At 61.6% G+C, this 55,711-nt stretch carries 57 protein-coding genes (2 of these 57 cut by a window edge); 32 read left to right on the top strand and 25 right to left on the bottom strand.

Translation table 11 applies throughout. From position 1 onward, the window contains the following. The 5 genes from GQB03_RS08865 to GQB03_RS08885 all read right to left on the bottom strand — a co-directional run. Positions 1–706, bottom strand: partial view of a dienelactone hydrolase family protein gene (locus GQB03_RS08865; protein ID WP_159687591.1) — the 5' portion only. The gene continues 2 nt to the left of window position 1, outside the view; the window shows 706 of its 708 coding nt (coding positions 1–706); its start codon is at positions 704–706; the stop codon is cut by the window's left edge — 1 of its three bases falls inside, at position 1. 9 nt (positions 707–715) lie between these two features. Next, on the bottom strand, positions 716–1,840 hold the full coding sequence (gene amrS / locus GQB03_RS08870; protein ID WP_159687594.1) for an AmmeMemoRadiSam system radical SAM enzyme: 1,125 nt from the start codon (positions 1,838–1,840) through the stop codon (positions 716–718). Continuing rightward, positions 1,813–2,373, bottom strand: a complete 561-nt coding sequence (amrA, locus tag GQB03_RS08875) for an AmmeMemoRadiSam system protein A (RefSeq protein ID WP_159687596.1) — start codon at positions 2,371–2,373, stop codon at positions 1,813–1,815. The genes amrS and amrA overlap by 28 nt, the downstream gene beginning before the upstream one ends. Next, complete coding sequence (gene amrB / locus GQB03_RS08880; protein ID WP_159687599.1) at positions 2,360–3,181, bottom strand: AmmeMemoRadiSam system protein B; 822 nt, start codon at positions 3,179–3,181, stop codon at positions 2,360–2,362. Before amrB ends, amrA begins: the two co-directional genes overlap by 14 nt. A gap of 70 nt (positions 3,182–3,251) precedes the next feature. Further along, positions 3,252–4,511, bottom strand: coding sequence for an MgtC/SapB family protein (locus GQB03_RS08885; protein WP_159687602.1), 1,260 nt, complete (start codon positions 4,509–4,511; stop codon positions 3,252–3,254). A 78-nt stretch (positions 4,512–4,589) separates the two neighbouring features. Between GQB03_RS08885 and ispD the strand changes: the two genes are divergently transcribed. From ispD to thpR, 3 genes are read left to right on the top strand one after another with little or no spacing between them, the layout of a single operon-like run. Beyond that, positions 4,590–5,291, top strand: a complete 702-nt coding sequence (gene ispD, locus GQB03_RS08890) for a 2-C-methyl-D-erythritol 4-phosphate cytidylyltransferase (RefSeq protein ID WP_159687604.1) — start codon at positions 4,590–4,592, stop codon at positions 5,289–5,291. Positions 5,292–5,295: 4 nt separating this feature from the next. Next, positions 5,296–5,793 (top strand): 2-C-methyl-D-erythritol 2,4-cyclodiphosphate synthase, encoded by a 498-nt coding sequence (gene ispF, locus GQB03_RS08895; RefSeq protein WP_159687606.1) that lies wholly within the window; start codon positions 5,296–5,298, stop codon positions 5,791–5,793. Beyond that, the gene (gene thpR / locus GQB03_RS08900; RefSeq protein WP_159687608.1) at positions 5,783–6,322 is read left to right on the top strand and encodes an RNA 2',3'-cyclic phosphodiesterase; all 540 of its coding nucleotides are present in this window, start codon (positions 5,783–5,785) and stop codon (positions 6,320–6,322) included. Before ispF ends, thpR begins: the two co-directional genes overlap by 11 nt. A gap of 72 nt (positions 6,323–6,394) precedes the next feature. On the opposite strand, the gene GQB03_RS08905 is transcribed toward thpR, so the two are convergent. The 4 genes from GQB03_RS08905 to GQB03_RS08920 form a co-directional block, all read right to left on the bottom strand. Continuing rightward, a complete protein-coding gene (locus tag GQB03_RS08905) occupies positions 6,395–6,823 on the bottom strand; it encodes a host attachment protein (RefSeq protein WP_159687611.1) in 429 nt (142 codons plus the stop codon). Between the two features lie 154 nt (positions 6,824–6,977). Further along, positions 6,978–7,442, bottom strand: coding sequence for a flavodoxin family protein (locus GQB03_RS08910; protein ID WP_159687613.1), 465 nt, complete (start codon positions 7,440–7,442; stop codon positions 6,978–6,980). Then, the gene (locus tag GQB03_RS08915; RefSeq protein WP_159687615.1) at positions 7,443–8,243 is read right to left on the bottom strand and encodes a M90 family metallopeptidase; all 801 of its coding nucleotides are present in this window, start codon (positions 8,241–8,243) and stop codon (positions 7,443–7,445) included. 6 nt (positions 8,244–8,249) lie between these two features. Continuing rightward, positions 8,250–9,143: a DMT family transporter gene (locus GQB03_RS08920; protein WP_159687618.1), complete on the bottom strand. Its 894-nt coding sequence runs from the start codon at positions 9,141–9,143 to the stop codon at positions 8,250–8,252. A 128-nt stretch (positions 9,144–9,271) separates the two neighbouring features. Between GQB03_RS08920 and GQB03_RS08925 the strand changes: the two genes are divergently transcribed. Further along, positions 9,272–11,473: a RelA/SpoT family protein gene (locus GQB03_RS08925; protein WP_159687619.1), complete on the top strand. Its 2,202-nt coding sequence runs from the start codon at positions 9,272–9,274 to the stop codon at positions 11,471–11,473. Positions 11,474–11,498: 25 nt separating this feature from the next. Here GQB03_RS08925 and ppk1 read toward each other — a convergent pair whose 3' ends face one another. Continuing rightward, on the bottom strand, positions 11,499–13,577 hold the full coding sequence (ppk1, locus tag GQB03_RS08930) for a polyphosphate kinase 1 (RefSeq protein ID WP_159687622.1): 2,079 nt from the start codon (positions 13,575–13,577) through the stop codon (positions 11,499–11,501). A 168-nt stretch (positions 13,578–13,745) separates the two neighbouring features. Here ppk1 and ppx point away from each other — a divergent pair, with 168 nt between their 5' ends. The 8 genes from ppx (at position 13,746) to GQB03_RS08970 (ending at position 22,139) form a co-directional block, all read left to right on the top strand. Continuing rightward, complete coding sequence (gene ppx / locus GQB03_RS08935; protein WP_159687625.1) at positions 13,746–15,260, top strand: exopolyphosphatase; 1,515 nt, start codon at positions 13,746–13,748, stop codon at positions 15,258–15,260. Between the two features lie 11 nt (positions 15,261–15,271). Continuing rightward, a complete protein-coding gene (locus tag GQB03_RS08940; protein ID WP_159687628.1) occupies positions 15,272–16,390 on the top strand; it encodes an MlaE family ABC transporter permease in 1,119 nt (372 codons plus the stop codon). Next, a complete protein-coding gene (locus tag GQB03_RS08945) occupies positions 16,387–17,163 on the top strand; it encodes an ABC transporter ATP-binding protein (RefSeq protein WP_159687629.1) in 777 nt (258 codons plus the stop codon). The genes GQB03_RS08940 and GQB03_RS08945 overlap by 4 nt, the downstream gene beginning before the upstream one ends. After that, entirely contained in the window at positions 17,163–18,134 is a 972-nt protein-coding gene (locus tag GQB03_RS08950) for an MlaD family protein (protein WP_159687632.1), read from the top strand. Before GQB03_RS08945 ends, GQB03_RS08950 begins: the two co-directional genes overlap by 1 nt. 29 nt (positions 18,135–18,163) lie before the next feature. Further along, positions 18,164–18,751 carry an ABC-type transport auxiliary lipoprotein family protein gene (locus GQB03_RS08955; protein WP_159687634.1) on the top strand — a complete coding sequence of 196 codons (588 nt, stop codon included), beginning with the start codon at positions 18,164–18,166 and terminating at the stop codon, positions 18,749–18,751. Positions 18,752–18,790: 39 nt separating this feature from the next. Further along, entirely contained in the window at positions 18,791–20,440 is a 1,650-nt protein-coding gene (locus GQB03_RS08960; RefSeq protein ID WP_159687637.1) for an acyl-CoA synthetase, read from the top strand. An 87-nt stretch (positions 20,441–20,527) separates the two neighbouring features. After that, positions 20,528–21,328: an enoyl-CoA hydratase gene (locus tag GQB03_RS08965; protein WP_159687639.1), complete on the top strand. Its 801-nt coding sequence runs from the start codon at positions 20,528–20,530 to the stop codon at positions 21,326–21,328. 46 nt (positions 21,329–21,374) lie between these two features. After that, on the top strand, positions 21,375–22,139 hold the full coding sequence (locus GQB03_RS08970) for a TatD family hydrolase (protein ID WP_159687641.1): 765 nt from the start codon (positions 21,375–21,377) through the stop codon (positions 22,137–22,139). 7 nt (positions 22,140–22,146) lie between these two features. On the opposite strand, the gene GQB03_RS08975 is transcribed toward GQB03_RS08970, so the two are convergent. Beyond that, positions 22,147–22,743, bottom strand: coding sequence for a TetR/AcrR family transcriptional regulator (locus GQB03_RS08975; protein WP_159687644.1), 597 nt, complete (start codon positions 22,741–22,743; stop codon positions 22,147–22,149). Between the two features lie 185 nt (positions 22,744–22,928). On the opposite strand from GQB03_RS08975, the gene GQB03_RS08980 reads away from it, so the two are divergent. Genes GQB03_RS08980 through GQB03_RS08995 form a run of 4 tightly spaced genes read left to right on the top strand, consistent with a single transcriptional unit; the run spans position 22,929 to position 27,148 of the window. Further along, entirely contained in the window at positions 22,929–23,678 is a 750-nt protein-coding gene (locus tag GQB03_RS08980) for an electron transfer flavoprotein subunit beta/FixA family protein (RefSeq protein ID WP_159687761.1), read from the top strand. Then, entirely contained in the window at positions 23,679–24,611 is a 933-nt protein-coding gene (locus tag GQB03_RS08985) for an electron transfer flavoprotein subunit alpha/FixB family protein (protein ID WP_159687647.1), read from the top strand. A 19-nt stretch (positions 24,612–24,630) separates the two neighbouring features. Next, entirely contained in the window at positions 24,631–25,296 is a 666-nt protein-coding gene (locus tag GQB03_RS08990; RefSeq protein ID WP_159687649.1) for an energy-coupling factor ABC transporter permease, read from the top strand. 55 nt (positions 25,297–25,351) lie between these two features. Further along, the gene (locus GQB03_RS08995) at positions 25,352–27,148 is read left to right on the top strand and encodes an acyl-CoA dehydrogenase (protein ID WP_159687651.1); all 1,797 of its coding nucleotides are present in this window, start codon (positions 25,352–25,354) and stop codon (positions 27,146–27,148) included. 57 nt (positions 27,149–27,205) lie between these two features. Here GQB03_RS08995 and GQB03_RS09000 read toward each other — a convergent pair whose 3' ends face one another. From GQB03_RS09000 to ompR, 7 genes are all read right to left on the bottom strand, one after another. Beyond that, positions 27,206–27,982 (bottom strand): peptidylprolyl isomerase, encoded by a 777-nt coding sequence (locus GQB03_RS09000; protein ID WP_159687653.1) that lies wholly within the window; start codon positions 27,980–27,982, stop codon positions 27,206–27,208. Between the two features lie 9 nt (positions 27,983–27,991). Beyond that, positions 27,992–28,252, bottom strand: coding sequence for a BolA family protein (locus tag GQB03_RS09005; RefSeq protein WP_159687764.1), 261 nt, complete (start codon positions 28,250–28,252; stop codon positions 27,992–27,994). A gap of 17 nt (positions 28,253–28,269) precedes the next feature. Then, entirely contained in the window at positions 28,270–28,569 is a 300-nt protein-coding gene (locus GQB03_RS09010) for a YciI family protein (protein WP_159687655.1), read from the bottom strand. Beyond that, positions 28,569–29,177 carry a septation protein A gene (locus GQB03_RS09015; RefSeq protein ID WP_159687657.1) on the bottom strand — a complete coding sequence of 203 codons (609 nt, stop codon included), beginning with the start codon at positions 29,175–29,177 and terminating at the stop codon, positions 28,569–28,571. The genes GQB03_RS09010 and GQB03_RS09015 overlap by 1 nt, the downstream gene beginning before the upstream one ends. Positions 29,178–29,214: 37 nt before the next feature. Then, a complete protein-coding gene (locus GQB03_RS09020) occupies positions 29,215–29,637 on the bottom strand; it encodes a group II truncated hemoglobin (protein ID WP_159687659.1) in 423 nt (140 codons plus the stop codon). Positions 29,638–29,722: 85 nt separating this feature from the next. Then, positions 29,723–30,997 carry a sensor histidine kinase gene (locus GQB03_RS09025; protein WP_327516806.1) on the bottom strand — a complete coding sequence of 425 codons (1,275 nt, stop codon included), beginning with the start codon at positions 30,995–30,997 and terminating at the stop codon, positions 29,723–29,725. A 123-nt stretch (positions 30,998–31,120) separates the two neighbouring features. Beyond that, complete coding sequence (gene ompR / locus GQB03_RS09030) at positions 31,121–31,849, bottom strand: osmolarity response regulator transcription factor OmpR (RefSeq protein ID WP_159687663.1); 729 nt, start codon at positions 31,847–31,849, stop codon at positions 31,121–31,123. Between the two features lie 626 nt (positions 31,850–32,475). Here ompR and tsaB point away from each other — a divergent pair. The 6 genes from tsaB to GQB03_RS09060 all read left to right on the top strand — a co-directional run bounded on the left by tsaB (position 32,476) and on the right by GQB03_RS09060 (position 36,632). Further along, positions 32,476–33,168: a tRNA (adenosine(37)-N6)-threonylcarbamoyltransferase complex dimerization subunit type 1 TsaB gene (gene tsaB / locus GQB03_RS09035; RefSeq protein WP_159687666.1), complete on the top strand. Its 693-nt coding sequence runs from the start codon at positions 32,476–32,478 to the stop codon at positions 33,166–33,168. After that, positions 33,165–33,617 carry a ribosomal protein S18-alanine N-acetyltransferase gene (gene rimI, locus GQB03_RS09040; RefSeq protein ID WP_159687669.1) on the top strand — a complete coding sequence of 151 codons (453 nt, stop codon included), beginning with the start codon at positions 33,165–33,167 and terminating at the stop codon, positions 33,615–33,617. The genes tsaB and rimI overlap by 4 nt, the downstream gene beginning before the upstream one ends. A gap of 17 nt (positions 33,618–33,634) precedes the next feature. Next, entirely contained in the window at positions 33,635–34,456 is an 822-nt protein-coding gene (locus tag GQB03_RS09045; protein WP_159687672.1) for a uracil-DNA glycosylase, read from the top strand. Between the two features lie 138 nt (positions 34,457–34,594). Further along, complete coding sequence (locus GQB03_RS09050; protein WP_159687675.1) at positions 34,595–35,206, top strand: LemA family protein; 612 nt, start codon at positions 34,595–34,597, stop codon at positions 35,204–35,206. 23 nt (positions 35,207–35,229) lie between these two features. Then, positions 35,230–36,135: a TPM domain-containing protein gene (locus GQB03_RS09055; protein ID WP_159687677.1), complete on the top strand. Its 906-nt coding sequence runs from the start codon at positions 35,230–35,232 to the stop codon at positions 36,133–36,135. Further along, a complete protein-coding gene (locus tag GQB03_RS09060; protein WP_159687679.1) occupies positions 36,129–36,632 on the top strand; it encodes a TPM domain-containing protein in 504 nt (167 codons plus the stop codon). Before GQB03_RS09055 ends, GQB03_RS09060 begins: the two co-directional genes overlap by 7 nt. Before the next feature lie 23 nt (positions 36,633–36,655). Here the strand turns inward: GQB03_RS09060 and lplT are convergent, their stop codons facing one another. Next, a complete protein-coding gene (gene lplT / locus GQB03_RS09065; protein ID WP_159687682.1) occupies positions 36,656–37,906 on the bottom strand; it encodes a lysophospholipid transporter LplT in 1,251 nt (416 codons plus the stop codon). Positions 37,907–38,102: 196 nt separating this feature from the next. On the opposite strand from lplT, the gene GQB03_RS09070 reads away from it, so the two are divergent. The 7 genes from GQB03_RS09070 (at position 38,103) to GQB03_RS09100 (ending at position 49,271) form a co-directional block, all read left to right on the top strand. Then, complete coding sequence (locus GQB03_RS09070; RefSeq protein ID WP_159687767.1) at positions 38,103–39,041, top strand: LysR family transcriptional regulator; 939 nt, start codon at positions 38,103–38,105, stop codon at positions 39,039–39,041. Then, positions 39,041–40,420: a DNA repair protein RadA gene (radA, locus tag GQB03_RS09075; RefSeq protein ID WP_159687684.1), complete on the top strand. Its 1,380-nt coding sequence runs from the start codon at positions 39,041–39,043 to the stop codon at positions 40,418–40,420. The genes GQB03_RS09070 and radA overlap by 1 nt, the downstream gene beginning before the upstream one ends. Positions 40,421–40,830: 410 nt before the next feature. Next, positions 40,831–42,456 carry an NAD(P)H-dependent oxidoreductase subunit E gene (locus tag GQB03_RS09080; protein WP_235026995.1) on the top strand — a complete coding sequence of 542 codons (1,626 nt, stop codon included), beginning with the start codon at positions 40,831–40,833 and terminating at the stop codon, positions 42,454–42,456. After that, entirely contained in the window at positions 42,453–45,206 is a 2,754-nt protein-coding gene (gene fdhF, locus GQB03_RS09085) for a formate dehydrogenase subunit alpha (RefSeq protein ID WP_159687690.1), read from the top strand. Before GQB03_RS09080 ends, fdhF begins: the two co-directional genes overlap by 4 nt. A gap of 2 nt (positions 45,207–45,208) precedes the next feature. Next, entirely contained in the window at positions 45,209–45,406 is a 198-nt protein-coding gene (locus GQB03_RS09090; RefSeq protein WP_159687693.1) for a hypothetical protein, read from the top strand. Positions 45,407–45,496: 90 nt separating this feature from the next. Next, positions 45,497–47,431 (top strand): B12-binding domain-containing radical SAM protein, encoded by a 1,935-nt coding sequence (locus GQB03_RS09095; RefSeq protein ID WP_159687696.1) that lies wholly within the window; start codon positions 45,497–45,499, stop codon positions 47,429–47,431. A 13-nt stretch (positions 47,432–47,444) separates the two neighbouring features. Further along, positions 47,445–49,271 carry a chorismate-binding protein gene (locus tag GQB03_RS09100; protein WP_159687699.1) on the top strand — a complete coding sequence of 609 codons (1,827 nt, stop codon included), beginning with the start codon at positions 47,445–47,447 and terminating at the stop codon, positions 49,269–49,271. Between the two features lie 41 nt (positions 49,272–49,312). Here the strand turns inward: GQB03_RS09100 and GQB03_RS09105 are convergent, their stop codons facing one another. Genes GQB03_RS09105 through mltG form a run of 6 tightly spaced genes read right to left on the bottom strand, consistent with a single transcriptional unit; the run spans position 49,313 to position 53,807 of the window. Then, positions 49,313–50,026, bottom strand: coding sequence for an ankyrin repeat domain-containing protein (locus GQB03_RS09105; RefSeq protein ID WP_159687702.1), 714 nt, complete (start codon positions 50,024–50,026; stop codon positions 49,313–49,315). A 1-nt stretch (position 50,027) separates the two neighbouring features. Next, on the bottom strand, positions 50,028–50,795 hold the full coding sequence (locus GQB03_RS09110; protein ID WP_159687705.1) for a TatD family hydrolase: 768 nt from the start codon (positions 50,793–50,795) through the stop codon (positions 50,028–50,030). Positions 50,796–50,798: 3 nt separating this feature from the next. Continuing rightward, a complete protein-coding gene (locus GQB03_RS09115) occupies positions 50,799–51,164 on the bottom strand; it encodes a PilZ domain-containing protein (RefSeq protein ID WP_159687708.1) in 366 nt (121 codons plus the stop codon). Continuing rightward, the gene (holB, locus tag GQB03_RS09120) at positions 51,161–52,186 is read right to left on the bottom strand and encodes a DNA polymerase III subunit delta' (protein WP_159687711.1); all 1,026 of its coding nucleotides are present in this window, start codon (positions 52,184–52,186) and stop codon (positions 51,161–51,163) included. The genes GQB03_RS09115 and holB overlap by 4 nt, the downstream gene beginning before the upstream one ends. Further along, complete coding sequence (tmk, locus tag GQB03_RS09125) at positions 52,183–52,806, bottom strand: dTMP kinase (RefSeq protein WP_159687713.1); 624 nt, start codon at positions 52,804–52,806, stop codon at positions 52,183–52,185. The genes holB and tmk overlap by 4 nt, the downstream gene beginning before the upstream one ends. After that, entirely contained in the window at positions 52,803–53,807 is a 1,005-nt protein-coding gene (gene mltG, locus GQB03_RS09130; protein WP_159687715.1) for an endolytic transglycosylase MltG, read from the bottom strand. The genes tmk and mltG overlap by 4 nt, the downstream gene beginning before the upstream one ends. Before the next feature lie 100 nt (positions 53,808–53,907). Between mltG and ygfZ the strand changes: the two genes are divergently transcribed. The 3 genes in view from ygfZ to GQB03_RS09145 are tightly spaced (at most 10 nt apart) and all read left to right on the top strand, a layout consistent with a single transcriptional unit that may run on beyond the window. Next, on the top strand, positions 53,908–54,927 hold the full coding sequence (gene ygfZ, locus GQB03_RS09135; protein ID WP_159687717.1) for a CAF17-like 4Fe-4S cluster assembly/insertion protein YgfZ: 1,020 nt from the start codon (positions 53,908–53,910) through the stop codon (positions 54,925–54,927). Positions 54,928–54,937: 10 nt separating this feature from the next. Continuing rightward, positions 54,938–55,225, top strand: coding sequence for a DUF4936 family protein (locus GQB03_RS09140; protein ID WP_159687719.1), 288 nt, complete (start codon positions 54,938–54,940; stop codon positions 55,223–55,225). Then, positions 55,204–55,711, top strand: the 5' portion of a protein-coding gene (locus GQB03_RS09145) for an NRDE family protein (RefSeq protein ID WP_327516807.1). It continues 269 nt past the right edge of the window; 508 of the gene's 777 nt are visible here — the first part of the coding sequence; the start codon lies at positions 55,204–55,206; its stop codon lies off the right edge, out of view. Before GQB03_RS09140 ends, GQB03_RS09145 begins: the two co-directional genes overlap by 22 nt.

The following is a 55,711-nucleotide window of genomic DNA, read 5'->3' on the forward strand; positions in this document are numbered from 1 at the left end:
ACGCCTCGTCGTCCGAGGGCGGTACCGGAATACTGGCGGGTAGTTGATTTTCGATCCACTCGAGACACGGCCCGGCGACCGCATTGATCGCGCCGATGGAACGGAATTCGCCGGCCTCGCCGGACAGGGCAACCCAACTGGAAAGGCACGAGAGGAGCTTGAATGCGGGCAGCGTGTGATGTTCGCGGTCGGGATCGTCTGCACCGACGATGAAGCGGGTTGGGCACTGCACCCTCGAAAGTGGCCCCGCACCTGCCAGGTCTGGCCGACCGGCAAGACAGATCAGGGAGAGGACACGGTCGGGTTGTTCCGCGGCTGCACGAATTGCGGCTGCCGCGGTGGTGCCGCCGGCAACGATCGCGGTCGGCAGATCATGAAGCTGGGGTTGATGGCGCGCCCACTCAAGCGCGGCGACAAGGCGATGATGCATCTGCGGGACGTTGTAGCGCGCATCCGGATCACGGTTTTCTTCGTGACGGGTGAGGAGATCCAGGCTCATGCATGCATAACGGGCGGATTCGAAGGCCTTGGGCAGCGATCGTCTGAGCGGGTCATGGAGGCGACCGGCGCCGTTGTCCACGAGTACGATCAAGCCGCGCGCGTCGGGCGCATGGGACAACAAGCCGTCGAGCCATACCCTCTCGGCTGCGATGCTGATCTCGGTGTGCCGAAAAACGAAGGCCGGCCGTTCATTGGTGGAGTGCATGGCGCGATTCTAGCGTCCGGTGGCGCTTTCCGGGGGAGGCTCGATACGGACCGGAATCCGTCTCGGGCCGAACGGTTTGGCGAAGCGGCCAAAACGCCCAGCGATGCGCTGGCCGCAATGACGACAGTGCCCGGATTCGTCGAGCCCGTACTCGAGGATGTCATACCAGTCGCGTACGATCACCGCTCGGTGACAGCCGGGGCAATAGGTCGAGCCGCCTGCGGAATCGTGCACATTCCCCGTGTATACGTAATGCAAGCCGGCATCCAGAGCAATGCTGCGCGCGCGCGAAAGGGTCGCCGCGAGTGTCGCCGGAACGTCGACAAGCTTGTAGTCGGGATGAAACGCCGTGAAATGCAGAGGAACATCGGGGCCGAGTTCGCATTCGATCCAGCGTGCCAGTGCCGACAATTCTTCGTCCGAATCATTGCGGCCAGGAATCAGCAGGGTGGTGATTTCAAGCCACACGTTGGTTTCGTGGCGCAGGTAGATCAGGGTATCGAGCACCGGGGCGAGACGGGCGCCGGTGAGTTTCACGTAGAACTCTTCGCTGAAAGCCTTGAGATCCACGTTGGCTGCATCGATCACTGCGTAGAAATCGCGTCTTGCCTGGGGGTGGATGAAGCCGGCGGTCACCGCGACAGTCTGGATGGCGCGCGCGTGACAGGCACGCGCGGTGTCGATCGCATATTCGGCGAAGATCACTGGATCGTTGTAGGTGAACGCCACGCTGCGGCAAGCGTTCGACTGGGCTGCGCAGGCGATTGCCTCAGGCGTCGCGGTGTCCATGAGGCGGTCCATGTCACGGGATTTCGAGATGTCCCAGTTCTGACAGAACTTGCAGGCCAGGTTGCAGCCGGCGGTACCAAAGGAAAGGACGCTGCTGCCGGGGTAGAAATGGTTGAGCGGTTTCTTCTCGATCGGGTCGATGCAGAATCCCGAACTGCGCCCATGCGTCGTAAGGACCATGCGGCCATCTTGCATCATGCGCACGAAGCAGGCGCCTCTCTGGCCTTCGTGGAGTCGGCAGTCCCTGGGACAGAGATCGCACTGGATCCTGCCGTCGCCGAGCGCGTGCCAGTAGCGCGCGGGGTAAGCGGTTTGGCTCAAGCGGGTACTGTCGACTCCTTCCATTTCTGCACCCTGTAGGTTGCAAGCATGATGTTCGGCCCCCAGAACCCCGCCGGCAGGCCGGCCTTCCGTTTCAACGCTTCCAAGAATTCAACTCGATTCGCGAACTGCTCCCAGACCTGCGGCAGGAAAGTCGCGCGCTGGCAGCCGTTGAAGAGAATCACGCCGTCGACGCCCGGCTCGAGTTTCGCCAGGGCGTCAGCCTCGTCGGTGAATTCCATGAACTCGGGCTTGGAAAGCAGCGATACCTCAATTCTCGTGCGCTCAAACTCGTCGCGCTCAAGTGGCGTGAAGCGCGGATCGCGCGTGGCCGCCGCGATGGCGTTCTCCCGCACGTCGGTGCCGAGCCCGCGATGGGCGTTGAGGCTGCCGATACAGCCACGCAATTGCCCATCCTGTGTGAGCGTCACGAAAGTCGCCCCTCGCTCACCGAGTCGAGGATGTGGCGCTGGCATTTCCGCGGGCAGGCCGAGCGCTTCGGCGATCGCGGCGCGGGCGTGGCCAAGCAGTACCGGGCCGAGTTCAGTGTCGGGCATGGCGGGGCTCCTCGCAGAACGCGACACTGGCGTAACCGACTACGCGATTGCGGTCACCGGCCGTGTCACCGGAGTTGCGTAGATCGAGCAGGTGCGGCTGCAGGCCGTGGCGCTCGGCCGCCAGGATGAGGCCATTGACTGGCGTCGCGCCACAGGCTTGCTGGTGATCGAGACGGGGATCGAGCCTCAGGATCTGCTCGACCGAGGCGCGATCGCACCAACTTGCCTGCCGATAGGTTTGATAGTGGGAAAGGTCCGAACTCACGACGATCAGCGTTTCGGGTCCGCCCCATAAGGCTTCGAGCAGGCCGGCAACCGCGGCCGGTTCCGCATGCCCGACCAGTACCGGAATCAGGGTGAAGTGTTCGAGGCTGGCCTGCAGGAACGGAAGCTGCACCTCAAGACTGTGCTCGAGCGCATGTGCGGCGTCGGAAACGATTACGTCCGGCGTGTGTTGCAAGGCCTGCCAGGCGTCGCGGTCGACCTGTAGAGCGCCAAGCGGCGTATCGAACTGCAGTGAGGCCGGCAAGGCCATGCCCCGCACCGGGACACGATGGCATGGTCCGAGCAGAACCACACGGCGAATCATTTCGCGCGTGGCACCAAGGCTCGAGTATGCGGTTGCCGCGACGGGGCCGGAATAGATGTAGCCGGCATGCGGAACGATCAGAGCCTTGGGTGGCACGGCGAGAGTTTCCAGCGGAATTGCAGCGCCGAGCATTTCGGCAAGCTGCAGATGCAGCGTTTCCGGGTCGGAGGGATAGAAACTCCCCGCGACCGCCGCCGCACGTACAGAAGCGTTTGCCATGAACTTGATCCGTAGTCGTTGCGTGATGGATGAATTCCGATGCCAATTTCAGTATAGCGCCGACGGTGGCCTATCTCACGACCCAGCTCAACCCAAGACCGAGTCCCGCGGCGACGCCGCTCATGCCCGCCAGTACCCTCGGCCCCACGGGGTGCTTGCCGATGACGATGGCAAGTGTCGTTTTGAACGCGAGGTTTGCAAGCATTGCGAGGGTGATCGCGACAATGACCGGTTCCGGCTCGAGCCGGCCGAGGGAAAACAGCCGCAGCGTCGACAGTGAAATGGCGTCGACATCGGTCAGCCCGGAGACCAGTGCAACAACGTAGAGGCCACCGCGTCCGGCAATGTCGCTGAGCCATGCGGCGCAGAACAGTACCACCGCGTAGATGGCACCGAATCCGAGCGCAGTCGGCAGTTCCGTGGGGTTTCGGGTTGCCGGCAATGGTACGTCGGCCTGTGCATTGATCGAGCGCCAGTTCCAGGCAAGCGCGACGAACCCGGCCGCAAGTCCGGCGCCTACGACGACCGAGATGCGATTGATCAGCTCGGGAGCCAGTACCGCCGCAACGACGCCGACGCGCAGCACCATGGTCAGGTTGGCGATGAGGATCACCAATGCAGCCGCCTTGCCTACCCCGGGGTTCGCGCGGGCGTTTCGGGCAAACACCAGCGTCGTCGCGGTACTCGAAACAAGGCCGCCAAGAACGCCGACCAATGGCGCACCGTAGCGCGCCCCCACGATCTGTAGTGCGGCGTACCCGGCAAGGCTGACACCCGCGATCAGGACGACCATCAGCCACACCTGATAGGGGTTCAGCGCACCGTAAGGGCCGAACTCGCGATTTGGGAGAATTGGAAGAATGACCAGTGACAGGACAGCGAACTGCAGAATCGAAATCCAGTCCCTTCGCTCGAGCCGCGAAGCGATGCCTTTGAGTTCCGACTTGAAGTACAGCAGGCTGGTGGTGACGATGGCGAGCATGATGGCGACGCGTGCGTAGCCGAGCCAGCACATTGCCCCGAGGCAATAGCACACCAGCAGGGCGGCAACCGAGGTGGTCCCCGGGTCCTCCGGGTCAGGGTGTTGGCGGTAGGCGGCGATGATGGCTGCGCCCACGACAAGTAGACCCGCCGTGAAAGGGAGCTGGCTGCCGAACTGGACCGAGAGCAGCGCGGCCACCGCGCCAAACAGCCCCACCAGCCCAAAAGTGCGCAACCCGGCACGCGCCGATTGGCGCCGCTCGCGCTCGAGGCCGATCAGAAGACCGATTCCCAACGCGATCATCAGGCTCTCGAACTGCACGGGGTCGAAAGATCGCTCGATCTGCATTGCCGTCGAAGTGCTCCTTTGCTCGGTACCGCCTCATTCTAGATCGCATGGTCAGCGGCTTTGAGTAGAATTGCGGCCATGTCCGACTTCAAACCACGCCATTTTGCGATCATTCCTGCGGCCGGAAGCGGCAGCCGGATGGCGAGCGAACGCCCCAAGCAATATCTCGAGCTCCTCGGTCAGCCTCTCATTCGTCATGCGCTCGCGGTGTTTTGCGAATCTCCACTTATCGACAAGGTATTCGTGGTGTTGTCGGTCGGCGACACTGAATGGAATCGACACGACTGGCGCGGGCTGGGTTCCAAGCTGGTACCCCTGTTCTGCGGCGGGCCGAGCCGGGCCGACAGCGTCCTGAACGGCCTGCGTGCGATCAGTGACCAGGTCGCGCATTCGGACTGGGTACTGGTGCACGATGCGGCACGTCCCTGCCTTGCCGGCTGGCATCTTGAAAGGCTCGTACATGAACTTCAGCACCACGAGGTGGGCGGCCTGCTGGCGGTGCCGGTGGCCGATACGCTGAAGCGGGACAATGGGCACGGCGAGGTCGACATGACGGTATCGCGGGAGCACCTCTGGCAGGCTCAGACGCCGCAGATGTTCCGCTACATCATGCTGCGCCGCGCGCTCGAGCGCGCACGCACCGTGACCGACGAATCGAGCGCCATCGAGGCCGCCGGTCTGCACCCGCGGCTGGTCCAGGGCGACGCAACCAACCTCAAGGTGACCTATCCGCTCGACCTTCACCTCGCCGAGTGGATCATGCAGCACCGCAACGGATGAAGCGATGAAACTTCCTTTTCGCGTAGGCCAGGGTTTTGATGTGCACGCCCTGGTTCCGGGCCGGGCGCTGGTAATCGGCGGCGTGACGATTCCTCATGCGGAGGGCCTGCTCGGCCACTCCGACGCCGACGTACTGTTGCATGCAATCACGGACGCCATTCTCGGCGGCGCCGGTCTAGGTGACATCGGCCGGCATTTCCCGGATACCGATCCCGCGCTTGCCGGTGCGGACAGTCGTGTATTGCTGCGTGGGGCGATGAGCGCCGTACGGGCGAAGGGCTATGCGATCGGCAACATCGACGCCACGATCATTGCCAGGGCGCCACGCGTGCTGCCGCATGTGGCGGCAATGTGCGCGAATATCGCAGCGGATCTGGAGATCGACGCCGACAGGATCAACATCAAGGGCAAGACCACCGAAAAGCTCGGGTTCACCGGGCGAGGGGAGGGCATTGCCGCACAGGCAGTTGCCTTGCTGCTGGCGGCGGAAGGTGAGTGCTGAACGCCTGAGAGTGTTCTTCGCATTGTGGCCGGACGCGGCCACTGCCGAGCGGCTTGAGGCCTTGGCCGGGCAGGTTCATGCGCAATGCGGCGGGCGTCGCATGCGCCGCGACACCCTGCACATGACCTTGTGTTTCATCGGCGAAATCGGCCTGGGGTCGCTTGCTGCGCTCGAGGCGGCTGTCGCTACGGTCAAGGCGCCGGCTTTCCGGATCGATATCGACCGTGCTGGGTGGTGGCCGCACAAGCACATCGTGTGGGCGGGATGTGGTGCGGGCGCACGCGATGTGGCGGCGCTTGCTGAGACCCTCCGCGCAGCGGTGAGCGCGCAGGGCTTCAAAATCGAGAAGCGTCCTTTTCAGCCTCATGTGACTTTGCTGCGCAAGGGCCGCTGCCCGCCCGTGACGGATCGTATCGAGGCGGTGAGCTGGCCGGTGCGCGAATGGGTGCTTGTTGCCTCCGAGCGGGACCACGCAGGATCGCGATATCGTCGCCTCGGTTGCTGGCCGCTTGGCGCAGTGGCCAAATGATGCGGGGCGCCCCAGGCGCCCCGCGATGTTGCAGGTGGTTCTCACACCTGCGTCACCTCCTCGAAGGAGGTGTCAAAGAAAGATGCAGCTCGACAGATGTGCCATGAGGGCGGGCTCAGGTGTCTTGGTGTAGTCCTTTTCGAATCGGTCGCTGACCATCTGCGCCGTGGGGCCGTCAAGGTTCGAGTTGAGCATTCCCATGAATGCCGGGGGAGCCACGAGGATCGCCCGACCGAACTCGTTGCGGCTGCGGCCCGCATACAGTTCCTTGGCAATCTGGTGGGCAAAGCTCCTCGCCGCCTGTTCCTTTGGCGGGGAAGCCGGTTCGTAGGAGCCGTTGCCGTTTCCTGTACCGATCTTGTCGGTCACGAGTTCGGCGTTTTTCTGGCGACTCGCGGGATGGACCAGTTCCTTTACCAGCTTGAGCCCCTTGTTCGGGCCGAGGTTTGCATAGAGTTTTGCAAGGCTGGCGTTGGCAACCAGAATCCAGGTTATTGCCATGGGTCTTCCTCCTGACGGGGGTATCGAAGATAACCGCCGGGGCAGACACTACCCCAGCGGTTACTTCAGGGTAGGTGAGCCGGTGCGAACCTGCAAACCCGAACTGGGTTCTTTCGGACGAGCGGAAGGCGCGGCGGGGGCCCGCCGCTGCCGCTCAGAAAATCCCAAGGGCGAGACCGGTCGCCATCGCTTCACCTAGGTCGCGGCACGCTTCGAGGTCGGCGTCGCTGACCGCTTTTCTGGAAATCACCGGTTCGGCGACCGGCTTCCAGCCATAACCGTTGGCAATACGGTCGATCTCGCGAACGGCCCCCGTGCCGTCATTGCCCGCCGAAACGAACAGCGCATAAGGTGTTGCCTGCATCAATCCTTCCACGGGATAGTAGGTGCGGTCGAAAAAGTCCTTGATCGCGCCCGACATGTAGCCGAAGTTCTCCGGCGTGCCGATTAGCAGACCGTCGGCCTGCAGCAGATCGCTCACGCCGGCGTCGAAGGCACGTAGACATACGGTTTCGGTTTCCGTGACCAACCTGGCGCCGGCGAGAACGGCATCGGCAAGACGACCGGTGTTGCCGCTCTGGGTGTGAAAGACGACCAGCAGGCGCTTGCGATCAGGCATTCAGCGGCCTGTCGCATGGCTCGTCAGCCAGCGTTCGCGTATCAACCGCGCCTCACCTTCGGCGGGATCAACACCGCACAGCGACGAAATCTGGGCATATACCTGCGGGTATTCCATCTGGAGACGTAGCGGAGCCATGAAGAAGGTCTCAAGGGTCACCGCAAGAAACTCGGCGGGATTCTCGCTGGCATAGGGATCAATCGCAGTCTGCTCTCCGCGGCCGACGCGTCGGCAGAAATCCTCGTAGGCCGGAACAAAGGCCTCCGCCCACCGGTCGCGACGCATCCCGGGCGCGAGGATCGGCAGACCGTCCGCGTCGCCATCGAGCATGTCAAGTTTGTGTGCGAACTCGTGGATGACCACGTTGACGCCTCCCGATCGCCCGGCTTCGTCAAACCACGAAACCAGTACCGGACCGTCCGCACGCGCCTCGCCAAGCAACGTGTCTTCAAATTCGTGCACGACGCCGTCCGCACCGAGTACTTTTCTGTGAACCAGGAAATCCCCTGGATACACGACCACGCCGACCCAGCCCTTGTATGCGTCCACCCCGAGGCGCAGGATCGGCAGGCATGCCTGAAGTGCAATACTCAGCATGATCCGATCGCTCAGTTCGAGCCCATTGGCACCGTAGAATTGCTTGTGCCGCAAAAGCTCTGCGGCCAGTTTCCGGGCACGGTAGATTGCCTCGACGGGAAGATACGACAGGAACGGGAGCTCACGTTCGACAGGGTGCCACTGCGCTTCGTCGATCTGTGGTAGCTCGGTGTTACCGGTCAGCCGTTTGACCCATTCAAACATCGCCGATCAGCTCCGCCGCCGTCGCGTGTTGAGAAAAATACCGCAAAAGATCATGACGATTCCCGCAAGATGAAACCATGCCGGCCGCTCACCCAGAAAGACAGCCGCGAGCACCGTGCCAAAAACAGGCATGAGGTGCAGGAACAGGGCGCCTTTGTTGGCGCCAACCAGGGCAATGCCCCGATTGTAGAAAATGTAGCCGAGAAAGCTTGGAAAGACGCCGATGTAGAGCATGCCGGCAATCGATGTCGGGGTGAACGAGATCTCAAGGCCGCTTGCGTGTTCCACGACAGCGGCCGGAATCAGTGCAAGAAGTCCACAGACGATGAAGGCGGCGAGCGCCAGCATCGGATCCACGTCGGCCGGGCGCCATGCCAGCCCCACGGTATATAGCGCCCAGAACAACACGGCGAGCAACATCCAGAGATCTCCGGTATTGAGCGACAGACTCGCTAGCACGGCCGGGCTCCCCCGCGCAACGATCAACAATACGCCGAAGAATGACACGAACACGCCCAGCGCCTCGGCACCAGTCAGGCGCTTTCCAAGAAACACCCAGGAGATCGCGACGGTGCAGATCGGGATGAAGGCGTTGAGAAGCGCTGCATTGGTTGCCGTGGTCGTACTCAAGGCAAGATAGGCAAATGCGTTGTAGCAGCATATGCCCGCAAGTCCCAGAAGCAGCAGGGCCGGCCAGGATGCGCGAAGGGTGCCCCATTGCCTGCGAAGCTGCGGAAGCGCGAAGGGGAGGGTGAGCAGCAGGGCGATGCTCCAGCGAATCGCGGCGAGGGAGAAGGGCGGGACCGCTTCCCGCAACCCGCGCCCCGCGACCATGTTGCCGGACCAGAACAGTACTGTGAGGACGAGCAGAAGATAGGGGCGATCCAAGAGGCGGCGCATCGATACCGTTCCGGTTCCTTGCCCTGACGGCGTGCGGTACCTCACATACCATTCGGAGGGCTGGGGTTTGGCTGGGCCGGCATTATCGGCCGCGAGCGCCAAACCGCCAATATGGGATAATCCGTAGCATGGTTTCAGTGACCCATTCCATTTCCGAGTCCGGCGTCGAGACGCCGCTGGATCTTCTCTGCGAGGGTCTCGTGCCCGAGGAGCGGAATCGCATCGAGGCCGCTGTCGCGCTCGTGCGTGGCGTCTATGAAGGCAAGACGCTAGGAACCGGGGAGCAGGTCTGGAATCACTGTCTGGGCATGACGCTGATCGCCTCGTCGCTGCGACTCGATGCCGATACCCGACTCGCCGCACTGCTGTTTGCCCTTCCGCAGGAGATGGACGGCGGTCTGGCTTACATCGACACGCATTTCGGCGAGCATGTCGGGCGACTCGTCGACGGGCTCTGGAAGCTCAACGGACTGCGCGTACTCACCCGTATTACCCGGACATCCGCGGCGCCCGAAATCCGCTCGCAGACGGAAACGCTGCGCAAGATGTTGCTGGCGCTGGTGGAAGACATCCGGGTGGTCATCCTGCGGCTCGCATCGCGGACCCAGACCTTGCGTTTCCTGACCGATCATCCCGGCGAAAAGCGCGCCGACATCGCCAGGGAGAGTCTGGATATCTATGCGCCGCTGGCGAACCGTCTTGGTGTATGGCAGCTGAAATGGGAACTCGAGGATCTTTCCTTCCGTTTCCTGGAGCCCGATACCTACAAGCGGATCGCAAAGATGCTCGACGAACGTCGCGTCGAGCGCCAGAACTTTATCGAAGAGGCCGTGGAGCGGCTGCGTGCCGAGATCGCGAAGCTCGGCGTCAAGGCCGAGATATACGGGCGGCCGAAGCACATCTACAGCATCTATAACAAGATGCGCTCGAAGCGTCTCGATTTTTCTCAGGTCTACGATGTTCGGGCGCTGCGGGTGCTGGTCGACGACATCAAGGATTGCTACACCGCCTTGGGCGTTGTCCATCAGATCTGGACGCCGATTCCAGATGAATACGACGATTACATTCTGAAGCCGAAGGGCAATAACTATCAGAGCCTTCATACTGCGGTGCGTGCCGCGGATGGACGTGCCCTGGAGGTTCAGATCCGCACCCATGACATGCATCGACATGCGGAACTCGGCGTTGCCGCGCACTGGCGCTACAAGGAAGGCTCGGGCCCGTCGAGCGGTGGATACGACGACAAGATCGCGCTACTGCGCAATCTGCTCTCGTGGCGCGACGAGGTGGCCGATTCGGCCGATTGGGTTGAACAGTACAAGCGCGCTTCGCTCGATGACACGATTTATGTCCTGACGCCGCAGGGTCGCGTGATCGACCTGCCGCGCGGCGCGACACCGATCGATTTTGCCTACCGCCTGCATACCGACGTGGGACATCGCTGCCGGGGTGCGAAGGTGGACGGCCAGTTGCTGCCGCTCAATAAACCTCTGGAAAGTGGTCAGACGGTAGAAATCGTGACGGCCAAGGAGGGCGGCCCATCGCGCGACTGGCTCAACAGCCTGCAGGGTTACGTCGCCACCGGCCGTGCCCGGCAGAAGATCAAGCACTATTTCAGCGAGCAGGAAGAGGCTGAACTCCTTGCTCGGGGGCGCAACGCGATCATTCGGGAAATGCAGCGCGAGGGGCGGACACAGCTCAACATCGACGAGTTGGCGACCCGGCTTGGTTTCAAAAGCGCAGAAGCGATGTTTCTTGCGGCAGGGCGAGGCGAAGTCGGCTCCCGGACCTTGCAGACCGCCCTCAGGGGTGCGCCACAGCCGGTCGCCCAGCCTGTTGCGCCGCGTGCGCCGCAGCGCGGTCGCGGAGTAGGAGCGAGTGAGCAGGTACTTGTCGTTGGTGTTGGAAAATTGATGACGTCATTGGGCAGATGCTGTCGTCCAGCGCCGCCCGACGCGATAGAAGGCTTCGTGACGCGTGGTCGCGGCGTCTCCATTCACCGGGTTGACTGCAACGACTTCCAGCATCTTGCCCATCGTCATCCGGAACGTGTCGTGAGCGCTGAGTGGGGTGAAGGCGCCGAAGCGGGCAGGCCTGCGGTCTATCCGATGGAGATCCTTGTCGAAGCACAGGATAGGCAGGGGCTCCTGCGCGACGTCTCCGAGGTTCTTTCGAAGGAAAAGCTCAACGTCATCGCGGTCAACACCGTATCGAAATCAGGTTCGGCGCGGATGAAGTTTACCGTCGAGGTGACCGGTGTGCCGCAGCTGCAGCGCGCGATGAACCTGATCGCCGAAGTTCCGGGCGTCTCGCGGGCAAGGCGCGTGTAACGCGCCTGTCCGGGATATGCATCGTCTACCGCGCACCAAGTTCCTGCATCAGGATGGTTTGCGCTGAACGTCGTGTTCCGCGGGGTGTGCGGCGACGGTAATTTCCGTCGGGAAGCATTTCCCATGCCTGGCAGTTGTCCCCGATGTACGGACGCAGGCCCTCCTTGATGACCCTGCGCTTGACCTTGCTGTCGAGGATAGGGAAGGCCACCTCTATGCGGCGGAAGAAATTTCGGTCCATCCAGTCAGCGCTTGAGAGATAGACATTGTCTTCGCCGTCGGCATGAAAATGGAAGATGCGGTGATGTTCGAGAAAGCGCCCGACGATGGAGCGTACACGGATGTTCTCTGACAGGCCGGGCACGCCTGGGCGCAGGGCGCACGGGCCGCGAACGATCAGGTCAATCTGTACGCCGGCCTTTGAAGCCTCGTACAGCGCAAGAATCGTCTCGGGCTCAAGCAAGGCGTTCATCTTCGCCATGATGCGGGCCGGCCTGCCGGCAGTCGCGATCGCCGCCTCTGCCTGAATCGCCTTGACCACGTTGGGCTGCAGCGTGAAGGGAGCCTGCCACAGGTGTTTCAAGGTGCTCGCGGTACCGAGGCCGGTCAGCTGCTTGAAGATCTCGGCAACGTCGGCACCCATCTCTTCGTTCGCTGTCAAAAGGCCGAAGTCGGTATAGAACCTTGTCGTTCCAGGATGATAATTGCCGGTGCCGAGATGTACATAGCGACGCAGGCGGTCGTCCTCTCGACGCACCAGCATCAGGAGCTTTGCATGGGTCTTGTAACCGAAGACCCCGTAGACGACGTGTACGCCGACATCCTCGAGCTTCGCCGCCCATGCAATGTTGGCTTCTTCATCGAAACGCGCCATCAACTCGAGGACGACGGTCACTTCCTTGCCTTTCTGTGCTGCGCGCATGAGGTGCTGCATGAGCACCGAATCCGTGCCGGTGCGATAGACCGTCATCTTGATCGCAAGCACTTGCGGGTCTTCCGCAGCGGCTTCGATAAGGTTGATGACAGGTTCGAAACTCTGGAACGGATGATGCAGCAGAATGTCCTGCTTGCGGATGGCCTCGAACAGGTCGCAGCGCTGATCGAGCGCCTTGGGTCGACCAGGTACGAACGGCGGAAACTTGAGATCGGGCCGATCGACCCGATCGGGAATCTGCATCAGCCGTACCAGGTTGACGATGCCCGGTGTGCGGTAAAGGTCGCTGGGGCTCAGGTTGAACTGCTGCATGAGGAATTCACCCATCCGCTCCGAGCAGTTGTCGGCAACCTCGAGCCGAACGCCATCCCCGAAATGACGCTGTTGCAGTTCGCCCTTGAGGGTCGCACGCAAATCCTTGACTTCTTCCTCGTCGACAAACAGATCCGAATTACGGGTTACCCTGAACTGATAGCAGCCCAGTACGTTCATGCCGGAGAAGAGTTCGCCAACGTGGGCGTGCAGCACCGACGAAAGAAACACGAAGCCGTGATCGACCCCGGTGATCTCCTTCGGCAACTGGATTACCCGGGGCAGGGCGCGCGGCGCCTGGACGATCGCCGCGCCGGAGTCTCGACCGAATGCATCGAGGCCTTCGAGTTCCACCGCGAAATTGAGGCTCTTGTTAAGCACCCTGGGGAACGGATGAGCCGGGTCAAGTCCGATCGGAGTGAGCACGGGCATCACATGGTTGAGAAAGTAGTCGTGGATCCAGGCCTGCTGCTCCGGCGACCAGGTGCCACGGCGAATGAATACGATGCCCTCGCGCGCCAGCGCTGGAAGGATGGAATCGTTGAGCAGCGCGTACTGCTCACTGATGATGTCATGCACAGCCCTGCTGACGCGAAGGAACAGTTCCTGTGTGGTAAGCCCGTCCGAGGCGACACGATGGCTGCCTAGCCTGATCTGCTCCTTGATGCCGCTCACACGGATTTCGAAGAATTCGTCGAGGTTGCTCGATACGATGCACAGGAAGCGCAGGCGCTCGAGCAGCGGTACCGAGGGGTCCGCGGCCTGGGATAGTACCCGCCGTTGAAATCGGAGCAATGAAAGCTCGCGGTTGATGAACTGCACCGGGTCAATTTCCAGGAGCCTGCTTGATCGATTCATGCCTCTTCCACGAAGTGATGCAACGCGAAATTATGTGACATCAGGATTACAGAAACATGACACAACGCGAGAGAAAACATTCCTGGACGCGGCTTGGGAAGTCCATCGCGGGGTGTAGAATCCGGCGGATACATTGCCCGGAAAGTGCATGGCACTGAATACCCCTCGATGAATAAAGACCTGATTGCCGCCATAGACCTCGGTTCGAACAGTTTCCGTTTGCAGGTAGGACGGATTGTGAACGATCAGATTTATCCGCTGGACGGCCTGAAGGAGTCGGTACGATTGGCAGCCGGACTGTCGATCGACAAATATCTCGACAACGCCGCCCAGCAGCGCGGAGTCACGGCCCTCCGGCGCTTCAACGAGCGCCTGGGTGGTTTCGCGGGCGATGCGGTGCGCGCGGTGGCCACCAACACGCTTCGGGTCGCAAAGAATTCGCCCGAATTCCTGATCCGGGCCGAAACCGCTCTCGGATTTCCGATCGAGGTCATCGCTGGACGGGAGGAAGCGCGGCTTATCTACGTTGGCGTGGCGCACACCTTGCCGGATCCTCACAAGCAGCAACTCGTGGTGGACATCGGCGGCGGCTCGACCGAGTTCATCATCGGCAAGAGCTTCGAGCCCCTGATGCTCGAATCCCTTTATATGGGTTGCGTGGGATTCAGTCTGCGATATTTTCCCAACGGCACAATCGACAAGCGTGGTCTGAAAGAAGCCGAACTGGCTGCTCGCAGGGAGTTGCAGGCGATTGCCCATCCTTACCGCGAGGTTGGCTGGGAGGAAGCAGTTGGGTCGAGCGGAAGCGCGAAGGCACTGCTGGAAATCCTTGAACAGAATGGTCTTGCCGAGGGGGCGATTACCCTCGACGGCCTGGAGCGATTGCGTACCATACTGCTCAAGGCGGGCAGCCTCGATCGTCTTCAGATCGGAGGATTGAAGGCGGATAGATTGCCGGTGCTCTTCGGTGGGTTCGCGATCATGTCCGCAATTTTTCGCGAGTTCGGACTCGAGCGGATGATTTTCTCGGAAGGCGCGCTCAGGCTCGGCGTTCTTTATGACCTGCTCGGTCGGTACCACCATCACGACCTGCGTGATGCAACGGTTACCGCCTTTCTCTCGCGTTATAGCGTCGATGTCCGGCATGCGACGCAGGTTGCCGATACTGCTTGCATGCTATTCAACCAGATCGTACCGGAAGCAGACGATCCGGACGGGCAGGACGGGCGCTTCCTGCGCTGGGCGGCAATGCTGCATGAAAGCGGTGTTTCGGTGGCCCACTCCAGCTTCCATAAACACAGCGCCTATATTCTCGCCAATGCGGACATGCCGGGTTTCTCCCGCATGGACCAGGCCCGTCTGTCACGCATCGTGCTGGCGCACCGCGGCAAACTGACGAAGGTCTCGTCGATCGACTCCGGAAGTCCGGACTGGCTGCTCATCCTGTGTCTGCGACTTGCGGCGGTGCTTCATCGAGCGCGCGACGGGCGCGGCATGCCGCCGATTCGGCTCGCGAGGGATGCCGGCGCCTATGTTCTCAGCGCGGACCGCGATTGGCTGGATGCCTTGCCGCTCACGCTTGCCGCGCTTCATGATGAGGAACGGCACTGGAGCAGCGTCGGACGGGTTCTGGCGGTGCGCAAGGATGGCAGCGGCGGCCTGTCGGCAAGTCTTGCCGCCTGAGATTGCATTCGATGACTGGACTTGGGGGGGCAGAAGCGCCACGGGTCGAGATAATCGGGGAGCGTGTCCAGCTATCCGGCGAATGGACCCTTCTGCGACTTTCACCCGAGCTTCAGCACATTCGCACTCGATTGCACGTTTCATCCCCGAGCTTCTGGGACATGACAGGGGTCTCGCGCCTCGACAATTTCGGCGCACAGCTATTGTGGCGCGCGTGGGATTCGGCCCTTCCGGACTCAGCTGAGATTCCCGGCAATCTGAGAGCGGTCTTCGAACGGCTTGCCCACACCGAGGTCGCTGTGCCTCCCCGTCCTTTGGGCGACGGCATCCTCGCTCCCATTCTTGCTGTCGGGAGATCGGTACTCCGATTCCGCAACCACCTTGGCGACTTCGTCGTTCTGCTTGGTCAGCTGGCGATCGACGCGGCCTTTGTTTTCCGCCATCCCACGCAGGCGCCTTGGCTCGAGTTTTCTGCCAACCTTTTCAAGGTGGGCGTACGGGCGATGCCGGTAACGGCGCTCGTCGGGTTCCTCATCGGCGTCGTGCTCTCCTATCTCTCGGCGCTTCAATTGAAGGCCTTTGGCGCCGACGTCTTCATTGTGAACATCCTCGGTCTCGGCATCATTCGTGAGCTTGGTCCCGTTCTCGTGTCTGTTCTGGTGGCTGGCCGCTCGGGCTCGGCGATGACCGCTCAACTGGGCGTCATGCGCGTTACCGAAGAGATCGATGCACTGTCCACAATGGGCATATCCCGATACCTTCGCCTCGTCGCGCCAAAGGTCGCGGCGCTGACCTGTGCAATGCCGCTATTGGTCTTGTGGACATCGGCGGTCGCGCTATTCGGTGGCATGGTATCTGCCCGGATACAGCTCGATATCGGCTTCAGTTTTTTCCTTGAAACGCTGCCGCGTGTCGTGCCGCTCGCCAATCTATACATTGCCCTGCTGAAAGGCGCGACTTTCGGCTTGCTGATCGCTCTGGTTGCGTGCCATTTCGGACTGCGAGTCAAACCCAATACGGAAAGCCTGTCTGCGAACACGACTGCATCGGTGGTCAGTGCGATTACCGTGGTGATCCTCGTCGATGCGATTTTCGCGATTGCGACACGCAATATCGGAGTGCCGATATGAGCGGGGCCGTGATCGAGTTGCGAGGCCTGTCAACCCGATTTGGTGACGTCTGGGTCCACAGGGGCATCGACCTACGGCTGGAAGCCGGGCAGGTCACCGCGCTGGTCGGGGGCTCGGGAAGCGGCAAGACGACCCTGCTGAGACAGATGGTCGGCCTGCTGCGGCCAGCAGAGGGCGAAGTGCGGCTATTCGGCGAACCGCTCTTTTCCGGAGGAAGGCTCGAACAGGCCGCCCGTCGACGCAGGTTTGGCATGTTGTTTCAGCAAGGTGCCCTATTCTCCGCGTTGAACGTGTATGAAAACGTTGCGTTTCCGTTGCGCGAGATGCGGACGCTCACCCGCGAGGAGATCGACGATCTGGTCATGCTTAAGCTCGCCATGGTCGAACTGCGTCCGGAGCACGCGTTATTGATGCCGGCCGAACTCTCAGGGGGGATGATCAAGCGGGTTGCGTTGGCGCGGGCACTCGCCCTTGAGCCCGAGCTTCTCCTGCTCGACGAGCCGACTGCCGGTCTCGATCCCGACCGTAGCGCAGGCTTTGTCCGGTTGATTCGTGAATTGCAGCGGCAACTGGGCTTCACGGTCGTTCTGGTCACCCATGACCTGGATACGTTGGCGGCACTCTCCAGTCGTATCGCCGTGCTCGCCGAAGGGCGTATTCTTGCGTTCGGTACGCTCGACGAGATCGTGCAGATCGACGATCCGTTCATCGAGAGGTTCTTCCTTGGCGAGCGCAGTAGAGCGGCGCTTGTCCGTGGCAAGGAGGCGAACTGATGGAAAACAGGGCGCACGCTCTGGCTGCGGGGTTGTTCAGCCTGTTTCTAGGGGCCGCAGTCATCGCAGCTATATGGTGGTTTTCGGACGACTCCGCGCCGGTGAAGCGATACCTGCTGGTCAGTCAAGGCAACATTACGGGGCTCAACATCCAGGCCCAGGTGCGTTTTCGCGGAATCCAGGCCGGCAAGGTGGAAAGCATTCGGATCAACGCCGACAACCCTCGCGAGATCCTGGTGCAGATCAGTCTGCGTGACGATCTTCCGGTGACACGCGGCACGACGGCGAGTCTCGGTTATCAAGGCGTTACCGGTCTCGCGTTCGTTCAGCTCGAAGACCGTGGTGCCGACCCGGTGCCGCTTGTCGCGAACGGCCCCGGTTTGCCAAGAATAGAACTTCAACCCGGGCTGATCGACAAGGCCAGCGATATCGCCCTCGAGACACTCAACCGGATCGGCTCCGCCTCCGAGAAACTGGTGCTGCTCCTGAGTGGAGAAAACATGAAGCGCGTCGAATCGATTCTTGGCAGGCTAGAATCGGCGAGCGCGCGGGTTGATGGAAGCTTGGCGGTGTTGCCGGAGATCATGGCCAACGTCAATTCCCTGTTGAGCCAGGAAAATCTCGGGCAATTCAAGACCGTCCTGTCCAATCTGGAAAAGACGACGGAAGAGGCCGGTCCCGCCGTCAAGGAGTTCCGCAGCCTGATCGTCCGCATTGACGAGAGCGCCGCAAGCATCGACCGATTCACCGAGACGGTTGGGGATGGTCTGATGACATCGTCGCTTCCGCGTCTGAATGCTTTGCTGCAGGAGCTGACCGCGACCTCGAGACAACTGTCCAGTTTGTTCCAGGAGCTCGAGGCATCTCCACAGATGCTGATTCTCGGCCGTGGTCATCAGGAGCCTGGACCCGGCGAGCCCGGATTCGAAGCTCCGCGTCTGTTCGGAAGCCGGGAAGGGGGCAACAAATGAGCATGGGGGCGGGTCGATGGCTGATAGTCGTGAGCTGCGTTTTACTGCTGTCCGCGTGTGGAAGTCTCGGACGTCTGCCAACGCAGTACTCGGTTCGTGACCTTGGACTTCCCGGCAAGGCCGGCGCGCCGCCGCCGATCCCGATACGTGCGATACAGGTCAAGGCCCCGAGCTGGCTCGGATCGTCGGCGATGCAGTACCGTGCTTCGGATCCAGTCAATCTCCTGCGACGTGCCTACATCGGCAACCGATGGGCCGCTGCGCCGGCAGAGCTGGTCGAAGTTGCATTGCAACGGGCGCTGCCGATCAGCAACCCCGAAGGCGGTGGATGCGTTCTGCTCGTTGACCTCGATGAGTTCTCCCAGGTCTTCTCGAGTGCTCTGGACAGTTACGCACTCGTGGAGGCTCGGTTGAGTTTGAGCTCTCCGCGCGATGATGCCGTGTTCGCCGTGGAGCAAGCATCGATCAGGGTCCCCGCCGCGACACCGGATGCGCAGGGCGGAGCTTTGGCACTGAGCGTCGCGACAGGCAAACTCGCCGACGATATCGCGGCCTGGTTGGCGAGTGTCGCCAGCGAAGCACCGAGTGGCACGAAGAGTTCGGCGCGCTGTCGATAGGTCGACAGCGTCTTTTCAACCTAGATGATGGATTCGGAAATGACTGAAACGCCAATCTCGATCTACGACACCGGTCTCGATCGTAATGCTGCGAACTATGTGCCACTTACACCCCTGACCTTCATCGAGCGCGCTGCCTACATCTATCCCGACAGAGTTGCGCTCATTCATGGCGAACGGCGCTACACGTGGGCGCAGACCTACGGCCGCAGCCGTCGACTTGCCTCCGCGCTCAAGGCCCGCGGTGTCGGCTACGGCGATACCGTTGCGGTGATCCTCAACAACACCCCCGAGATGTACGAGTGCCACTTCGGTGTTCCAGCCATTGGCGCGGTCTTGAACACGATCAACACCCGGCTCGACGGTGAGTCGATAGCTTTCATTTTGAATCACGGCGAAGCGAAGGTCCTGATCACCGATCGCGAGTATGCACATGCAGTACGGCAGGCGATCGCCCAAGCCGGCCGGGAGATGTTGGTGATCGACGTGGACGACCCGGAGTACCGCGGACCCGGCGACAGACTCGGCAGCATCGACTACGAATCATTGATCGCGGAGGGCAACCCCGAATTCGAGTTCGAGCAACCGTCGGATGAATGGAATGCAATCTCGCTCAACTACACGTCGGGAACCACCGGAAATCCGAAAGGCGTGGTCTACCATCACCGCGGCGCCTATCTCAACGCGATGTCGAACATCGTGAGCTGGGGCATGCCACCGCATTCCACCTATCTGTGGACCCTGCCGATGTTCCATTGCAACGGTTGGTGCTTTGCGTGGACGATGGCTGCCAATGCAGGCACCAACGTATGCCTGCGCCGGGTGGATCCGCGGCTCATCTTCGATGCGATCCGTACTCACACGGTCACCCACTACTGCGGAGCACCGATCGTGCATTCCATGCTCGCCAATGCCCCCGCCGAGTGGCGAAAGGGCATCACCCACAAGGTATACGGCCTGATTGCCGCTGCGCCGCCCCCGGCTGCGGTGATCGAAGGTATGGCGAAGATCGGATTCGATATCACCCATGTTTACGGACTGACCGAAACCTACGGTCCTGCATCGGTATGCGCAAAACACGAGGAATGGCAACGGCTGCCGCTCGCGGAACAGGTTGTCAAGAATGGCCGGCAGGGTGTTCGCTACCACGCCCAGGAGGCAATTACGGTGCTTGACTCCGAGAGCATGGAGCCGGTCCCGTGGGACAACGAAACCATGGGCGAAATCATGTTCCGGGGAAATTTGGTCATGAAGGGTTACCTGAAGAATCCCAAGGCGACCGAGGAGTCCTTCCGGGGTGGCTATTATCACACCGGCGATCTGGCTGTCATGCAACCGGACGGATACGTGAAGATCAAGGATCGTTCGAAAGATGTCATCATCTCGGGCGGCGAAAACATTTCATCGATCGAAGTCGAAGACGTTCTCTATCGACATCCTGCAATCATGGCTGCGGCCGTCGTCGCCGCGCCCGACGAAAAGTGGGGCGAGGTTCCATGTGCTTTTCTGGAGCTGCGCGACGGCGCGAGTGTGACCGAAGATGAGATGAAACAATTCTGTCGCGAGCATCTTGCGGGATTCAAGGTGCCCAAGAAATTTGTATTCACGGAGCTGCCAAAGACGTCGACCGGCAAGATCCAGAAATTCGTGTTGCGGGAGCAAGCGCGTTCCAGTGACTCTTTCGAATAGGCACCAGCCATACGCTAACGTCTGGTCAGGCATCGGATTCGCCACTACCATGCCTGACAGGCCCGCCATTACAAAAGGAGACGCAAAATGAGTGCCGTCATGCAAGCCGCCGCCGAATCGATATTGTTGCGACGCGATATCGATCAAGTGGCCCACCTCACCCTGAATCGGCCGAATCAGTTCAACTCCCTTTCCTTGAGCATGCTCGATGCGTTACTCGAGGAGCTCGACCGGATTGCGACGCAACAGAACATTCGCGCCGTCGTTCTCGGCGGGGCGGGCAAAGCCTTCTGCGCAGGTCACGATCTCAAGGAAATGCGGGCTAATCACGTGAAGGCATTTCAGCAGGAACTGTTTCGCCGCTGTACCAAGGTGATGATGCGCATTGTCACCATGCCTCAACCGGTAATTGCACGCATCCACGGCATAGCCACGGCTGCGGGGTGCCAGCTTGTCTCCATGTGCGATCTTGCAGTGGCAGTCGATACGGCGCGCTTCGCGGTTTCAGGCATCAATGTCGGTTTGTTCTGTTCCACTCCCAGCGTCGGACTCTCGCGCAACATGGGGCGCAAACAGGCTTTCGAGATGCTGGTAACGGGTGATTTCATTGATGCGCAGGAAGCGCGGGCGCGTGGCCTGATCAACCGCGTGGTTCCGGTTGAGCAACTGGATGAAGCAGTTGATGCGCTGGTTTCGAGTATCTGTTCAAAATCGCCGGTTGCGGTGGCGATGGGCAAACAGCTGTTCTACAAACAGCTCGAAATGGGCCTGGAAGGGGCCTATCAGGTTGCGGGTGAAGTCATGGCCTGCAACATGATGACCGAAGACGCAGCGGAAGGGATCGACTCGTTCATCGCCAAACGCAAACCGGAATGGAAGGGACGCTGATTCAAAGCTCGATGAGCTTGCTTCTGCGCGAAAGGTGTCGCGGATCATGCTGATAGATACTCACTGTCACCTCGATGCTGTTGAATTCGATGAGGATCGGGATCGGGTTGTCGAGGCAGCCCTCCATGCAGGAATCGAACGGATTCTGATACCTGCCGTTGAGGCAGATCAGTTCAAGCGAACGGTAGCCGTCGCTGCGCGCTACCGGTGCTGTAGAGTGGCCTTGGGTATTCACCCGCTTTATGTCGGGCGGGCCGAGCCCCGGGATCTGGATTCCCTACGGGCGTCTCTTCAGGCCGGTGATGCCATTGCAGTCGGTGAAATAGGTCTTGACTACTACGTGGACGATGCAGATCGGGAGCGGCAGGCGTTCTTCTTTTCCGAACAGCTCAAAATTGCCCGGGAATTCAATCTTCCCGTAATCCTGCATATTCGGCGTGCTCAGGATGACGTCCTGAAACATCTTCGTCGTGCCCGTTGTACGGGCGGAATTGCGCACGCATTCAATGGCAGCATCCAGCAGGCAAGTCAATTCATCGACCTAGGTTTCTGTCTTGGTTTTGGGGGGGCAATGACCTTTGAGGGCTCGCGAAGGATCAGGCGACTGGCGGCAGATCTGCCCGAGACCGCCATCGTGCTTGAATCCGATGCGCCTGACATGTCTCCGGCATGGGCTCGTGGCGAACGGAACGAGCCGGCTTACGTGCAGCGATTCGCCTGTGAACTTGCCCGGCTGCGCGATCGCGATCCGGCAGACATCGTCGAACGGTGCTGCGTCAATGCGCTGCGCGTCGTCGCCGGCTTGGCTTGATCGGGTATTACGGAACTGTGGTGTGGGCAATATCGCCAGCGATCATCGCCATGATGTCGGCTTTGAGTGCTTCGATGCTCTGGTCGAACTGATCGACCACCATAAGGGATTGTCCGAAGACATACGCATAAAGGAGCAGGCTGCGGCTTGATGCCTCCCGGACACCCAGGCCGCACTGCAGGAACAGTTCGCGTGCACACTTGAAACGAAAGGCATCGACCTCGGAGACGACCGCAGCCACGGCTGCGTCGCGTTTGGCCCAGTCCCGTACGGCAAGCTCGATGAGCATGCCTTTTCGGGATCGGCTCGCGCTGTAGACCTCTATCAAGTGAAGGATTCGCTGTGCAGCCTCTCCGGGCGCCGCACGTGTCTGCTTGGCGATATCCCGAATTCGCCCGTCTCTCCAGACGATGAGCGCTCCCGTGAGGAGATCCTGTCGATCTTTGAAGTGCCAGTAAAAGCTTCCCTTCGTTACCCCAAGCCGCTTGGCAAGGACCTCTACGCGGAGCCCCGCCACGCCCTCGGCAGCAAGAACTTCGATAGCCTCCGCTATCCACGTATCTCGATCGAGTTGGGGGCGTGCCCTTGAAGACATGTTTTCCATGGCGCGAAGTATTGACAGGAAACTCTACCATACGCTACCGTACGTTACCATACGCAATCGTATGGAGTGTCTGGCTTTGGGCGCCTTCCTGTCAAATCCGGCGCCGAGTGCCATAATGCTCAATGGGATCCCAAGCCCGCCTCGAGAAGCATAAAGAATCCAAGAACAGTCATAGGAGCATCGCTTTGAAAATCCTGGTTCCGGTAAAACGCGTTGTGGATTACAACGTGAAGGTTCGCGTAAAGGCAGACGGCAGCGGCGTTGATCTTGCAAACGTCAAAATGAGCATGAACCCGTTCGACGAAATCGCTGTCGAAGAAGCGGTTCGCCTCAAGGAGGCCGGTGTCGCTACCGAGGTCGTAGCGGTAAGCTGCGGCGTCGCGCAGTGCCAGGAAACACTGCGTACAGCGATGGCCATTGGTGCGGATCGTGGCATCCTGGTCGAAACGGACGCGGAACTGCAGCCACTGGCGGTGGCCAAACTGCTCAAGGCACTGTGCGACAAGGAACAACCGACGGTAGTAATCTGCGGTAAGCAGGCGATCGACGATGATGCCAACCAGACTGGCCAGATGCTGGCGGCGTTGATGGGATGGCCGCAGGCGACTTTTGCGTCCAAGGTTGCCCTGGCTGACGGCAAGGCCACGGTGACGCGCGAGATCGATGGCGGCCTCGAAACCCTCGAAATGAACCTGCCGGCTGTCGTGACGACCGACCTGCGCCTCAATGAACCGCGTTATGCAACGCTACCCAACATCATGAAGGCGAAGAAGAAGCCGCTCGAAACAGTCAAACCTGCTGACCTCAGCATCGATGTGGCGCCACGCTTGGCGACCATCAAGGTCTCGGAGCCAGCAAAACGCAGCGCTGGCGTGATCGTTGCTGATGTGGCCCAGTTGGTAGAGAAACTCAAGAACGAAGCGAAGGTGATCTGAATGAGCATTCTTGTCATTGCCGAACACGACAATAAGTCGCTCAAGGGCGCAACTCTCAATACCGTGGCCGCGGCCGCAAAAATCGGAGGCGAGGTCCACCTGCTGGTGGCGGGTAGCGGTTGCGGGGATGCTGCCGCCCAAGCTGCAAAGGTAGCCGGCGTGGGTAAGGTATTGCAGGCGGACGCTCCGCACTACGACGCACAGCTTGCCGAAAACATTGCCGCACTGATCGTTGCAAACGCAGGTGGCTACTCGCATATCCTCGCTCCCGCGAGCACAGGCGGCAAGAACGTAATGCCTCGTGTTGCGGCGTTGCTCGATGTCGCGCAGATTTCGGACATCATTTCCGTCGAATCAGCCGACACATTTGTCCGCCCGATTTACGCCGGTAATGCGCTTGCGACGGTAAAGAGCGCCGACGCGGTCAAGGTCATAACGGTACGCACCACGGGTTTTGACCCGGTCGCTGCCGAGGGCGGCAATGCTGCAATCGAATCGTTGGCCGCCGGGCCGGACCTGGCACTCTCCAAACTGCTGGGACGGGAACTTACAAAGAGTGAGCGCCCGGAACTCGGAGCTGCGGGCATTATCGTCTCGGGCGGAAGGGGGCTGGGCAGCAGCGAGAACTATCACAAGTTGCTCGAACCGCTCGCCGACAAGCTTGGCGCCGCGTTGGGCGCAAGTCGCGCTGCGGTCGATGCGGGCTATGTTCCCAACGATTATCAGGTTGGTCAGACGGGCAAGATCGTCGCGCCGCAGGTGTATTTCGCGATTGGCATCTCTGGCGCGATTCAACACCTCGCCGGCATGAAGGATTCGAAGATCATCGTCGCCATAAACAAGGATCCGGAGGCCCCGATCTTTCAGGTCGCCGACTATGGCCTGGTGGGCGATCTGTTCCAACTTGTACCGGAGCTGACGAGCGCCATGTAAGGATCCTCAGGGGCCTTTCATGAACCTCCTGTCGGACTTTTTTCCGACCGCGTGGCTGGTGATCGCCGGCGCAGGGCAGTTCATCGTCTGGGGGTGGTGTATTCGCACCGCCCCTTGGGCGAGGCTCAACCGCCCGGCAATTCTCAACCTCTGGCTGGGTTCAGCGGTGCTGCTGATGCTCACCTGGACCATGAAGGCAGCCGTGCAGCCCGGTCTGAGCCTTCATCTGGTCGGGGCCACGGCCGCTACCCTGATGTTCGGACCGCAGCTTGCGATCATCTGCCTTTCGCTTGCCTTGCTCGGTATTGCCTTCGATGGCGCAATTGCGTGGGCGTCGTACCCGCTCAATCTGCTTACGATGGTGGTCCTTCCGGTATTCGTTGCCGACCGCCTTTTCCGATTGGTGGACCGTCGCCTCCCTAACAACTATTTCATCTACATTTTCATTGATGCCTTTCTCGGGGCCGGGCTTTCGATCATAACCCTGGGCGGGGCATCGACGGTCCTGCTCGCGCTGGCCGGGGCCTATCCGGTCTCGCAACTGACTTCGGAATATCTGCCGTTCTTCCTCCTTCTCGGATTTTCGGAGGCATGGCTTACAGGGATGGCTCTCACATTGATGGTGGTGTTCAAACCCGAATGGGTCGCTACTTTCGACGATCAGCGTTATCTGGCACGAAAATGAAAAACTGCGGCCTGCACGGCTGCATCGATCCAACACCAAGACTGGAGCTACAAGAATGAGCAACTACACCGCACCGATACGGGACATGCAGTTCGTAATGCGGGAACTGGCGGGTCTTGCCGAAGTTGGCAGGCTTCCCGGCTGCGAGGAAGTATCGGAGGATCTTGTTGACGCGATTCTCGATGAGGCCGGAAAGTTCGCGAGCGGCGTTCTCGCGCCGCTAAACCGCACAGGAGACCAGCAGGGTGCCAGCTGGGAAAACGGCAACGTGCATACGGCAGCGGGCTGGAAGGAGGCCTACAAACAGTTTGCCGAAGCCGGTTGGACCGCGCTGGCCTGTGATCCTGAGTACGGCGGTCAGGGACTGCCGAAGCTGCTCTCGACCGCCGTCATGGAGATGTGGAAGGCCTCGAACATGGCGTTCTCGCTGTGCCCGATGCTCACGAATGGCGCCATCGAAGCGCTCGTTCTGAGGGGAACTGACGAACAAAAAGCGCTTTACCTGACGAGAATGGTGAGTGGTGAATGGACAGGCACGATGAACCTGACCGAACCGCAAGCCGGATCCGACCTTGCTGCCGTTCGTACCAAAGCCGAACCACAAGGCGACGGTAGTTACAAGATCTTCGGTCAGAAGATCTTCATCACATATGGCGATCACGACATGACCGACAACATCGTTCATCTCGTCCTCGCCCGCCTGCCCGATGCTCCCGAAGGCGTAAAGGGGATATCGCTGTTCGTAGTGCCGAAATTCATGGCCGACGCAGACGGAACGCTTGGCTTGCGCAATGACGTGCACTGCGTATCGATCGAACACAAGCTCGGTATCCACGCGAGTCCGACCTGTGTCCTCGCTTTCGGGGACAAGGGCGGTGCCGTCGGCTACCTGGTGGGCGAGGCCAATCGCGGACTCGAATACATGTTCATCATGATGAACGAGGCCCGGTTTGCGGTCGGTATGGAGGGGCTTGCGCTGTCCGAGCGGGCCTACCAGCAAGCGCTTGCGTATGCCAAGGAACGCATCCAAGGTACTGAACTCGGCGTACGTGGCGGCCCGAAGGTCAGCATCATTCATCATCCCGATATTCGTCGCATGCTCATGTCGATGAAATCACAGACCGAAGCGATGCGTGCGTTGGCCTATGTCGTCGGAGCCGCAACCGACTCCGCCCATCTCCATCCGGACGAAGAAGTCCGCAAGCGTTCTCAGGCATTTGTCGATTTGATGATCCCGGTAGTAAAGGGCTGGTGCACTGAAAATTCCATCGAGATCGCTTCCACCGGTGTCCAGATTCACGGAGGAATGGGATTCATTGAAGAAACAGGCGCTGCGCAGCATTTCCGCGATGCGCGCATCACCACCATCTACGAAGGCACCACCGCGATTCAGGCCAACGATCTAATTGGTCGCAAGCTTGCCCGCGAGGGTGGGGCGACGGCCAAAACAGTGGTAGCCGACATCCACGTCGTACTCGGAGAACTCGAGACGAAAGGCGGTGAGGCGTTCGCGGCCATTCAAAGATCCTTGAAAGGTGGCACCGAAGCTCTCTCTACCGCTATCGACTACATCGTCGCGACCTATGGTTCGGACATCAAGTCGGCATCGGTTGGTGCTGTGCCATTCCTCAAGCTGTTTGGAATTGTCGCGGGCGGTTGGCAGATGGCGCGCGCGGCACTGGCAGCGCAGCGCTTGCTCGACGCAGGGGAGGGTGATTCAGCATTTCTCTCTACGAAGATCATCACCGCCCGGTTCTATGCGGATCACGTGCTGTCTCAGGCTGCCGGCCTTGGCTACGCAATCGTGAACGGTGCTGACGGAGCGCTTGCTCTCTCCGAAGAGCAGTTCTGATTCCAAGAAAAAGGGGGCACCATCGGGCCCCCTTCCATTGCTTCACTTTTCGCGCTTTTATTGAACCTTCGCCTGACTGCGCAAGTCGAGCAGGTGCTTTTCCACCTTCTGTTGTTGCAGACGCTGCTGGATCTGCGGTTTCACTTCCTCGAAGCTCGGGGTCTTGAGTGCCCGTACATCATCAAGTTTGATGATGTGATACCCGAAATCACTCTTCACGGGTTGAGGCGTGAATTTGCCTTTTTCGAGACTGATCATTGCGTCCGAGAAGGGTTTTACGAACATTCCCGGGTTGGCCCAACCGAGATCACCTCCGCGCTCCTTTGATCCAGGATCCTTGGATTCCTTGGCGAGATCTTCAAACTTCTCGCCGGCCTGAAGCTTTGCGATGATCGCCTTGGCCTGATCCTCGGTGTCGACAAGGATGTGGCGGGCTTTGTACTCTTTCTCACCAAGCCGCGCCTTAATACTGTCGTATTCCTTGCGGATATCGGCATCCGAAACCGGGTTCGCCTGCACGAAGGACTGCAGATAGGCTCGGATCAACACGGCCTGTCGGGCCATGTCCATCTGCGCCTGCACTTCTGCGCTCTTATCGAGACCCTTTTTCTGCGCGGCCTGCTGCAGGATCTCACGACGTACCAGTTCTTCCTTTACCGCATTGCGCAGTTGCTCCGAATCCGGGGCCCCCTGGGCTTTCTGTTCCGCAATCAACGCATCGGCCCGGTTCGAGGAGATGGCAACGCCATTGACGGTCGCTATGGTTGCAGCCATTGCCGGTAGGCTGGCCGCCGCGAGAACTGCAAGAACCGTGCTGCTGTATCTCAGCTTCATATATTTCCTTTACTGGTTTTGGGAGTGCAATTCGGCCTCGCTACGGGCCTCGATTGCGAGCGCGTGGATCTCACGCTGCATCATGTCGCCAAGCGTCTGGTAGACCAGTCGATGACGCGCGAGAGTTGATTTTCCGGAGAATGCCTCTGAGACTATCCGCAGTCGGTAGTGTCCCCCGCCATCTCGGGCGCCCGCGTGTCCCGCATGCAGGGCACTATCGTCGACGATGTCGACCGAAGTGGGCGCCAATGCCGAAAGGCGTTTGCGCATGGTATCGATTACGCGGCTCACGGCAGTACCTTCTTGAACGGCTTAATCGTGGCAGCGGCATAGACGCCCGCCCTTGTGTAGGGGTCATCGGCCACCCACGCCTGGGCCGCCTCGAGCGATTCAAACTCGGCCACGATCAAACTGCCCGAGAAACCCGCCGGTCCGGGGTCCGGCGAATCAATGGCAGGCATCGGGCCGGCAAGAACTAGGCGGCCTTCACCCTGTAAGACTTTGAGGCGTTCGAGATGTGCCTCACGTACTGCCATCCTGCCAGGAAGGCTGTTGGGCACGTCTTCGCCTACGATGGCATACAGCATCAGGTTTTTTCCTCTTCCAGATAGCGAGAGAGATAGACGCCTTGACCAAGGACAAAAGCCAGCATCAAACCCATGCCGCCAAAGAGTTTGAAGTTGACCCAGGTTTCCTCACTGTACGAATAGGCGACGTAAAGGTTGATGAATCCCATCGCGGCAAAGAAGCAGGCCCATGCAAGATTCAGCCGTCGCCAGACCGGATCTGGCAGACTCACCTGCGCTTCGAGCATCTTGCGGATCAGGTTGCGGCCGAAAAACAGGCTTGAGCCCCCGAGCACACAGGCAAAAAGCCAATAGAGCGCAGTAGGTTTCCACTTTATGAACGTTGGATTGTGAAAGGCGATCGTCAACCCCCCGAAGACGGAGACGATCGCGAGACTCACCCACAACATCGTGTCTACCCGACGATGCCGAGCCCAGACCCAGACGATCTGACCAAGGGTTGCGAAGATGGCCACTGCGGTGGCCAGCAGGATCGGGGCTTGCTTCAAATCGATCCCGCCACCAAGAAAATGGTTTGCTAGCTCAAGAGATGCCGAGTCATACACACCGGCGACCTTGTAGGCAGCAAAAAAGAGTATGACCGGCAGGAGATCGAAAAGAAATTTCATCGCAGGATTATATCGAACTGGCCGAGCTCCGCATTTTTCAGCTGTCGGCCCGATTACGCATGTGATCGGCGAGTCCACTCATGGCGGTCAGCAAGTCAGAGGCGAGCACTTTGTCCGCAACACATTCAAGCATTGCCTGACGCATGCAGAGCATCCATTGATCGCGTTCACGGCTTGCGATCTCGAACGGAAGATGTCTGGCGCGCAGGCGCGGATGGCCAAAGCGCTGGACAAAAAGATCAGGACCGCCCAGCCATCCCGACAAATACATGAAAAGCTTTTCTTCCGAACCGGACAAATCATCCGGGTGCAGCTTCCGCACGTCCCAGGCTTCCGGCAGGGTATCCATCAGCGCGTAGAAACGATGCACCAACCTACGCAGGCCGGATTCCCCACCAATACGCTGATATGGCGTGGTCTGAACGGGCGCTTCGGGAAACGTCGAATTCTTATCGTGCATCGATTGAGTGGTTCGTGTGACGTTGTGACAGATCGTCTGAAGAATGCCGGATATCGGCTCGAATCTGCAACCGCATTGCGATCATCTATGAGGTCTTCTCAATGGAAACGCACTTGAGTGGAAGGTCGATCACCGCCTGAAGGCCCCCTCCGTCACGTTGTAGAAGCCGCAGCTCCCCACCGTGACCACGCGCGATGCGATCGACGATGGCCAACCCGAGGCCGGAACCACGAGCGTCGGTCCGAGCCGTCTCCAGACGAGTGAACGGACGCTTGAGCCGCTCGACCTCCTCTGGTGGAATTCCCGGGCCGCGATCAAGCACTTCAATGATTGCCCGCGACTCCGAGCGACGCAAACGCAACTCGACGCCTTGAGAGATGCCCGCGTAACGGTACGCGTTGTCGATCAGGTTGTTCATTGCACGGCGCAGAGCCAGTGGCCTTGCCTTGATCATGAACTCGCCGTCTGCATGCAAGCTCAAAGGCAGCCCGCGGCGGATGTAGTCGGCATGAATCTCGGCAAGAAACGCAGACAGTTCAAGATCGGCCCCGGATTCGCTTTGTCCATCTCGTCCAAAGTCGACGAATTGTCCAATGATCCTGTCCATCTCCTCGATGTCGGTCGCCATTGCCTCGCGATCTTCGTCACTTGCTGGCGACATCTCGACACCAAGGCGCAAGCGCGCAAGGGGCGTGCGCAGATCATGCGAGACGCCTGCGAGAATCAGGCGTCGATCGGCGTCAAGGCGCGCCAGATCGCCCGCCATATGATTGAAAGCACGTGCCACGTCGGCAATGTCGGAGGCGCCTTTCTCGGATAGCGGCGGGGGGGTCTCGCCGCGTCCTACCGCACGAGCGGCCTCCGCAATGCCTCGAAGCGGTTGATTGATGCGTGAGACGATGAGATAGGCCGCCAGCAGAGAAAAAGCGAGTGCAAGCGCCCCCCAACCGAGCCAATCTACTGCTCTGGGCCTGACAACACGGTCAGCTGGCAGCATTACCCAGTATTCGTCTCTATCCTGCGGATCAAGCCGAAAACTCACCCAGAAACCCTCAAGCCCCTCCCATGAGGAGGCAAATCGGGTCTGCTCGCCGAGACTGCGGCGAATCGCGCTGGTCAACAGCGCAATCGGACGCGTATCCGGCAACGGCTCGATCTCATCCTCGCGCTCGGCAGGGTAGATTCGTATTCCTTCGAGCGCGGCAAGATCGATCAACAGTTCCCTGCGACGACGCGGTTCAGCGTTGATAAGCGCCGTCCGTGTGAGGTTGACGACGCTCACCACCATCTGCGCAAGATCGTTTGCCCGCGGACCTTGCTGGAGGTGGCGAAATATCTGGTACCAAGCGACAAGCGCCATCACCATGACCACCGCGACGACGAGAAAGGTCTGCCAAAGAAGCGTCCGGGGCCATCTGGACCGGAATAAAGACATCAATCGCGCTTTGCGGGAACGAAGAGCAAGAGGCTGACCCCGCACGCGTCAGTCAGTGTCCTTCGAGCCATCCGGAACAAAAACGTAGCCGAAACCCCAGACGGTCTGAATGTAGCGGGGCTTCGACGGGTCTTCTTCCACCAGCTTGCGAAGACGGGACACCTGCACGTCGATCGCGCGATCAAAGACTTCGTATTCCCTGCCACGGGCCATCTCCATCAACTTGTCACGGGACAATGGTTGTCGAGGGTGCTGCAGAAGCACCTTGAGGAGAGAGAATTCGCCGGTGGTGAGTGGCTGCTCCTCACCGTCGCGGCTCAGCGTGCGCGTACCAAGATTGACCTCAACACGCCCAAAGGCCACGACTTCGTCATCGACGGTAGGAGCCCCCGGTGGCGACTGCGGCTGGCGCCTGAGCACAGCATTGACCCTGGCTACCAACTCACGGGGATTGAACGGCTTTGGCAGGTAATCGTCTGCCCCCATCTCAAGCCCGACAATACGGTCAACATCGTCGCCCTTGGCTGTAAGCATCACGATAGGCAGCGTGTTTTCAGCCGCGCGCAAACGGCGACAGATAGCCAATCCGTCTTCGCCCGGGAGCATGAGGTCGAGCACCATCAGATCGTAGTGTTCCCGGTGCAACGCGCGATCCATCGCGACGCCATCCGCCACGGCCTTCACGGAAAAGCCCTGTTCGCTGAGATAGCGATTGAGCAGATCACGAAGCCTGGCATCGTCGTCGACCAGGAGAATTCGATAGCGATGTCTTGACATTCGAGCATCGTAGCCGGGCACCGAGCTTCGTGCCAAGCGCCTTATTGAGTCGGCACGGGCACGCAGCGTAACGCTTCGTAAGTAGCGGTGGCTCTGCTTACAACTACTTACAGTCCAATCAGGGTGTGCAGGATCGAACGTTCACCATCCGGGTCGTAGTCGCTAAGCTTGTCGCTTGCCTTGAGTCCCGTCGCCCAAGTTCGCCCGCACGGAGTTTGCGTCTTGCCGCCTTTAAAATATTGCCGTTGCTGGTTTCGTATCCTCGGTTTTATCGTCTTCGCGGGGCTGGGTATCCAGATGCCGTTCAGATCTGCTCAAGCCGCGCAACCTGATTCAGTCTATCCGGAAACATCGCTTGTCCCGGCTCAGAGTGAGCGGGACCGTCGCGCCGAAATCAGACGGACACTGGACCAGCGTCCGCAGAGGGGGGGCGGCAAGGTCGAAGACGGCCGCAACCGACTCAGTGACGAAGAGCGGCGGAGTCTTCGAAAAGACATTGGCGACGCGGGACGTGATGTCTACGACAAGAACAAGAGCAGGCGCAAGAACGGCTCGACGAGGCGCAACGGTCCGCAGTAGATCGATCGGCGCAGCGACGGAGACGGCCGGCAGGCTACAATTGCCGAATGAAGATTCTCGCCTTGGAAACGTCCGGAGAAGCCGGCAGTGTTGCGTTGCAGTACTGCGGCGAAGTGCAGAGCGTGCCGCTCGAATCTGGCCCTGCCCAGTCCGCCTCGGCCATCGAACGGATTGATTCGCTTCTTGCTGCTGCGGGCTGTCGTCTTGAAGATCTGGACGGCATCGCTTTCAGCGCCGGCCCGGGTGCGTTTACCGGATTGAGGCTGGGGTGCGGAATCGCCCAAGGACTAGCCATGGGCGCGGGAATCGGTGTGATGCCGATCGGGACACTCGATGCACTGGCAGCCCAGATTCAGGAAGGAGAGGTCATTGCCGCAATGGACGCGCGAATGGGGGAGCTTTACTGGGCACACTTTCGATGCAGCAAAGGTATTCCCTTCCCGTTGGGGGAACCCGAATGCGTCTCGCCCAGTAATTGGCAACCCGTTCTTGGGTCCGTCTGTAGCGGGATCGGCTCTGCGTTCAAGGCCCATCGGGGCGCGCTGAATCCTGGGATATTCACGGGTTTGGTAAGCATTTTCGACGATCGCACTCCGAGGGCAAATGAAATCGCGCGGCTGGCCGCTGATCGGCGTTACGCGGCGGCCGCGATTGATCCGGCCTTGGCGGCCCCACTGTACGTACGTGATAAAGTCGCCCGCACCACCGTAGAGCGTCTCGCGCAGGGCGGAAAGGCATGACCTTGGCGCTGCTCGAATTCGAGCCCATGTCAACCGATGACCTCGACTGGGTCAGCGTTGCTGAATCCACCTTGCACAGCCATCCTTGGACGTTAGGGAATTTTGCCGATTCTCTCGGTGCCGGATACAGCTGCTGGATCGGGCGCGATGGCACGGAGCGGGTGAGCTATGGGGTATTGATGCTGGTGCTCGATGAAGCCCATCTGCTGAATATAAGTGTGACCACATCCGCTCAGCGTCGCGGCGTAGGGCAGGCGATGCTCCAGCATCTATTTAACGTATCGGTAGAACGCGGCGCAAGTCAGATGTTTCTGGAGGTCAGGCCGTCGAACGCAGCGGCACTGGCCCTGTATTGCCGCAACGGCTTCGAACCTGTCGGTCGTCGCAAAGCTTATTACCCTGGCCTGAAAACTCGCGAGGATGCGATTGTGATGAGGCGACAACTTTGAAAGGAGTGCGTGAATCGATGCTTCGCGAGATGGGACTCGGCCCCATCTGGCGTTTACGTGGCGTCCCCGATCATCAACTCATCGCAAGGCCTGAAGAGATGCGCGTGTCTCCGGCCGACAACGATTCACCACGCAACGAGGCGCCCCCCTCGTCGGTGTCGACATACACGACGGAATTGAAACAACGTGGCGGTATGCCTCGGCCGACGTCACAGGAGAATACAGTTCCGACAGGTGATTCCGTCGCGAGCAATGCGCAAGGCAACGCATCGCGGGTCGCGATGCTCGATTGGCCTGATCTGGAGCAGGCAATACGGGATTGCAACGCTTGCGTGCTGTGCGAGCGAAGAAATATGGCAGTGCCTGGGATCGGCGATCGAAACGCGGATTGGCTGCTCGTCGGAGAGGGGCCGGGGGCGGAGGAGGATCGGAAAGGCGAGCCTTTCGTTGGACAAGCCGGAAAGTTGCTGGACGCGATGCTCGGCGCAATCGGATTGTCCCGCAACAAGGGTATCTACATCGCTAATGCGGTCAAATGTCGCCCGCCGGGAAACCGCACGCCAGCGAGCGAGGAACTCGCGGCGTGCTACCCCTTTCTGGCACGACAAATCGCATTATTGCAGCCGAAGCTCATTATTGCCCTTGGCCGGCCGGCAGCCCAGGTGCTGCTGAATCGTGAGATCAGGATCTCCGCCGAACGGGGCGTACCACACGACTACGCGGGCATTCCGCTGATCGTCACCTATCATCCCGCCTACCTTTTGCGTAACCAGCATGATAAGGCAAAGGCATGGGCCGACCTCTGTCTGGCTCGGCGTCTGGTTCCGCCGCAGGTTTAGTCTGCTGGCGAGTTCGCGATGGAAGGACGAATTTTTACAGCGGGAGCCGCCACGGCAACCGGCCCCGCGCCTACAATCAGGCCACTCACGCGCCGTTACTCGGAACGCGGGACAGGTCAATAATCAAGAGGATTCATCATGCGCGTCAGGCTATGGGCCGTGCTTGCCCTTGTATCGACACTCCTCGGAGGCTGTGGCTACAACCAGATTCAGGTAAATGACGAACAGGTCAAGTCAGCATGGTCGGAAGTACTGAATCAGTACAAGCGTCGTGCCGATCTGATCCCCAATCTGGTCAACGTCGTGCAGGGGTATGCCTCGCACGAACGCGAAGTGCTTACCCAGGTAACGGAGGCGCGCTCCCGGGTGGGCAGCATTCAGGTCACCCCTGAATTGCTCAATGATCCGGAGGCGCTCGTGAAGTTTCAGCAGGCACAGGGGCAGCTGACGAGTGCCCTGTCCCGTTTGCTGGTGGTGGCCGAAAATTATCCAAACCTGAAGGCGGATGCGAATTTCCGTGATCTGCAGGCCCAGTTGGAGGGTACCGAAAATCGGATCACGGTTGCGCGGGGACGCTACGTCAAGGCGGTAGAAACCTACAACGTCGGTGTCAGGACATTTCCGAACAACCTGACGGCAATGATGTTCGGCTACAAACCAAAAGCGAATTTCAGCGTCGATAACGAACAGGCCATCAGCGAACCACCGAAGGTCAATTTCGGTTCTGCGCCGACGCCAGCGGAACATTGATCGGCTGAAGGTCCACTCTCAAAGTGTTGCACCTCACGTCGCAGAGCTCGTACCGGCGGTTTGCGTACCGTGCTTTTTCCGTACTGCTGTGGTTTTTTGTTTCGGTTGCGGGCGCGCAGGAACTACAACCCGTCCCCACACTTCGGGAACAGGTCACCGATCTTGCTGGTCTGCTAAGCGCCACCGAGCGCACAACCCTCGACGAGCGCCTCAAGGGGATCGAGGCGGAGAGCGGTAGTCAGGTCGCGATACTGACGGTCCGAACGACTCAGCCTGAGCCCATAGAGGCGTACGGAATCAGAGTTGCCGATGCCTGGAAACTGGGTCGGAAGGATATCGATGACGGGGTGCTGATCCTGGTCGCAGCCGACGATCGACGCATGCGTATTGAGGTCGGACGGGGCCTGGAAGGTGCCATTCCTGACGCAATTGCCAAGCGGATCATTGCAGAACGCATGACTCCGGCATTCAGGCAGGGTGACTATGCCGGCGGATTGATCGCGGCGGTAGACGCGATCGGTGGTCTCATCAAGGGTGAGAACTTGCCACCACCCTCGACGCCAAGCCGGTCCGAAAATGAAAGTCTGGGCCTCGAGGAGTTTTTCGTCATCGGCATGGTCGCGAGCATTTTCCTGGGCTCCATACTGAAATCGATGTTCGGCCGCATTCTGGGCTCGACGATCACGGCGGGCCTCGTCGGCACTGCGGCCTGGTTGATAACCGGAACCCTCTTCGTCGCGCTCATCGCGGCTGCGCTCTCACTTATTTTCATCCTCACCATGGGAGCGGGTGGTGGCGGCCTCGGCGGCCGAGGAAGGGCAGGGCCCTGGATCGGCGGAAGCGGGGGCGGTGGTTCGATGGGCGGTTCGGGCGGATGGTCTGGTGGTGGTGGCGGGTTCGGAGGAGGAGGGGCGTCGGGCGGATGGTAAGCAAATGGAAACGGGTCCTTACTCACCTGGTCACCCCCGACTGGCTGGCACGACGACATTTTAAGGCGGACGTGCTTGATGTGATCGAAAGGGCCATCGAGGAGTCGGAGCGCGAACATCGGGGCGAGATTCGCTTCGCCGTGGAATCGGTCATCGAAGCACGTGAGCTGCTTGCTGGCGTCACGGTGCATCAGCGGGCACTCGAAGCCTTTGCTCAACTCGGCGTATGGGACACCGAAGAGAACAGTGGCGTTCTCATTTTCGTCCAGCTGGTAGACCATCGCGTCGAGATCATTGCGGACCGCGGAATTGCCGCGCGGGTGGAGCAACGGGAGTGGGACGAGATCTGCAGGAGCATGGAAACGGCCTATGCGCGAAGCGAATACGCCGAAGGTTCTGTCAACGCTGTACGGATGGCTGGCCAGATACTGCGGCGTCATTTCCCGGCATATCCGCGCAATCCCAATGAACTACCGGATCGGCCCGTGCTGCTTTAGATCACACTCCAACGCAAACCGGTTCAGTGCTTCACGTCGTCAAGCAACCTCACCGAATCGAACTCGCGCTGGTTGGCATCATGAAGCCGCTTGATGAAATACATCGTGATCGCAACGAACAGGCCAAATGCGATGATTACGACATTGACCGCCAGTCCTGAGGCGATCAGTAGCGCATAGAGCCCCGTCATGACGAGAATCGACAGATTCTCGTTGAAATTCTGCACAGCAATCGAATGGCCTGCGCCCATCAGGATATGACCGCGATGCTGCAACAGTGCGTTCATCGGCACGACGAAGAAACCGGCAAGCGCACCGACCAGGACCATCAGCACCATGGCGATGCCGGCATTGGTGACGAGTGTCATCGACAGTACGACCACCCCCATCGCGATCCCCATCGGAATGACCCGCACTGAATTCCTCAGTGACACCAGCCTTGCGGCCAGAATCGCCCCGATCGCTACACCAACAGCAACAACTCCCTGAAGCATCGAGGCTTTTGACAAGTCGAGCTGGAGCGCATGTTCGGCCCACTTGATAACGATGAATTGCAGTGTTGCACCTGCGCCCCAGAAAAGCGTGGTCACCGCGAGCGAAATCTGCCCGAGCTTGTCGCGCCAAAGCAGGCGAAGGCAATGGTTGAAGTCGTGGAGCAGATATATCGGGTTGTTCTTGAGCAGCTTGTGATCGACACCGGTATCGGGGATATAGAAATTGAATCCCGCCGCAATCAGATAAAGCAGCCCGACAACCGCGATGCTGAACTCGAAACGGTTATCCACAAACGGCAGGCCGAGCGCCACGAGCGGATCGATCCAGGCCGGCTGGATCAACGCCCCTCCCAGCATCGTCCCAAGGATGATGGCGCCGACGGTAAGTCCCTCGATCCATCCATTGGCGACCACCAGCAAGCGATGCGGCAGGTACTCGGTGAGAATTCCGTATTTCGCCGGTGAATAGGCCGCAGCGCCCAAACCCACGATCGCATACGCAAAGAGCGGATGCAGGCCCATGAACATCATCAGGCAGCCGCCGATCTTGACCGTATTGCTGATCAGCATCACACGCCACTTTGGCATCGAGTCGGCAAATGCACCGACGAAAGCCGCGAGCGCAACGTAAGAAACGGTAAAAAACAGCTTGAGAAGCGGCTCGTACTCCGCTGGCGCATGAAGGTCACGCAGCAGGGCAATTGCCGCAATGAGAAGCGCGTTGTCTGCCAGCGCCGAGAAGAACTGCGCTGCCATGATGATGTAGAAACCGAGCGGCATTGTTTGGTTTTGGGCCGTCGAGCGGTTACGGAAGCGCGGTTTATAACACGAAGACTGCGTCGGCGTGATTGAAGTACAGCAAGCGTCGCGCAGTTATCCGCACCAAAGGTGTAAAAAGTCCTCGGTGATGGTGTGCTGCGGGCAGGATTTGTGGTGCAATCGGACTGATAAACCGTACTTATTTAATCGGACCGACATGGCAGACCGCAGACTCCAAGTGTTTCATGCAGTAGTGAAACATGGCTCCTTCACCCGCGCAGCGGAACGGCTGTTCATGACGCAGCCTGCAGTAACGTTCCAGATCAAACAGCTCGAAGAACACTTCGACACCCGCCTTCTTGAGCGGGGGCATGGCAAGCTCGGGCTCACGCCGGCTGGCGAGATCGTTTTCGATTACGCGGAGCGTATCCTCACCCTCAACGAGGAACTCGAATCACGCGTGTCGGAGCTGACCGACGAGCTCGCCGGCACGCTCAACGTGGGTACCAGCACCACGATTGCCGCCTATTGGCTGCCGCATCTGCTCGAGGGCTTCAAGCGCCTCTATCCGCGGGTAATTCCACGGGTGATGGTTGGCAATTCGGCTTACATCGAAGGGAAGGTCGCCGGGCGCGAACTCGACCTCGGCCTGATCGAGATCGTCACAGACAATCCAACCCTTGAACGCCGCACTGCAGGCAGGGACGACCTGATGGTGATCTGTCGCCCGGATCATCCGCTCGCGGCCCATGAACGCCTCGACGCCCCAACCCTGGCGGAGCATCCATTCATTACCCGCGAGCCCGGCAACGCCATCCGCGATCTCGCCGAGAGCTATTTCGAGGCCGCGGGTTTCGGGCCGGAAGATCTCGCCATCGCGGCGGAACTCGGAAGCCTTGCCGCAGTAAAGCATCTGGTCCGGGACGGCTTTGGTTTTGGCATTGCGTCGAGGGCGGCCATCCAGCGCGATCTGTGTGAAAAACTGCTCGTGGCAATACCGCTCGATCCCCCGCTTTACACGCCCCTCGAAGTCATTTTTCCCAAGGACCGTTTCCGGTCACGCCTTATCGTCACATTTGCCGACTTCGCAACCGAGACCCTCCAGCAATTGGGTGAGGTGCTCGACAAGAAAGCCGCAGCGGCCAGACCGGCCTGATGGCAAAGACGAAATCGGTCTTTACCTGTTCCGATTGCGGGGGACAGACACCTCGCTGGCAGGGGCAATGTCCCCATTGCAGTGCGTGGAACACGCTCGTCGAAGGCCCGGCGGAGCAGGGCGGCACGTCACGGCATCGTTATGCCTCGATCGCCGGTACGTCGAGCGGCCCGCGGGTGCTCGCCGAGATCCAACCTCGTGAGTCGCCACGCGTTCCGACTGGCATCGACGAATTCGACCGCGTCCTCGGTGGCGGTCTCGTCCCCGGCGGTGTTGTCCTGATCGGTGGCGATCCCGGCATCGGAAAATCCACCCTGCTGTTGCAGGCGCTCAGTGTCCTTGCTGACAGGCTTCCCACGCTTTACGTAACCGGCGAAGAGTCGGCGGAGCAGGTCGCGTTGCGCGCACAACGGCTCCAGTTGATCCCCGGCGGACTTCAGATTCTTCCGGAGATCAGTCTCGAGCGCATTCTTGGCGTATTGACCGAGACGAAACCCAAGGTCGCGGTGATCGACTCAATTCAGACGGTGTACTCCGAAAACCTGCAGTCGGCGCCGGGCTCCGTCGGACAAGTGCGCGAATGTGCAGCACAACTTACGCGACACGCCAAACAGCAGGGCGTGACCCTGATCATGGTCGGGCATGTCACCAAAGATGGTGCGCTTGCCGGTCCCAGGGTTCTGGAGCATATCGTCGACACTGTTCTGTATTTCGAGGGCGACACACATTCGACGTTCAGACTGATCCGCGCATTCAAGAATCGATTCGGAGCGGTCAACGAACTTGGCGTGTTTGCGATGACCGACCGCGGTCTGCGCGGTGTCAGCAACCCTTCGGCGATTTTTCTTTCCCAGCACTCCCAGCAGGTCTCCGGCTCCTGCATTCTGGTAACGCAGGAGGGTACCCGGCCCCTGCTGGTCGAAATTCAGGCGTTGGTCGATTCCGCCCACAGCCCGAGTCCTCGCCGATTGTCCGTCGGGCTCGAGCAGAATCGTCTCGCGATGTTGCTCGCGGTGCTACATCGTCACGCGGGCGTCGTGTGCTTCGATCAGGATGTTTTCGTGAACGCAGTGGGCGGCGTAAAGATCAGTGAACCGGCAGCCGACTTGCCGGTGCTGCTGGCAATCGTCTCATCGCTTCGTAACGAACCCTTGCCGCGCCGTCTCGCCGCTTTCGGTGAAGTCGGCCTGGCAGGCGAAATACGTCCGGCACCCCGCGGACAGGAGCGCCTGAGGGAAGCGGCGAAGCTCGGATTCGACACCGTGTTGATTCCTGCCGCAAACGCGCCGAAACAGTCACTGCCGGGTCTCAACGTCATCGCCGTGGAGCGCCTTGACGACGCTTTGGCGCGCGTGCGTGAACTCGATAACGCCGACTGATGGTTTCCATCAATACGGGATTGGCAAATCCGCATCACAATTATAAGTTTACATAATAAAGATTATGAAGACTTAAGGACGCCGAAGAATGGGCCGCTGGATCACTCACGCAGGGTTCACGTACATGACATGAGGCGGAACCGAGCTTCTGCGCGTCGCGGTCTATTTCCCGCTTGGCCACAAATTGCAAACCGGAGTTGCAGGCTCCGTGACTTGAACCACGCGCGATATCCGTGCAGATTCCATCATTCATCGCGCGCCCTTTGGGCGACGCAGCCCGCCGGCACGAATGGATCGTCTTTCGTGCCCGGTTTTTGTGGCAGAAGCGGATTACGGAAATGACCAGGGAACAACGCCGAAGTACTGGAAATCGTGGGCCGAATGTACCGCCGCTTTCGGAGTCGGCGCGCATGGCTGCACAGAATGTGCTTGGTGACGATGCGCCGCGGCGTGACCGATTGATAGAGTATCTGCATCGTCTCCAGGATCAGCACCGCTGCCTGTTTGCCGATCACCTCGCGGCCTTGGCCGAAGCGCTCGGGATGTCGCGTGCCGAGGTCTACGAGGTGGCCAGCTTCTACCATCACTTCGATATCGTCGCGGAAGGTAGTGAGCCGCCGCAGCTCACTGTGCGGGTGTGCGATTCGCTCAGCTGCACGCTGCATGGTGCAGCCGAGCTTGCGGCCGATCTGGAGGCGCGACTGGGCCCCAGCGTGCGTGTCCAGCGGGTGCCATGTGTCGGTCGCTGCGATAGCGCACCTGTGGCCGTGGTCGCCCGGAATCCGGTCATGGAGGCAACGCCACAGAAAATCATCGATGCGGTAAATGCAGGTGCACACGAAGAGCCCGCACCGCAGATCATCGATTTCGGCGCCTACCTTGCCGGCGGCGGATATGCGCTGTATGAATCGATTCGTGGTGGCCAGCACACGCCCGCACAGATCCTCGAGGTACTCGATTCCGCCATCCTGCGCGGTCTCGGCGGCGCCGGTTTTCCGGCCGCGCGCAAGTGGCGCACGGTGATGGCGCAGCCGGCGCCGCGCAACATGGCGGTGAATATCGATGAAGGCGAGCCCGGTACCTTCAAGGACCGGCATTACCTGGGGCGCGACCCCCATCGCTTCATAGAAGGCATGCTGATTGCCGCCCGGGTCGTCGATGTCGCAGCGATCTGGATCTACATCCGCGACGAATACCCGGCTCTACGCCACATGCTGCTCGCCGAACTGAAAAAGGTGCGCGCCGCGTGGCCGGATCTGCCGCCGATCGAGCTGCGCCGCGGTGCCGGTGCCTACATCTGCGGCGAGGAATCCGCGATGATCGAGTCGATCGAGGGCAAGCGCGGCATGCCGCGGCTGCGTCCGCCCTATGTCGCCGAAGTCGGCCTGTTCGGCCGCCCCACCCTGGTCCATAACCCGGAAACCCTGTGGTGGGTGCGAGACATCGTCGAAACGAGTCTGCTCCAGGGCTATGACTGGCTCGAGAAGCGCGGGCGCAACGGCCGACGGGGGTTGCGCAGTTTCTCGGTCAGCGGTCGGGTGGCAAAACCCGGGGTGGTCGTCACCGATGCCGGCATCACCCTGCGTCAACTGGTCGACGAACATTGTGGCGGCATGTTGCCCGGTCACGAACTGTACGGCTACTTTCCGGGCGGCGCTTCGGGCGGCATCCTGCCGGCCAGCCTCGCCGACGTGCCGCTCGATTTCGATACCTTGGCACCCTACGGTTGCTTCATCGGCTCTGCCGCCATCGTGGTGTTCTCGCAGCACGACAAGGCCCGCGTCCTCGCAGAAAATGCCATGCAGTTCTTCGCCCACGAATCCTGCGGACAATGCACCCCCTGCCGCGTTGGCACCGTCAAGGCTGCCGCTCTCATGGCTGCGCCGCGCTGGGATGCCCCTCTGCTGGAAGCGCTTGGCAGTGCGATGATGGATGCATCGATCTGCGGCCTGGGCCAGGCTGCGCCCAACCCGATGCGCTGTGTGCTGCACTACTTTCCGCGTGAAGTGGGTGCCGCGCAGGAGGACGAGGCATGAGCGATACCCGCACCCCCATCGTATTCGAGCTCGACGGCCGTAACATCGACGCGGCGCCGGGCGAGACCATCCTGCTCGCGGCACGACGCGCCGGCGTCGAGATTCCTCACCTGTGCTTCAGCGACGGCCTGCGTGCCGATGGCAACTGCCGCACCTGTGTGGTCGAGATCGAAGGCGAACGTGTGCTCGCCCCGTCCTGTTGCCGCTCCCCTGCCCCCGGGATGAAGGTCAAGGCCGCAAGCGAGCGTGCCCTCGCCTCGCAGCGGATGGTGCTCGAGCTGCTGCGTGCCGACGTCGACCCAGCAAGCGAGAAGGCGGATTCCGAGCTCGCGCAATGGTGCAAGCAACTCGGCGTCGGCCAAAGCCGTTTCGCAGCGCGCAAGCAGCCGGTTGCCGATGCGAGCCACCCCGCCATCGCGGTCAATCTTGCCGCCTGCATCCAGTGCACCCGCTGCCTGCGGGCGTGCCGCGAAGAGCAGGTGAACGACGTGATTGGCTACGCCCGCCGCGGCGCCGAATCAAAGATCGTCTTCGATCTAGACGTCACCATGAACAGCTCGACCTGCGTCGGCTGCGGCGAATGCGTGCAGGCCTGCCCCACTGGCGCCCTGCTTCCGGCCACGCTTTCACAGGCGCCGCCTACGCCGACCAGATCTGTCGATTCCTTGTGCCCGTATTGCGGCGTGGGCTGCCAGCTCAGCTACCACGTGGGTGGCGAAGGGGCGGCGCAGACCATCGTCTTTGCCGAGGGGCGCGACGGGCCCGCCAATGCCGGCCGGCTGTGCGTCAAGGGCCGTTACGGCTTCAGCTACAGCCGCAATGCGCAGCGCCTCACGGCACCGCTGATCCGCAAGTCCGGTGTGCCCAAGTCGGTCACGCTCGACCCGGCCAATCCGCTCGCCGCGTTTCGCGAAGCAAGCTGGGACGAGGCGCTGGATTTCGCTGCCGCTGGCCTCGCCCGCATCAAGCAGACGCACGGCCCGCACGCGCTCGCCGGCTTCGGCTCCGCCAAGGGCAGCAACGAGGAGGCCTACCTGTTCCAGAAACTGGTGCGGACCGGTTTCGGCACCCACAACGTCGATCACTGCACCCGCCTTTGCCATGCTTCCTCGGTCGCGGCGCTGCTCGAAGGCATCGGCTCGGGGGCGGTCTCCAATCCGGTGCGCGATGTCGAGTTCGCCGACCTGATCATCGTCATCGGCGCCAATCCGGCGGCCAACCATCCGGTCGCCGCGAGCTTCATCAAGAACGCGACAGAGCGCGGCGCGCGGCTGGTGATGATCGATCCGCGTCGCACGCCGCTGGCACGCCACGCCTGGCGCACGCTGCAGTTCCGGGCCGATGCGGATGTGGCGCTGCTGCTGTCGATGGCTTGTGTGATCATCGAGGAGGCGCTCACCGACCCCGCCTTCATTGCTGCCCGTACCGAAGGCTTCGAGGCGTTTCGCGACGCCGCGCTGCGCTACCCGCCCGAGCGCATGGCACCGATTACCGGCATCGATGCGCAGACGGTGCGCGAAGTGGCCCGCGCCTACGCCCGCGGACCGAACAGCATGATCTTCTGGGGCATGGGTATCTCGCAGCACACGCATGGCACCGACAACGCCCGCTGCCTGATCGCGCTGGCGCTCATGACCGGCCAGATCGGTCGCCCCGGCACCGGGCTGCACCCGCTGCGCGGCCAGAACAACGTCCAGGGCGCCTCCGACGTAGGTCTCATCCCGATGATGTTCCCCGACTACCAGCGTACCGCCGACCCACAGGTGCGTGCGCACTTCGAGGCCTTGTGGGGATCGACCCTGCCCGTCGAGCCGGGTCTGACGGTGGTTGAAATCATCGATGCGGCGAGCGCCGGGCGCATTCGAGGGATGTACATCGAAGGCGAAAATCCGGCCATGTCCGACCCCGATCTGGCCCATGCGCGTGCTGCGCTCGCAGGGCTGGAGCATCTGGTGGTGCAGGACATTTTCCTCACCGAGACCGCGATGCTCGCCGACGTGGTGCTGCCCGCGTCGAGTCTCTATGAAAAAACCGGCAGCTTCACCAATACCGATCGGCTGGTACAGCTCGCCCGGCCGGTGCTGCCGCTGCCGGGCGAGGCGCGCCAGGACTGGTGGATCATTCAGGAAATGGCGAGGCGCCTGGGACTGGACTGGGATTACGCGGGCCCCGCCGAGGTCTTCGCGGAGCTTGCCCAGGCGATGCCAAGCTATGCGGGCATCACCTGGGCGGCACTCGAAGCCGAGGGGGCGGTGGTCGCCCCCAAACCCGCCGTCGACGCGCCCTCGCAGCCAGTGCTGTTCCAGACTGGCTTCCCGACACCGAACGGCCGCGGACGCTTCGTGCCCGTGACGCCGCTCCCGGCTGCGGAATTGCCCGACAGCGAATACCCGATGGTTCTCATCACCGGCCGTGTCCTCGAGCACTGGCACACCGGCAGCATGACGCGTCGGGCCGAAGTGTTGGACGCGCTCGATCCGCACCCCTGGTGCGGCATGCATCCCGAAGACATGGGCGCGCTCGGCGCGGCGCATCGTGGGCAAGTGCTGCTCGAGACCCGGCGCGGCAGCATCGTGCTGGAGGTGCGTGCCGATGAAGGCGTGCAGCGTGGCTCGGTATTCATGGCCTTCTGCTATGTGGAAGCCGCTGCAAATCTGCTCACCCAGCCCGCGCTCGACCCTTTCGGCAAGATTCCCGAGTTCAAGTACTGCGCACTGCGTGTCAGTCACGTCGAGCCGTCTCACGAGTGATCATGAACGAAAAGAACCGCTTTCATCTTCCCGAAAAGGAAAAGACGCTCCGTATCGCGAGGCTGCGCGAGCGATTCGAGCAGGCGCACCCGATGAAGCCGGGCCGCGTACGAAAGGGTTTGCCCGCCTCAATCTGGAAAACCCTGTGGTTCTTCACCGCGCTACTGCTGATCGCCTGGGCGACCGGCATCCGCTGGTGAGGACTACCCGCCCCCACGCGGTACCCTCTTTGCCCCTGCCCGGCCCATCCGTGGTAGAACTGCCGCTTGTTCCACCAGGCACTTATTTCGATGCCAGATACGCCCCCGCGAATCCTCTCGATCATCGCGCCGATGACGCAGTTGAACACGCCTTATCCGTCGACTGCCTACCTGACCGGCTTCCTGCGTTCGCGCGGTTTCGATGCCGTCCAGGAAGACCTCGCCCTCGCCCTGGTGCTGCGGCTGCTGTCGCGCGACGGGCTCAACGCGATCCGCGTCCACGCCGAGGCGCTGCCGGCCCGCAGACGCAGCGAGAGCGTCGACTGCTTTCTCGAGCACTTCGACGCCTACCGCGTCTCGATCGCGCCGACCATCTCATTCCTGCAAGGGCGTGACACCACACTGGCCCACCGCATCTGCAGCGGCACCTTCCTACCCGAAGGGCCGCGCTTCGACGCGCTCGACGCCTACATGGATCCTGACGGCGGCGATCCACTCGCCTGGGCTTTCGGCGCGCTCGGCGTGCATGATCGCGCGCGTCATCTTGCCACGCTCTATCTCAACGACATCGCCGACGTGCTGCGCGACGCGGTCGATGCCCGCTTCGAATTCGTGCGCTACGCCGAATCGCTGGCGCTGAGTCAGCCAAGTTTCGATCCGCTAGCTCATGCACTCGCGGCGCCGACGAACCTGGTCGACGAGTTCCTCGCCACGCTCACCCGCGAAGCGCTGTCACGCCACGGCCCAAAGGTCGTGCTCGTTTCGGTGCCCTTCCCGGGCGCGGTCTACGCGGCCTTTCGCATCGCGCAGACCATCAAGGCAACTCACCCCGATATCGTCACCGTACTCGGCGGCGGCTATGTCAATACCGAGCTGCGCGAGCTGGCCGAGCCGCGGGTCTTCGACTATTTCGATTACGTCACGCTCGACGACGGCGAACGCCCGCTGCTCGCCCTGCTCGACCATCTTGCCGGCAAGCGCTCGGCCAAGCGGCTGGTGCGAACCTACCTGCGCGACGCCGTCGATGGTCAGGTCCGCTACGTGAATCTGGTCGAGCCCGACGTGCCCTTCTCCGAGGTCGGCACCCCCACCTGGGACGGGCTGCCGCTCGACAAATACCTGTCGTTGCTCGACATGCTCAACCCAATGCACCGCCTGTGGTCGGACGGGCGCTGGAACAAGCTCACCGTGGCACACGGCTGCTACTGGAAGAAGTGCAGCTTCTGCGACGTGAGCCTCGATTACATCTCGCGCTACGACGGTGCATCCGCCAGCCTGCTGGTCGACCGCATCGAGGCGATCGTCGCCGAAACCGGCCAGACCGGCTTCCATTTCGTCGACGAGGCCGCGCCGCCGAAAGCCTTGCGCGCGCTCGCCGAAGAACTCGTGCGGCGTGGCGTGGCGATCTCGTGGTGGGGCAATATCCGCTTCGAAAAGTCATTCACACCCGAGCTCTGTCAGTTGCTTGCGCAAAGTGGCTGCATCGCCATCTCGGGCGGTCTGGAGGTCGCCTCCGACCGCCTCCTCAAGCTCATGAAAAAGGGCGTCTCGGTCGATCAAGTGGCACGTGTCACACACGCTTTCGCCGAAGCCGGGGTGCTGGTGCATGCCTACCTGATGTACGGCTTTCCCACCCAGACGGTGCATGACACGGTCGACGCGCTCGAATACGTGCGCCAGCTCTTCGAGGCCGGCTGCATCCAGTCGGGTTTCTTCCACCGCTTCGCATGCACCGTGCACTCGCCGGTGGGCATGAACCCGGACGAATACGGCGTGCGCCTCATTCCCCTGCCCCCGGGCAAGTTCGCGAAGAACGACATCGGCTTCGAGGACCCGGTCGGCGCGGACCATGACGCACTCGGCAAGGCGCTCAACAAGGCGCTTTACAACTACATGCATGGCATCGGGCTGGATCACGACGTGCGCCAGTGGTTCAGCGGAAAGCTGCCGCGGCCACGGGTGGCGCGCAATTTCATCGAACGCGCGCTGGCGCAGCGCGAAGCGCGCCGAAGCGCCCACGCCTGAGCACCTGCGGTCGATGGACGCCTTTGCCCTGCTCGAAGATCGGCTGGCCGAAGCCAATCCGCCGGCTTCCCGTCATTACACCGGCTTCAGCCACCTGCGCCGCTGCACCGATCCCGCCGGGCTCAACGCGCTGTGGCAGGCGGTGGAGGCCGATCTGGCCTGCGGGCTGCACGCGGTGCTGATGATCGATTACGAGTGGGGCGTGCGGCTCCAGCTTCGTGACGATGCGATGCGCGCCGCTAACACCGGCTCGGCGCTCACCGTCCTGCTGTTCCGCGAGCTCGCGTTGCTCGACGCCGCAGCCTGCGACGCCCTGCTCGGCGGCGGGCGGGAGAGCGGCGTGCTGTCCGCGCGGCCCGACATCGACAAGGCGCGCTTCGACGCCGCGATCGCCTCGATCCACCAGCGCATCCGTGACGGCGAGACCTACCAGATCAACTACACCTACCGGCTCGGACTGCAGGCCTACGGTGAACCGCTCGAACTCTACCGGCGACTGCGTGCGCGCCAGATGGTGGCCTACGGTGCCTTCATTCAGTTGCCCGAGGGCGCGGGGCGGGTGAGCCATGTGCTCTCTTTCTCACCCGAACTCTTCCTCAAGAAGCGCGGCAGTTTGCTCGAAGCGCGACCGATGAAGGGCACTGCGCCGGTACCCGGTGGCGAACAGGCGAATGCCGAGGCCGCTGCGGTGCTCGCGGCGGATGAAAAGAATCGCGCCGAAAACCTCATGATCGTCGACCTGCTCAGGAACGACCTTGGGCGCATTGCCCACACCGGCAGTGTGAAAGTTCCGAAGCTGTTCACCGTTGAGCATTTCGAGACGGTGTTGCAGATGACGTCCACGGTCACCGGCGAGCTCGACGCGCAGACCGGTTTCCCCGAGATCCTGCGCGCGCTGTTTCCCTGCGGCTCGATCACCGGCGCGCCAAAACACCGCTCGATGCAGATCATCGACGCGCTCGAAGCCTCGCCGCGCGGCCTCTACACCGGCGCCATCGGCTGGCTCGACCGCCCTCCCCTGGGCGCGCGCTGCGGCGACTTCTGCCTCTCGGTGGCAATCCGCACCCTTACCTTGCAGCCCGACGCCTCGCCCGGTCTTTGGCAGGGAGAGATGGGAATCGGCGCAGGCATCGTCATCGATAGCGATGCCGACGAAGAGTTCGACGAATGCCGCCTGAAGGGGCACTTTCTCACCGGCCTCGCGCCCGGCTTCGCGCTGTTCGAGACCATGCTGGTACGCGGCGCTTCAATCCCTCACCTGGCACGCCACCTGCAACGGCTCGGCGGCAGCGCCGCCGCGCTCGGTTTCGAGTTCGACGAGGCGCGGGTGCGCGCGGAGCTGGCCGCACAGTTGGTCCGGTTGCCGCGGGACATCGACCACCGCCTGCGCCTGCAGCTCGATTTCGATGGCGGCATCAGCTTTAGCAGCGCGCCGCTGGCGCCCCTGCCGGAAACGCCTGTGCGGGTCAGGCTGGCCGAACGGCCGATCGGCAGCGAACTCCCGCTGTTGCGTCACAAGGTCACCCTGCGTGGCCGCTACGATACAGAACTGGCGCTGGCCGAAGCGCAGGGGGCATTCGACACGCTGTGCTTCAATGCGCGCGGCGAGCTTACCGAAGGCGCACGCAGCAACGTCTTCGTGAGACTCGGCGGGGCATGGTTCACGCCACCGCTATCGGCGGGGCTGTTGCCGGGCGTCATGCGCAGTGTCTTGCTCGAAAATCCGGCGCTGGCGGCCAACGAGCGAACAATTCCGCTCGATCTGCTCGACGAGGCCGAAGCGCTCATCGTCTGCAACGCACTGCGCGGCCCCTTGCGAGCGCAGTTGGTACGGGGCTGAAGCTTGCCCCGCACCAGCGGCAGCGGGCCCGGCCGGACCGCTTATTCGATCAGCACCTTCATTTTTCGCCCCCCCGGATTGCCGCCACCGGCTGCCGGTTTTCCCGTAGTCGGACCGGTACGCGCCTCGATCAGCTCGGCGATGTCGGTGTTGTTGTTCGCACGTGCCCAGGCCGCCGCGGTAAGCCCGTTCTCATTGACCAGGGTAGGGTCCGCACCAGCCTTCAACAGAACCTGAACCACGGTCTTGTGGCCGTTGCGCGCAGCGAGCATCAGCGGGGTCGACTGGTTCGGCGCGCGCGCGTCGACGCTCGCTCCGCGCTCGATGAGCTTGCGGGCGATGCCCTCGCGGCCTTCGAAGGCCGCATAGAGCAAGGGCGACCAGCCACCCTGGTTGACCGGTGCCCCGGTTTCGAGCAGACGATCGACTACTGCTTCATGCCCCTTGAGCACGGCCAGCATCAAGGCATTGTCGCCGGACTTGTTCTTGAGCGTGGCGCGTGCGCCGCGCTCAAGCAACAGATTGACCACGTCGATGTTGCCCTCGCGCGCGGCAAGAATCAGCAGCGTGTTGCCGTTGGCGTCCGCAGTGTCCGTCTCGATGCCGCGGTCGAGCAGACCCGAGAGTTCATACGCACGGTTGAGGCTCGCAGCGGTAATCGCATCGTCGTAGCTGCCCGCAAACACGGGGGGGACGGCGAGGAATGCGGCAGACAGGCTCAGCACGACCGCGAGCGCGGCGGATTTCGGGTGCATTTCAGATATCCAGACAGAAAAGACGTTTGAAGTTTTCGCTGCTTGCCTGTGCCACCTCGGTGAGCGACAGCCCGCGCAGCTTTGCGATCTCCTCGGCTACGTGCACCACGTAGGCGGGCTCATTGGTCTTGCCGCGATGGGGCACCGGCGCGAGATAGGGAGAGTCGGTTTCGATCAGCAATCGATCGAGCGGCACCTGGCGTGCGACTTCCTTGAGCGCCTTGGCGTTGCGGAAGGTGACGATGCCCGAGAAGGAGATGTAGAAGCCGAGCTCGAGGGCTGCGTCCGCCACCTCCTGGGTCTCGGTGAAGCAGTGCATCACCCCGCCCGCTTCGCCTGCGCCCTCTTCGCGCATCAGGCGCAAGGTGTCTGCGGCGGCGTTGCGGGTGTGGATGACGAGCGGCTTGGCGCTGGCCCGCGAAGCCCTGATGTGAGTTCGGAAACGCTGGCGCTGCCACTCCGGCTCGTCCTTGTGCCAATAGTAATCCAGCCCGGTTTCGCCGATCGCCACCACCTTGGAATGACGGGCCAGCTCGAGCAGCTGTTCGAGGCTCGGCTCGGCGACATCGTCGCCATCCGGGTGCACCCCGACCGAGGCGAAGAGATTGTCATGACGCTCGGCGAGCCCGAGCACCGCAGGCAGGGTCTCGAGCTTTACGCTGATGCACAGCGCATGGGAAACCCGGGCGAGCCGCATCGCTTCAAGTACGTCGGCTTCGCGTTCGATCAGGTCGGGAAAATCGAGGTGGCAGTGAGAGTCGATGAACATCTTTCAGATCGTGTGGGTCGGCCGGTTCGAACCGAGGTGGCCAGCCAGCACCTGTTCGATGCGGCCGCGTACCACCTTGGCCGAATCGTCCTCGTTGAAGTGCACGCCGATGCCCTGGCTGCGGGTGCCCTGGGCATCGGCCGGCGTGATCCACACCACCGCGCCGGCCACGGGCATCTTCGCGGGGTCGTCCATGAGCTGGAGCAACATGAAGACTTCGTCGCCAAGCCGGTACTCGCGCGAGGTGGGGACGAAGATGCCGCCGTTTTTCAGGAAAGGCATGTAGGCCGCGTAAAGCGCCGACTTCGAGTTGATGTTCAGCGACAGAACACTCGGACGCGAAGCCGGGGTCTTGCCTTGCTCACTCATGTCTTGGCTTCCGAAAATGCGCGCACATAGCGCAATAACATGTCTTCCAGCGTCAGCCGAAGGTTCAGCGGATGTTGGGCAAGGCGCCGGATCTGGTTGATTTCATTGTAACAGGCGAGTGAACGCGACACCGACAAGCGCTCTGCTAGGCGTTCGAGGCTGTGCTTGCGCGACGCAAAGAAGCGCACCCGCCCGCCGAGCCGCAGGCTCACCAGATCGGTGATCCAGCGCTGCATCCAGTCGATCAGACGCAGCTGGTCGAAACCGCCGGCGATCGCCTCCTTGCTCTTGAGCCAGCTCTCCCACTGGCCGGCGAGCTTGACCGGGTCACCGCCCGGGAGCCGCTCGACATCCGCGATGAAGCGCGCCAGCTGCTCGTGCGCGCCCTGCTCCGCCATGCGTTGCGCGGCCAGCGGCAGGCCGCCGGTGAGCTCGAGCAGCGCCTGCGCGTCGGGTAGCTGCTGCGCGTCCAGCCAGGCGCGGGCCGCCGCCGCGTCGGGCCGCGCCACGGCCCACTGCTGGCAGCGGCTGCGGATCGTCGGCAAGAGCCGGCGCGGCTGCGACGACACCAGCAGCAGGGTCGCATCGGCCGGTGGCTCCTCGAGCAACTTGAGCAACGCGTTGGCGGTGAACGGGTTCATCGCCTCGACCGGATCGATGATGACGACCCGTCTTCCGCCATGGTGCGATGTCACCGACAGCGCTGCCTGCAGCGCCCGAACCTGATCGATGACGATCTGCCTCGATTGCTTCTTGTCGTCATCCTCGGCGGTTTCGGCGGCGGGAACGAGGTGGTGCAGGTCGGGATGGTTTGCCGACAGGCGCCATACGCAGGGGTCACAGCTGCCGCAGGCCATCTCCTCGCCGCTGGCGCGCTCACATAGCAGCCGCGCTGCGAGCGCCTCTGCAAAGTCACGCTTGCCGACACCGCCCGGGCCGCTCAGCAATACGCCGTGGGGCAGCTGCCCGATGCGGGACGTCACCTGCCTCCACAAGGGCTGCAACCAGGGCGAGAGGCTCATGCCGGTAGCCTCTGCAGCGCGGCCAGCACCTGCTCGCGAATCGCCTCCGGCGCGCCGCTCGCATCGATGACCAAGATGCGTGACGGCGCCCGCCGCGCCCGCTCGAGATAGGCATTGCGCACCCGCTCGAAGAAGCTCCGCTGCTCGCGCTCGAAACGGTCGGGTGCCTGTCCGGTGCCGGCCAGCCGTGCCGCGGCGGTCGCAGGGTCGAGGTCAAACAGGAAGGTGAGGTCAGGCTGCAGCCGAGGATGCACCCACTGCTCGAGCGCGTCGAACTTCGCCGCGTCGAGCCCGCGGCCGCCCACCTGGTAGGCGTAGGTAGCATCACTGAAGCGATCGGACACCACCCACTGACCTGCCGCGAGCGCCGGCTCGATGAGCGCGGCGAGGTGCTCGCGGCGGGCAGCAAACATCAGCATGGCTTCGGTCTCGAGATTCATCGCTTCGTGCAGCAGCAGCTCGCGCAGCTTTTCTCCGAGCGGCGTCCCGCCGGGTTCGCGGCTCTGCACCACGGAGAGGCCACGCCCGCGCAGATGCTCGACCACCGCCGCAATCTGGCTGCTCTTGCCCGCGCCGTCGATGCCCTCGAAGGTCAGGAATCGACCCCTTGCCTCGCTCATTGACCCTTGCCTCCCTTCTGGAACTGGTTCACTGCCTGATTGTGCTCGTCCAGGCTCTGCGAGAAATGGCTGCTGCCGTCACCGCGTGCGACAAAGTACAGATAGCGGGTGTCTGCGGGTGATAGCGCCGCCTGGATCGACGCCAGGCCGGGCATTGCAATCGGTGTGGGCGGCAGCCCGGTCCGGGTGTAGGTATTGTAGGGCGTGTCGCTTGTGAGGTCGCGCCGGCGCAGGTTGCCATCGAAGCTTTCGCCGAGTCCGTAGATGACCGTCGGATCGGTCTGCAGGCGCATGCCGATGCGCAGCCTGTTGATGAACACCGAGCCCACCAGTGCCCTGTCGTCCTCGCGGCCGGTCTCCTTCTCGATGATCGAGGCGAGAATCAATGCCTCGTACGGCGACTTGAGCGGCAGATTGGCGCCGCGCCCGGCCCACGCGGTGTCCACCAGGCGCTGCATCTCCTGGTAGGCGCGGCGCAGCACCGCGAGCTCGCTCGACTGGCGGTCGAAGAGATAGGTGTCGGGGAAGAACAGGCCCTCGGGATTCGACTCGCTGGCGCCGATGCGCTGCAGGATCTCGGCACTGCTCAGCCCGGCGGCGTCGTGCCGAAGATCGGGGTGCGCCTGTAGCGCGGCCAGCACCTGCCTGAAAGTCCAGCCCTCGATGATGCGGAATTCCCGCTGGGTAACGTCACCAGCGGTGAGCTTGAGCAGCAGCTGCCATGCCGTGACGCCGCGCGTGACCTCATAGCTGCCGGCCTTGATACTGTTGGCCTTGCCGGTGAGCCGTGCCAGCACCGCCAGCATTTCGGGCTGGATCTCCACCCCGGCCTGGCGAATAACGCGTGCCGCGCCGCGCATCGAAGCGCCCCGCTCCACCGTGAAATCCACCAGCTCCGTCTTGAGATCGAGGGGCCGTAACGCGAACCAGCCCAGCGCAGCGATCGCCACGATCAAGCCCAGCACTGCAAGCAGGGAAAGTTTGACGATCAGCTTTTGCATTATTCGCGCAGTGGCCGCAGGATCGGGTTTTGCACCAACGGCCTTTCTTGGAGGCCGCATATAATACTTCACCCCCGACAATCTCCCTCAAGCCAAGATCATGAGCACCTATTCCTTTCTGGACGCGCCCGAGACGCCACTGGGCACGATCGAATTCGGCCCACCCGAAGCTGCGGTGAAGCTTGCAGCCGAAAGCAGCGTAGCCATACCGCTCGGCAATTTCGGCCTCATCCGCGCAACCGGCGAAGAGGCGGTTGCCTTTCTCCACAATCTGGTCTCCAACGACGTCAAGAAGCTTGGTGAGAACAGCGCCCAGTGGAACAGCCTCAACAGCCCCAAAGGGCGGATGATCGCAAGCCTGTTGATCTGGCGCGACGGCGCCGACCTGATCATCGCGCTGGCCCGCGACCTGCACCAGGCGGTGCTCAAGAAACTCTCGATGTACGTGCTGCGCTCCAAGGTGAAGCTTACCGATGCGAGCGGCGAATTCGCGCTGTTCGGCCTTGCCGGTGCCGGGGTGCCTGCCGCGCTCCAGGCTGCCGGCCTGTCGAACCCCGATGAGACCATGTACACGGCCCCCTCGCCTGCGGGCCGCGTGATCCGGCTGGGTGCGGATCTGCTGGTTGCAGCGGTGCCGGCTGCTTCGGCAAAGAGCGTGTGGCGCGCGCTTGGCGAGGCCGGTCTTTCCCCGGCGGGATCGAGTGGATGGACTTGGTTGATGATCCGTGACGGCCTTCCGCTGGTAACCCAGCCGGTGCAGGAAGAATTCGTCGCGCAGATGCTCAATTTCGAGCTGATCGGCGGCGTCAGCTTCAACAAGGGCTGTTACCCCGGGCAGGAAATCGTCGCCCGCACCCAGTACCTCGGCAAACTCAAGAAGCGTATGTACAGGCTTCATTTCGACGGCGCGGCATCCGTCCAGGTCGGCAGCGACCTGTTCGCCCCGGATTTCGGCGACCAGTCGATCGGCAAGGTGGTGCTCGCCGCCCCCTCGCCCAGCGGCGGCCAGGAAGCCCTCGCGGTCCTGCAGAGCAGCAGCGCCGAGGCTGGCGAGCTGCACCTCGGCGCACCCGATGGCGCCCGCGCCGCGGTCATGCCCCTGCCCTATTCGCTGGGCTGACGCCGCGGCAATGGCCGTCAATCTCTATGTTTACTACCGCGTCGACCCGGCAAGGGCAGCCGACATGCGTGCCGCCCTGCGCGGCGCCCAGGCCCGCCTTGGCGCCGCCTGGCGGATCGATACCGGCCTGCTCCAGCGCAGCGACGATCCGCTCACCTGGATGGAAACCTACGTGCAGATCGAAGACCCGCAAGGCTTTCTCGCCGCGCTGGCGTCGGAACTCGAGGCCATCGGCTTTAGTGATTGCCTCGCCGAGGGCGCAACGCGACACGTCGAGTGCTTCGAGCCATGTGCCTGATCCTCGCCGCCTGGCAGGCGCATCCCCGTTATCCGCTGGTCATCGCGGCGAATCGCGACGAGTTCTTCCGCCGCCCCGCCGCATCGGCCCGCTGGTGGCCTGAACAACCTGGCCTGCTCGCCGGCCAGGATCTCGAAGCTGGTGGCACCTGGCTTGGTGTGAGCGCCGACGGGCGGTTTGCCGCACTCACGAACTTCCGCGACCCCTCGAGCCACCGCGCGGGCACCCCTTCGCGCGGGCAGCTCGTTGCCGGCTTCCTCGCCTCAGGCAGCACTGTCGATGAGGCGCTGGGCGATCTGCAGCAACGCTCGGACGCCTACAACGGCTTCAACCTCATGCTCTACGACGGAGAACGGTTCGGCATTTATGAGAGCGTGGCAAGATCAGGCCGAACCCTCGCGCCCGGCGTCTATGGCCTGTCAAACCACCTCCTCGACACTTCCTGGCCGAAGGTCGACAGGGCGAAGTCCCGACTGTCCAGGGCCC

It is taken from the genome of Cognatazoarcus halotolerans, from assembly GCF_009800965.1.
Classification (GTDB): domain Bacteria; phylum Pseudomonadota; class Gammaproteobacteria; order Burkholderiales; family Rhodocyclaceae; genus Cognatazoarcus; species Cognatazoarcus halotolerans.

What these genes read in the sequence shown, in the direction of transcription:
- amrS (WP_159687594.1), bottom strand. Translation starts at nt 1,840, where the DNA reads ATGGAAGGAGTCGACAGTACCCGCTTGAGCCAAACCGCTTACCCCGCG.
- amrA (WP_159687596.1), bottom strand. Translation starts at nt 2,373, where the DNA reads ATGCCCGACACTGAACTCGGCCCGGTACTGCTTGGCCACGCCCGCGCC.
- amrB (WP_159687599.1), bottom strand. Translation starts at nt 3,181, where the DNA reads ATGGCAAACGCTTCTGTACGTGCGGCGGCGGTCGCGGGGAGTTTCTAT.
- GQB03_RS08885 (WP_159687602.1), bottom strand. Translation starts at nt 4,511, where the DNA reads ATGCAGATCGAGCGATCTTTCGACCCCGTGCAGTTCGAGAGCCTGATG.
- ispD (WP_159687604.1), top strand. Translation starts at nt 4,590, where the DNA reads ATGTCCGACTTCAAACCACGCCATTTTGCGATCATTCCTGCGGCCGGA.
- ispF (WP_159687606.1), top strand. Translation starts at nt 5,296, where the DNA reads ATGAAACTTCCTTTTCGCGTAGGCCAGGGTTTTGATGTGCACGCCCTG.
- GQB03_RS08905 (WP_159687611.1), bottom strand. Translation starts at nt 6,823, where the DNA reads ATGGCAATAACCTGGATTCTGGTTGCCAACGCCAGCCTTGCAAAACTC.
- GQB03_RS08910 (WP_159687613.1), bottom strand. Translation starts at nt 7,442, where the DNA reads ATGCCTGATCGCAAGCGCCTGCTGGTCGTCTTTCACACCCAGAGCGGC.
- GQB03_RS08915 (WP_159687615.1), bottom strand. Translation starts at nt 8,243, where the DNA reads ATGTTTGAATGGGTCAAACGGCTGACCGGTAACACCGAGCTACCACAG.
- GQB03_RS08920 (WP_159687618.1), bottom strand. Translation starts at nt 9,143, where the DNA reads ATGCGCCGCCTCTTGGATCGCCCCTATCTTCTGCTCGTCCTCACAGTA.
- GQB03_RS08925 (WP_159687619.1), top strand. Translation starts at nt 9,272, where the DNA reads ATGGTTTCAGTGACCCATTCCATTTCCGAGTCCGGCGTCGAGACGCCG.
- ppk1 (WP_159687622.1), bottom strand. Translation starts at nt 13,577, where the DNA reads ATGAATCGATCAAGCAGGCTCCTGGAAATTGACCCGGTGCAGTTCATC.
- ppx (WP_159687625.1), top strand. Translation starts at nt 13,746, where the DNA reads ATGAATAAAGACCTGATTGCCGCCATAGACCTCGGTTCGAACAGTTTC.
- GQB03_RS08940 (WP_159687628.1), top strand. Translation starts at nt 15,272, where the DNA reads ATGACTGGACTTGGGGGGGCAGAAGCGCCACGGGTCGAGATAATCGGG.
- GQB03_RS08945 (WP_159687629.1), top strand. Translation starts at nt 16,387, where the DNA reads ATGAGCGGGGCCGTGATCGAGTTGCGAGGCCTGTCAACCCGATTTGGT.
- GQB03_RS08950 (WP_159687632.1), top strand. Translation starts at nt 17,163, where the DNA reads ATGGAAAACAGGGCGCACGCTCTGGCTGCGGGGTTGTTCAGCCTGTTT.
- GQB03_RS08960 (WP_159687637.1), top strand. Translation starts at nt 18,791, where the DNA reads ATGACTGAAACGCCAATCTCGATCTACGACACCGGTCTCGATCGTAAT.
- GQB03_RS08965 (WP_159687639.1), top strand. Translation starts at nt 20,528, where the DNA reads ATGAGTGCCGTCATGCAAGCCGCCGCCGAATCGATATTGTTGCGACGC.
- GQB03_RS08970 (WP_159687641.1), top strand. Translation starts at nt 21,375, where the DNA reads ATGCTGATAGATACTCACTGTCACCTCGATGCTGTTGAATTCGATGAG.
- GQB03_RS08975 (WP_159687644.1), bottom strand. Translation starts at nt 22,743, where the DNA reads ATGGAAAACATGTCTTCAAGGGCACGCCCCCAACTCGATCGAGATACG.
- GQB03_RS08985 (WP_159687647.1), top strand. Translation starts at nt 23,679, where the DNA reads ATGAGCATTCTTGTCATTGCCGAACACGACAATAAGTCGCTCAAGGGC.
- GQB03_RS08990 (WP_159687649.1), top strand. Translation starts at nt 24,631, where the DNA reads ATGAACCTCCTGTCGGACTTTTTTCCGACCGCGTGGCTGGTGATCGCC.
- GQB03_RS08995 (WP_159687651.1), top strand. Translation starts at nt 25,352, where the DNA reads ATGAGCAACTACACCGCACCGATACGGGACATGCAGTTCGTAATGCGG.
- GQB03_RS09000 (WP_159687653.1), bottom strand. Translation starts at nt 27,982, where the DNA reads ATGAAGCTGAGATACAGCAGCACGGTTCTTGCAGTTCTCGCGGCGGCC.
- GQB03_RS09005 (WP_159687764.1), bottom strand. Translation starts at nt 28,252, where the DNA reads ATGCGCAAACGCCTTTCGGCATTGGCGCCCACTTCGGTCGACATCGTC.
- GQB03_RS09010 (WP_159687655.1), bottom strand. Translation starts at nt 28,569, where the DNA reads ATGCTGTATGCCATCGTAGGCGAAGACGTGCCCAACAGCCTTCCTGGC.
- GQB03_RS09015 (WP_159687657.1), bottom strand. Translation starts at nt 29,177, where the DNA reads ATGAAATTTCTTTTCGATCTCCTGCCGGTCATACTCTTTTTTGCTGCC.
- GQB03_RS09020 (WP_159687659.1), bottom strand. Translation starts at nt 29,637, where the DNA reads ATGCACGATAAGAATTCGACGTTTCCCGAAGCGCCCGTTCAGACCACG.
- GQB03_RS09025 (WP_327516806.1), bottom strand. Translation starts at nt 30,997, where the DNA reads ATGGCGCTTGTCGCTTGGTACCAGATATTTCGCCACCTCCAGCAAGGT.
- ompR (WP_159687663.1), bottom strand. Translation starts at nt 31,849, where the DNA reads ATGTCAAGACATCGCTATCGAATTCTCCTGGTCGACGACGATGCCAGG.
- tsaB (WP_159687666.1), top strand. Translation starts at nt 32,476, where the DNA reads ATGAAGATTCTCGCCTTGGAAACGTCCGGAGAAGCCGGCAGTGTTGCG.
- rimI (WP_159687669.1), top strand. Translation starts at nt 33,165, where the DNA reads ATGACCTTGGCGCTGCTCGAATTCGAGCCCATGTCAACCGATGACCTC.
- GQB03_RS09045 (WP_159687672.1), top strand. Translation starts at nt 33,635, where the DNA reads ATGCTTCGCGAGATGGGACTCGGCCCCATCTGGCGTTTACGTGGCGTC.
- GQB03_RS09050 (WP_159687675.1), top strand. Translation starts at nt 34,595, where the DNA reads ATGCGCGTCAGGCTATGGGCCGTGCTTGCCCTTGTATCGACACTCCTC.
- GQB03_RS09060 (WP_159687679.1), top strand. Translation starts at nt 36,129, where the DNA reads ATGGTAAGCAAATGGAAACGGGTCCTTACTCACCTGGTCACCCCCGAC.
- lplT (WP_159687682.1), bottom strand. Translation starts at nt 37,906, where the DNA reads ATGCCGCTCGGTTTCTACATCATCATGGCAGCGCAGTTCTTCTCGGCG.
- GQB03_RS09070 (WP_159687767.1), top strand. Translation starts at nt 38,103, where the DNA reads ATGGCAGACCGCAGACTCCAAGTGTTTCATGCAGTAGTGAAACATGGC.
- radA (WP_159687684.1), top strand. Translation starts at nt 39,041, where the DNA reads ATGGCAAAGACGAAATCGGTCTTTACCTGTTCCGATTGCGGGGGACAG.
- GQB03_RS09080 (WP_235026995.1), top strand. Translation starts at nt 40,831, where the DNA reads ATGGCTGCACAGAATGTGCTTGGTGACGATGCGCCGCGGCGTGACCGA.
- fdhF (WP_159687690.1), top strand. Translation starts at nt 42,453, where the DNA reads ATGAGCGATACCCGCACCCCCATCGTATTCGAGCTCGACGGCCGTAAC.
- GQB03_RS09090 (WP_159687693.1), top strand. Translation starts at nt 45,209, where the DNA reads ATGAACGAAAAGAACCGCTTTCATCTTCCCGAAAAGGAAAAGACGCTC.
- GQB03_RS09095 (WP_159687696.1), top strand. Translation starts at nt 45,497, where the DNA reads ATGCCAGATACGCCCCCGCGAATCCTCTCGATCATCGCGCCGATGACG.
- GQB03_RS09100 (WP_159687699.1), top strand. Translation starts at nt 47,445, where the DNA reads ATGGACGCCTTTGCCCTGCTCGAAGATCGGCTGGCCGAAGCCAATCCG.
- GQB03_RS09105 (WP_159687702.1), bottom strand. Translation starts at nt 50,026, where the DNA reads ATGCACCCGAAATCCGCCGCGCTCGCGGTCGTGCTGAGCCTGTCTGCC.
- GQB03_RS09110 (WP_159687705.1), bottom strand. Translation starts at nt 50,795, where the DNA reads ATGTTCATCGACTCTCACTGCCACCTCGATTTTCCCGACCTGATCGAA.
- GQB03_RS09115 (WP_159687708.1), bottom strand. Translation starts at nt 51,164, where the DNA reads ATGAGTGAGCAAGGCAAGACCCCGGCTTCGCGTCCGAGTGTTCTGTCG.
- holB (WP_159687711.1), bottom strand. Translation starts at nt 52,186, where the DNA reads ATGAGCCTCTCGCCCTGGTTGCAGCCCTTGTGGAGGCAGGTGACGTCC.
- tmk (WP_159687713.1), bottom strand. Translation starts at nt 52,806, where the DNA reads ATGAGCGAGGCAAGGGGTCGATTCCTGACCTTCGAGGGCATCGACGGC.
- mltG (WP_159687715.1), bottom strand. Translation starts at nt 53,807, where the DNA reads ATGCAAAAGCTGATCGTCAAACTTTCCCTGCTTGCAGTGCTGGGCTTG.
- ygfZ (WP_159687717.1), top strand. Translation starts at nt 53,908, where the DNA reads ATGAGCACCTATTCCTTTCTGGACGCGCCCGAGACGCCACTGGGCACG.
- GQB03_RS09140 (WP_159687719.1), top strand. Translation starts at nt 54,938, where the DNA reads ATGGCCGTCAATCTCTATGTTTACTACCGCGTCGACCCGGCAAGGGCA.